Source organism: Streptomyces phaeofaciens (genome assembly GCF_014648915.1).
Taxonomy (GTDB): Bacteria; Actinomycetota; Actinomycetes; order Streptomycetales; family Streptomycetaceae; genus Streptomyces; species Streptomyces phaeofaciens.
Map to the genome: position 1 here is coordinate 113,349 of NZ_BMSA01000021.1, position 55,279 is coordinate 168,627.

The window sequence follows — 55,279 nt, forward strand, 5'->3', positions numbered from 1 at the left end:
CGAGGACGGACATCTGGCCCCGGACACGACCGTCTGGCTGGCCTGAGAAGGGGCCCTACTGCTGAGGTTGCCCGTTCACGGCGTCGCCGAGGTCCACCGGGGTGGCCGTGGCGGTCGGCGGCGGGGTCAGCACGACCTGCGGCTGACCGGCCGGAGGGGCCGGCGGGGTCAGGTCCGACTTGGGCAGCTTCGGCGGGGTGGTCTGCTGGAACAGCGTGCTGTCGAAGTCGACCAGACCGGTCTTCTCCATCACCGTGATGTGGTCGAGCACGGTGTCGTTGGCCTGGTCGGCCAGCGCGCGCACCAGCGAGTTCTTCGTCGTCGAGCGGACCTTCGCCACGGTGTTGAAGATCGAGCCGTGGGTCAGGCGCAGGATGTTGGCGAAGGTGACGTCGAACTGCTTGCCGCTCTCCGCCTTCAGCTGGGTGACGAAGCCCTCCTGCTGCGGACTGGCCACGTTCGGCAGGGTGATGTTCAGCATCGGCGCGATCTTGCGGCAGGTCGTGTCGAGTGCCGCGTGACCGTCGATCAGGTGCTCGCTGGCGGTCAGGACCGACTTGCTCTGCCCCTTCTGGAGACCGATCTGCCCGACCGGGTACTCCCACAGACCGGCCGCCCGCACCTTCACCACGAAGTCGCGGTCGCCTTCGGTCAGCGGCCCCCACTGGGTGTTGGCGATGACTCTGTCGGTCGAGGTCGAGACGGTGTCCAGTCCGAGCATCGACGGGTATGCGAGGGCAGCCAGTGTCAGTGACAGGGCTCCACCCACGAACAGGGTTCCCATCGTGTTCCGCGAAAGTGGCACCGTTCCTCCTGTGTCCGCTCGGGGAGTACGCCGGTGGAGGGTCCCCGGCTGGTCGGACTAGGGAGAAGTACGGACGCGGGGCTCGTGTGATTCACAGGGAATCGTAAAAATTTATGGGAACCGAGCGGGGTCGGACGAGGGGGGACCTGAAATGGCCAGATTGACGGACATCACGTACTACCCGGTGAAGGGGTGCGCGGGCGTCACGGTCACGGAGTCGGCGGTCACCCCCGCCGGACTCGTGGACGACCGCGGCTACGCGATCGTCGACGAGAAGGGCGACGTCCGCTGGCAGGGCGAGGACCCCCGGATGGCCCTCGTCGCCCCCGAACTGCTCGACGGCGAACTGACCCTGCGCGCACCGGGCCACGCACCGGTGCGGGCGGGGCACGACGACGTCGACGCCTGGCTCACCCACGTGCTGGGCCGGCCCAGCAGACTGGTCCGCCCGTCGGCCGGCCCTCCCGCCCGGCTGCACGTCGTGTCCACCGCGACCCTGGCCGCCCTCAACGCGAAGCTGGCCGAGCGCGGCGCCGGCCCCCTGCCCATGAACCGCTTCCGCCCCAACCTCGTGGTCGACGGCTGGGACACCCCGCACACGGAGGACGAGGCGCCCACGCTCACCGTCGCCGGCGCCGAACTCGCCTTCGCCGAGCGCACGGTCCGCTGCGCCGTCACCATGGTCGACCAGGAGACCGGCCGCAAGGCGGGCCCCGAGCCCCTGCGCACTCTCGCCGGCTACCGGCGGGCCGAGGGCGGGGTCGTTTTCGGCGCGTACTTCACGGTCCTGCGGCCGGGGAAGCTGTCGGTGGGGGACGAGGTGCGCGTGGGCCCCTGACGGGCCGCCCTCACCGCCCGCTCCTCGCGAACTCGCGCAGGAACAGCGCCTCCACCCGCGCCATGTGCTCGATCTCGCCCGGGTCGACGCTCTCGTCGGGCGCGTGGATCTGGCAGCGCGGCTCCTCCACCCCCATGAGGATGATCTCGGCGCGGGGAAAGGCGGAGGTCAGGACATTGCACAGGGGGATCGACCCGCCCTGGCCGAGGAACGCGAGCGGCTTGCCGTAGACCTCCCGCATCGCCGTGCCCAGCGCGGTGTACGCGGGCCCGTCGGTCGCGGCGCGGAACGGCGAGCCGGTGCCCTCCGGTTCCACGGTGACCCGGGCGCCCCAGGGCGCCGCCTCGGTGAGATGCCGGGTGAGGGCGGCGCGGGCGAGTTCCGCGTCGGTGCCCGGCGGCACCCGCAGACCGACCCGGGCCCGTGCGGTGGCCGGCACGGCGGCCGCCGAGCCCACCACCGGCGGACAGTCGATGCCGAGGACGGTCACCGCGGGCCGCGCCCACAGCCGGTCGGCGACCGTGCCGTCGCCGGTGAGGGCGACACCGTCCAGTACCCCGGCGTCGGCCCGGAACCGCTCCTCGTCGTAGCCGGCGCCCTCCCAGGTGCCCTCGCAGTCCAGGCCGTCGATCCGGGTCGCGCCGGTCACCGGGTCGCGCAGCGTGGACAGCATCTGGACCAGGGCGGCGAGCGCGTCGGGCGCGGGCCCGCCGAACATGCCCGAGTGGACCTCGCCCGCCAGGGTGTCGACGGTGACGACGACATTGGCGAGGCCGCGCAGGGTGACGGTGGCCGTACCGGTGCCCACCTCGGCGTTGCCGGTGTCGCACACCAGCAGCGCGTCGGCGAGGAACTGCTCCGGGTGCTGCTTGACGTAGGCCTCCAGGCCGCCGGTGCCCTGCTCCTCGGAACCCTCCGCGACGAACTTCAGACCGACCGGGACGTCGTCGCCGAGGGCGCGCAGCGCGGTGAGGTGCATGACGATGTTGCCCTTGCAGTCGGCGGCGCCGCGCCCGTACCAGCGGCCGTCCTCCCGCTCGGTGAGGGTGAACGGGGGGCTGTTCCAGGCGGATTCGTCGAGCGGGGGCTGCACGTCGTAGTGGCAGTAGAGCAGGACGGTCGGCGCGCCGGGCGGGGGCGGCCGGTGGCCGAGGACGGCGTGGCTGCCGTCCGGGGTCTCGGCGAGGTGGACGTCCCTCAGGCCCACGCGGGTGAAGGCGTCGGCGACCCACTGCGCGGCCCGCAGGCACTCCTCGGGCGGGTACTGGCGCGGGTCGGCCACCGAGGGGATGGCGACGAGTTCGGCGAGGTCGGACTGTGCCTGGGGCATCAGCGCGGCGATCGTCTCGGCGAGCGGTGCGTCCGGGGTGCTCATGGCCGTCACCGCCTCACGGTGTCGTCGGTGTCCAGGTCGTCGAGCCGGTCCTGGAAGTCGTCGAGCTTGTCCGGGCAGTAGATCTGGAGGATCTTCGCCTCCGCCCGCAGTGCCTGGGTGTCGCCGATGACCGGCCGCTGGCCGACGAACGCGGCCCCGTTGGAGACGTTGATCTTCCACAGGGCCGACTTCAGGGCGCTGCCGGGGTCCTCGCAGACGCTGCCGCCGTCGGTGCCCAGGGTGCGGACGATGGTGTCGGTGTCGGGGCGCGGGTAGCCGGCGGCCACCGCCGCGTCGGCGAGCTGGTTCGCCTTGTCGGTGGCCTCGTTGGTCTTCCTGACGCTCGTGTAGTTGATGACGCCGATCACGGCGAGCGCGACGAGGAGGACGATCGCGCTGATGTAGATCCACTTGTGTTCGGAGGCGAACCGGGTGGGGCTCATTCCGCGTCACCGCCCTCCATGCGCCAGCTGGGCTTCCTGAACTTCAGGAACGCCCAGGGGATCAGCACGCCCAGGACCAGCAGGCCGCCGCCCACGAACGCGACGTAGGCGCCGACGCTGTTGCCGCCGAACTGCGAGGGCGGCACGAAGCCGATGACGAGTGCTGCGGCCGAGGCCAGCCAGCCGGTGACACAGACCAGGGTGAGGGCGGGGACGCGGTAGCCGCGCGGGTGGTCGGGCTGGTTCCTGCGCAGCCGTATCGCGGCCACGAACATCAGCAGGTAGACGATCAGGTACACCTGCGTGGTGATGGTCGAGAAGATCCAGTACACGCTGGAGACGCCGGGGATCAGCGCGTACATCAGCGCGATGACCGTGGTCACCACGCCCTGGGTGACCAGGATGTTCTGCTGGATGCCGTGCTTGTTGAGCTTCTGGAGGTAGGGCGGCAGATAGCCCTCGTTGCGGGAGATCTCCAGCAGGCCCTTGGAGGGCCCGGCCAGCCAGGTGAGCATGCCGGCCAGCGAGGCGGAGATCAGCATGACGGCGGCGATCGGGGTCATCCAGCCGATGTGGAAGTACGAGAAGAACGCCTCGAAGGCCTGCATCACACCGGCGGTCAGGCTGGTCTGGTCGGCCGGCACCACCCAGCTGATCGCCAGGGCCGGGAGGATGAAGATCAGCAGTACCAGGCCCATCGCCAGGAACATCGACTTCGGGTACTCCTTCGCCGGGTTCTTCAGCGAGGACACGTGCACGGCGTTCATCTCCATGCCGGAGTACGACAGGAAGTTGTTGACGATGAGCACGAGGCTGGCGAGGCCGGTCCACTGCGGCAGCAGATGGCTCGCGGTCATCGGGGCGGCGGAGGGGTTGCCCTGGGCGAGGAAGACCATGCCGAGGACGACGAGGATCGTGCCCGGCACCAGGGTGCCGATCACCAGCCCCCAGCTGGACAGCCCGGCCAGGGCCTTGGTGCCGCGCGAGGACACCCACACACCGGTCCAGTACAGCACCATGATCACGATCGCGGTGTAGACGCCGTTGGAGGCGAGGGCCGGGTTGATGACGTACGCGATCGTGCTGGCGACGAAGGCCAGCAGGCTCGGGTAGTAGAAGATCGTCATCGCGAACTGGCACCACACGGCGAGGAAGCCGAGCGGCTTCGACAGGCCCTCGCTCACCCAGCGGTAGACGCCGCCGTTCCAGCCGGAGGCGAGTTCCGCCGAGACCAGGGCGGTCGGCAGGAGGAACACGACCGCCGGGACGAGGTAGAGGAACACGCAGGCCAGGCCGTAGACGGCCATGGTGGGGGCGGCACGGAGGCTGGCGACCGAGGCGGTCGTCATCAGGGCGAGGGTGAGCCAGGTCAGCCGGGGGGCCGCGACCGCTCTGACGGCGGGTCTCGCCACCTCGTGCGGCCCGTCGGCGGGTATGTCCATCGATGCCATGTGCCCTCCCCTGGGGAGCCGTCGTCTCTGTGGCCAGGGTGTGGGGGACGAGGGCGGGGCGCAGGGCGGGTGGGCCCTTCGGGTGACGGGTGGCGGGCTCAGGCCATCCAGAAGAAGACGGCCGTCATCCGCTTTTCCTCCAGTGTGGTGCCGCAGTAACCGGTCGCGCTGTGCACGAGGTTGGCGTGGTAGAGGAGCAGCCGGTTGTGCCGGTGGGGCACGCGGACGTCCTCCTCGAAGGCGTCGGGGGCGACGAACCGGGTGCCGAGGGCGTCGACGAGGTTGTTGTGCGGGGCCTGGACGACGTTGCCGCCGAGCCGGCCGCCGGGCAGGGTCTGCCGGTAGAAGCTGGTGCCGCAGTCCTTTGGGGCGGACGGGTTGAGGTACAGCACCGCCGCGTACCGGCACAGCGAGCGGGAGTCGCTGTGCGGGCGGGGCGTGCTCTCGCCCTCGCCGACGACCTGGACGCAGTTGTGGTTGAGGGTCCCGCCGCCGGGTGCGCGCTGCACCCAGAGCTTCGGCGCGCCGGTCGCCGCGCGCACCAGCCGCTCCACCCGGGCGAGTTCGTCGGGCTCCAGCCCCGGCATGGTCCGCAGCCCCGGCCAGCTCTCGGCGGTGTGCGGGTAGCCCTTCACCCAGTCGTCCTTGGCCAGACAGCGTTCGCGTACGGCGGTGATGCCGGCCTCGGTGAGGACGTCGTCCAGGACCCAGTAGTCACGGCCCCGGGTGGGCTTGCGGTACGGCAGGACGGGAAGGGATCGCTGTGGCATGGACATGCAGCGAATCTAGGTCGGGGGCCCGTCAGGACTCGCCCGCGAATTCCTCCGGAGTCGGCCGCGAAGTGGTCAACGTTTCGCCAACCGACGGGAGCGGCCGGGGCCCCGACCGGATCCGGGACCCCGGCGCGTGCTCAGCGCCCCGGACGCAGGAACATCACCGACCGCAGCAGCAGCCGGTCCGTGGCCGGCCGCCCGTGCGGGCGCAGGGTCCAGGAGTCGCCCGTGCAGTCGGGCTCGGTGAACACGATCGCGTACTCGTCGGTGTCGTTGTGCGGGGCGAAGGCGGGCGAGGAGGCGCTCGGGTCCGCGACCTCCGGGAGCGTGATGCACTCGTCGCTCGCCGGGTCGTGGAGGGTGACCGAGATCGGTTCGCCGTTCAGCCCGACGGCCTTGTAGCCGAAGTCGCCGGTGGCGGCCTGGGCGGGCGTGGCCAGGACGGCGGTCAGCGCGAGCGCACCGCAGACGGCGGCGAGGGGGTGCCGGAGACGCACGAGGGTTCTCGTTTCCTGAGGGGGCATGATCGCCTGCACCCTTGACGCCGACGGACCGGCGTATGCGCAGCTCAGAAGCGGGAAGGTTTCTCTGTCACCCGTTCGGGCCGATGAACAGGTCGTCGGCGCTGCCGGCGAGGACGGCGCGTTCGGACCAGGCGGTGAGCCGGTCGAGGTCGGTGCAGGACTCGACCCGCTCGCGGACGGCGGCCGCCACGGGGATGCCGCGCAGCTCCAGGATGCGGAGGGTCGTCTCGGCGAGCGCCTCGACCCGGCCTTCTTCCCGTCCTTCCTCCCGGCCTTGTTCCCGCACTTCCTGGGCGAGGGGGTGGCGCCAGAAGTACTGCATCGTCGTCATGAGGTCCCTCCACATCTGCCGGGCCGTACGAGGAGCCGACCATCTACGCGGCCCCCAGTTCGCACCACACGAGCTTGCCGCGGTGTCCTTGCCGGGACAGGGGCTGCCATCCCCAGGTGTCCGAGCAGGCCCGGACGAGTGCGAAGCCGCGGCCGTTCTCGGCGTCGGTGAGCTGCTCCAGCTTTCCGGGAGGCTCGGGGGGCTGGGGGTCGGCGTCCCAGGCGCCGATCTGGAGGACGCCGTCGCGGTGGCGGATCCGGAGGGCGGCGGGGCCCTTGGTGTGCAGGACGGCGTTGGAGACCAGCTCGGAGGCGAGCAGCTCGGCGGTGTCGGCGAGGTGGGCCAGCCCGTGCAGGGCGAGGATCAGGCGCAGGGCGCGGCGGCAGACGGTGACGGCTCGGGGGTCGGTGGGGATGTAGAGCGTGTACTCCCAGGAGTCACTTTCAGGCATGCGTCAGCTCCGAGTGAGGGGGGTGGGGTGTTTCGGGCGCGGTGGCAGTGCCGCGGCGTCATGGCAGGACGACGCGGTGCGCTTCCGCTCCGCTGGGTGAAGGTAGCGTCACTGAAGGTAGGTCTGAAAGTTATGACCGTGCAAGCCGTTCGCGTAATCTGACACCCGAACGAGGTGGCCTGGTCCGCATGTTGAGGAGCTGCACATGGCGACGCGGCGACATCCGACGGCACGACAGATGCGCCTGGGTACCGAGCTGCGCAGGCTCCGAGAAGCGGCGGGACTGAAAGCCACTGCCGCAGCGGCCTTGCTGGGTGTGAGTTCGGTCCAGGTGAGTCAGATCGAGTCCGGAGTCGCGGGTGTCAGTGAGGAGCGACTTCGTCGCCTTGCTGCCAACTACTGCTGTTTCGATGCCGAGCTGATCGACGCGCTGGTCGCGATGGCCACCGATCGGACGCGCGGGTGGTGGGAGGAGTACCGGGGGCTGCTACCGACGTCGTTCCTGGACCTGTCCGAGCTGGATCACCATGCCGCGTTCCATCGTGAGGTGGCGATCGTCTACGTGCCGGGTCTGTTGCAGACGGAGGATTATGCTCGGGCTGTCTTTTCGTCCAGAGTTCCTGAACTGACCTCTGAAGAGCTTGAGTTGCGCGTGCGCTACCGCATGGCCCGGCAGGCGAAGATCGCTTCTTACGAGGTGGTCATCCACGAGGCCGCGCTGCGTATCAGGATTAGTGACCGGAGCGTCTCCAGGGCTCAACTTGCCCGTTTGGTCGAGCTGTCCGAGAAGCCCCACATCACCCTGCGGATCGTCCCCTTCGATCTGGACGGCTTCTCCGGTGCCTCGGGTGCCATGACGTACGTGGGAGGTCCCCTGCCCAAACTGGACACGGTGGTGAGGGACGCGCCCCATGGCACGGTACTCGTCGATTCCGAGGCTCAGCTCGTCGCCTATCGAACGCGCTTCCGTAGAGTGCAGAGTGTGTCACTGGACCCTGAACGGTCGCGTGACTTCATCCATAAGCTGGCCGGCGAGCTGTGAGGCGTGCATGACCCTCCCCGACAACTGGCAGAAGTCCTCCTACTCGGGTGAAGGCGACGGCAACGCCTGTGTCGAACTCGCCTCGACCCCCACGACTCTCCACCTCCGCGAGTCCGACACCCCCGCCACGGTGCTCACCGTCACCCCCGCCTCGCTCGGCCATCTCCTCGACGCGCTGCGTTAGTTCACGATCCGTTCCACCGCCGCCCGCACCAGCGCGTCCCGCTCCGCCTCGTCGAAGACATCCGGCAGGGTGAGCTGTTCGACGATCAGCCAGTTCAGGGTGAGGATCAGCAGCTTGACGGCCGTCGCGTCGCCGGGGAGGCCCGATGCCTCGTGGTAGGCGACGTTCGCCTCGACGTCCGCGCGGACCCGCTCCGTGAGGACCTTGCGCAGTTCGGGGCGGCGGGTCGCCTCCAGGCGGAGTTCGAGCAGGGCGAGGTAACCCGTCCGGAAGGACGAGACGCGGCCCACCAGTTCCCGCATCAGCTCCACGTACGTCTCCCGGTCGCGGCCCGCCGTCCGCTGGCGTTCGATCGTGGCCGCGTCCGGCTGGAGCCGCTCGTAGACGCGGGCGCCGGCCTGGGTGAGGAGGTCGTCGCGGCTGGTGAAGTAGTTGGAGGCGGTGCCGTTGGGTACCGAGGCCTCGGTGTCCACCGCGCGGAAGGTCAGCCCGCGCGCCCCCTCCTGTGCCAGTACCTCGATCGCGGCGTCGACGAGGGCCGCGCGTCGTTGGTCGTTCCGTCTCACCATTGACACCACTCCAGATGTAGTACTAAGTTCTAACCACTTCAGTCAGAGTACTACGTTTGGAGTCAGGGATGCGAAAGCTCGTGTACTACGTCGGTGCCACGCTCGACGGCCGCATCGCGGGCCCGGGCGGCGAGTACGACTTCTTCCCCATGGGCGACGAGGCGCAGGCCGCCGCCTACTCCGCCTGGACCAACGCGCTCTACCCCGAGACCGTCCCGACCGCGTTCCGCGCGGGCGCCGGTGTCGCCGACCTGCCCAACCGGCGCTTCGACACGGTCGTCATGGGCCTCGGCACCCTCCGCCCCGCGCTGGACGCCGGGATCACCAGCCCGTACGCGCACCTGCGCCAGTACGTGGTGTCCAGCACCCTCAAGCCGGACACCGACCCGGCGGTCACCGTCGTGCCGGGCGACCCGTTCGCCCTGGTCCGGGAACTGAAACGCGAGGAGGACGCGGCCCTGGACATCTGGCTCTGCGGCGGCGGCAAGCTGGCCGGCGCGGTGCTGCCCGAGGTCGACGAACTGGTGATCAAGCACTACCCGGTGATCGCCGGCGCCGGCATCCCGGTGTTCGACGGCGCCTTCGACCCCACGGTCTTCGACGTCACCGAACGCACCGCCTTCCCCAACGGCATCACCCTCACCCGCCTCACCCGCCGGGCGGGCTGACGGACGGCCGGGGTCGACACCCCGGGGGCGACGCGCCCCGTCCACGCGGACCGCCGCTCAGCCGATCCGCCAGGGACGCAGCTTCTCCGGGTTTCGTACCGCCCAGATGGACCTGATCCGGTCGCCCGCGATCTCGAACGCGAAGACGGTCACGACGGCACCGTCCTGCCGCGCCACCAAGCCGGGCAGGCCGTTGACCGTGCACTCCCGGAATGCCGTACGGCCGTCCCACAGCCGGGCGATCTCGGCATAGGCGTGCGCGATCCGCTCGCCGCCCACGATCGGGTGCAGGTGGGTGGCGGCCAGCCCGCCGCCGTCGGCGGTCGCGACGGCGGCGGGGTCGAGGAGGCCGATCAGGGCGTCGATGTCCTTGGCCTCCCACGCCGTTCTGAACCGCCTGACGATGCCGGCCTGCCCGGCGTTCGGGCCCGCCGGGGTCCGCGCGGTGCGCAGGCGACGGCGGGCGGACGAGGCCAGCTGGCGGCACGCCGCCGGAGTGCGGCCGACGATCTCGGCGACCTCGCCGAAGCGGTAGCCGAAGACGTCGTGCAGGACGAACGCGACGCGCTCGGCCGGGGTCATCGCGTCGAGGACGACCAGGAAGGCCATCGTCACCGACTCGTCGAGGGTGACCCGGTCGGCCGGGTCGGACCTCTCGGCGGCGGAGCGCCCGGTGGTCCAGTCCGTGGGCTCGGGCAGCGGTTCCGGGATCCACTCGCCCACGTACGTCTCCCGCCTGGCCCGCGCCGAGCCGAGCAGGTTCAGACAGATGCGGCTGGCGACCGTCACCAGCCAGCCGCCGGGCGACGCGATGGCCCGCTGCTCCTGTGCGGACATGGCGTACCAGCGGGTGTAGGTCTCCTGCACGACGTCCTCGGCGTCCGCGAGGGACCCGAGGAGCCGATAGGCGAGGTTGATCAGCCGACGCCGCTCGCTCATGATCGCGTCGAGACCCGGCTCGCCCTGATCGTCGCCGCTCTCCGCCCTGGTGGTCATGGTCCGGCCTTCTCCCTCGCTCGCTGCTCCGCCTCTACCCGTTACGACAGGGCAGCCCCTCGGAATGTCAGGCCGACGCGCCGGCTCACATTCCGCAGGGCTGCGTTGTCGTACCGCTGAGACGACGACAGGACGGAAGGAAGAGGGGACTTCGATGAACGACTTCCAGGCCACCGCCGACCGCGTCGAGATCGAGGCACTGCGCGGCGAGTTCACCGACGCGGCGATGATGCGCGACCGGCCCCGCATGGCGTCGCTGTTCACCGCGGACGGAGTGCTGCGCATGCCCAACATTCCCGTCGAGCTGGTCGGCCGCGAGGAGATCCGTGTCGGGGGCGAGCGGCTTCAGGCCCAGTGGGACTTCTTCGTGCAGACCACGCACCCCGGCACGATCGTGCTCGACGGCGACACCGCGACCGGCCGCGCCTACCTCCAGGAACTCGCGCGCACCCTCGACGGACGCCAGGGTCTGAACTACGCCGTCTACCACGACCGCTACCGGCGCACGGAGGACGGCTGGAGGTTCACCGAGCGGGTGTACGAGGTCAGGTACCTCGACACCTCCCCGCTGGCGGGCACGGCGCCCCACGCGTCGCAGGGCCCCGAGGCCACCTCGGCCGCGGGCGCGTCGTTCGCCGACCCGGCGTCGGCCGAACGGCTGGAGCGGGCGGCGGCCGCGCTGCGCGCCAACGGCTTCGCCGCCGAGATCCTCGACGACGCCGCGGCCGCGCGCGCCCGCGTCAAGGACCTGATTCCCGAGGGCGCCGGCGTGTTCACCGGAGCCAGCGAGACCCTCCGCCTGTCCGGCATCGACGAGGACATCAACGCCAGTGGCCGGTACGACGCCGTCAGGCCCCGCGTCCTGGCCATCGACCGCGGCACCGGCGCCGACGAGATCCGCAAGCTGGTCGCCTGCCCCGATTTCGTCGTCAACAGCGTCGCCGCGGTCACCGAGACCGGCTCGCTCGTGCTCGCCTCGGGCAGCGGCAGCCAGCTCCCCGCCAACGCGGGCGGCGCCGCCCACGCGGTCTGGATCGTCGGCGCGCAGAAGGTGGTGCCCGACCTGGACACGGCGCTGCGCCGCGTCGAGGAGCACGCCCTCCCCCTGGAGAACGCCCGCGCCCAGGCGGTGTACGGGGCGCCCAGCGCCGTCAACCGCCTGCTCGTCCTCAACGCGGAACCCCGCCCGGGGCGCGGCACCGTGCTGCTGCTCCGGGAGGCCATCGGCTACTGACCCGGACCTCCCCCGCCCGCGTCACTCCGCGGCTGCCGCCCGCTTCGCCGCGCGGTGCCGGTGCCACCACCACACCCCGCCCGTCACCACCGAGCCCGCGGTCAGCACGATGCCCAGCACCGGCCACCGGCTGCTCGCGATCCGGACGTCGGCCACGATCACGCCGAGCGCCAGCACGGCCGGCACCAGCAGGGACAGCACCGCGCGCCCCGTCCCGGCCAGCGTCGACGGGTTCAGGCGGCGGCGCCCGGCGGCCGGCCCCTTCGCCGGAGGGGACTCTTTGGGGAAGTAGAACCGGCTCGCGCGCCGGGTGAGCTGCGCGGTGGCGCGGTCGTAGGAGCGCGCCATGTACGGCAGCCAGACCAGCGGGGCGACCGTTCCGACCAGGATCACCGCCACCAGCAGCAGCCAGCGGCCGACCACGACCGGCCGGCCGGGGCGGGTGCCCGGTTCGTCCGGGGTGAGCAGGCCCAGCAGCCGGGCCATCCGCAGCACGAGGGTCCACAGGGCGGTGGGGCGTATGCCGCGGGAGGGGGCCGGGGCATGGACGTCGAGGGCGGCGCGGGCGGTGCCGACCTCGTCGTACACCCCCTGGAGGACGAGCAGTTCGGCCGCGCGGTCCAGGGTGGTCGGGTCGCGGCCGGTGAGCGCGGCCAACTCCAGGCAGATCCGCGTCTGGCGCAGCAGCGCCGCGCAGAACGCCACCGGGATGAACAGCAGGAACGGCCCGCCGACGAAGGCGCCCTCGGTGACCGTGGCCCGGTGGCCGCGGCGGATCACCTGCGCCGGGGTGGGCGGCGGCTCGGCGTCGGCCGTACGGCGGGCGACCGGGCCCAGCCGGCGCACGGCGAGCAGGGCCAGGTGCTCGGGGAGGCGGTGCGGGTCCGCCAGGCCCTCCCTGAGCAGCGAGCCGGGAAGGGACGGGGCGCCGCCCATGGCGTCAGTACCGCACCGCCCGCGCCACCTCCGCTTTCACCTCGCCGGAGAGGTCGCGGTTGCTGCGCGCGGTTCCCGTGCCGGTCCCGTTGCCGGCCACGTCCGAGACGGTGACGACGACCGTGTCCAGCCGGTTGCCGCTCGCGTCCGTGAAGTCGACCTGGACGGCGAAGGACCGTGTCGAGTCGGTGGTGTTGGCGGCGGTGACCTCGACGGTCGCCCGGCCGCCGTCGGTGTTCGGCGTGCCCAGCTTCACGTCGGACTTCACGTCCACGCCGCCCTTGATCTCGTCCAGCTGCCGTCCCGCCTCCGCGGTCGCCGAGGCGAACGCGGACGAGGCCTCGGCGGCGAGGGAGGACGCGGCCTCCCGGCCCAGGGACTCGGCTGCGGAGGCGGCCTTGCTGGCGGCGGACGACACGGACGACGGCGTGTTCTCGTCCGAGCAGCCGGTCAGGACGGCGGCGCAGCAGACCGCCGCCGCCATGAGCAGCGTGTTCTTGGTGCGCGGCATGCGTGCCTCCTGATGCTTCCCGGCGGGCCCCCTCCCAGTGAAGGCCCGCCCGCCCCCACCCGCATGCCGACTCACCCGGACGGCCCAGTTCCCGTGGTGGTGGCCGTCACCCGGACGGATGGTCGAAGGGCAGACCCAGCCACGACAGAGACGGGGTACGCCATGAGCGGCCAGTCGCACTCCTCCCAGGAACCTCCGATCTGGGACCCCTCCCACCAGGGCACCGGTTCCGCTCCGGGCGGGCACCCCACCGGGCGCGGCAGCCTGGCCGCCGGCGGGGTCACCCTCGCGGGCGTCCTGATGCTGGTGAACGGGTTCATGCAGGTGTTCCAGGGCATTTCCGCGATCGCCCACGACGATGTGTACGCCCTGGTCCGCGGGTACGTGTACGAGATCAACCTCACCGCGTGGGGCTGGATCCTGCTGGGTGTGGGCGTCGCGGCGGCGGCGACCGGTCTGGGACTCCTCCAGGGGGCGTACTGGGCCCGGCTCAGCGGTGTCATGCTCGCTTCCCTGAGCGCGATCGTGCAGTTCCTGTTCCTGCCCTACTCCCCGGTCTGGTCGATCATCCTCATCGCCGTGGACATCTTCGTGATCTGGGCCCTGATCGCGTACCGGCCCGACCTGCCGTGAAGCGGTCCGTCCCCGGTCAGCGCCGCGCCTTCTTGTACCGGCGCATCAGCTCGACGATCCGGGCCTGCTCGGCCCCGGCGTTCAGCGCGGTCAGCAGGTCGTCCGGGCACAGCTCGTAGAAGTCGCCCCAGTAGCCCCGGCGGCGGTTGTCCCAGATCCGGTACCCGCCGGGCACGCCCCGGGCCACATAACGCCGTTTGCCCACTGGTCGGGCCCCCTCCCTTTCGGTGACGAAGGCAGTGTCCCGTGACGCGTTCATCCCTCGCACGGATTTTCGACGACCGTCCCCCTCCCCGGTGATACCTACGCACCCCCGACGCCCCGCGGCCTCGGTCACTCTCGGCATCCGTGTGATTGCTCTGTGATGATTGAGGAGGATCGGTGGACGGAACTGCGCGGGGGTGGCATGGGATTCGGCTTCGGCCAGCGGCGGGGCGGACAACTCCCGGTGGAGATCACCAGTTTCGTGGGGAGGGCCGAGGAACTCGCCCTGATCCGCACCGCGCTGGCGCGGTTCAGACTGGTGACGCTGGTGGGTCCGGGCGGCGTCGGCAAGAGCCGTACGGCGCTCAGGGCGGCGGGCGGGTCGGCGGGGCGGTTCGCGGACGGGGTGCGGCTGGTGGAACTGTCCGCGCTGCACGACCCGGAGCTGGTCCCGGCCACCCTCGCGGGCGTCCTCGACCTGCCCGAGCAGCCCGGGACGAGCCCGCTGGACGCGGTCGTGGAGCATCTGCGGGAGCGGCACATGCTGCTGGTCCTGGACACCTGTGAACACCTGGTCGACGCGTGCGCGATGCTCTGCGACATCCTGCTGCGCGAGGCGCGGGGGCTCGTCGTCCTGGCCACCAGCCGCCAGCCGCTCGACGTACCCGGCGAGCACTGCGTCCCGATCGCGCCCCTGGGCAGAAAAGACGCGGTCGACCTGTTCCGCCGGCGGGCCGCGGCGGTCACCGTCCTCGGCGACCGCGACGAGGCCCGCACCCTGGCCCTCGTCGACCGGCTCGACGGCATGCCCCTCGCCCTGGAACTCGCCGCCGTACGGCTGCGCGCGGTACCGCTCGCCGAACTGGTCGCCCGCCTCGACCAGCGCTTCGAGGTCCTCACCGGCGGCCGGCGCACCGCGCTCACCCGGCACCAGACCCTGCGCACGGCCATCGACTGGTCCTACGACCTGTGCACCCCGCAGGAGCGGCTGCTGTGGGCGCGACTCGCCGTGTTCGCCGGGCCCTTCGAGCTGTCGGCGGCCGAAGAGGTGTGCGGCGGCGGGGAGTTACCCCGCGAGGACGTCGTCTCGGCGCTGATCGGACTGGTCGACAAGTCCGTGGTGCAGCGCATCGGGGAGGACGGCGGCCGCTACCGGCTGCTCGACACCCTCCGCGAGTACGGCGCCGGGCGCCCGGCGGGCGCGCAGGGGGCCGCCGGCGCCGCACGGCCCCCGGCGCCCCGGCCGGCCCCCGAGCGCCGCGCGGCCGACGCCCTCACCCGGCGCGAGCGGGAGGTCGCCGCGCTGGTCGTGCGGGGCCTGTCCAACCGGGAGATCGCCGAGCGCCTCGTGATCTCCAAGCGGACCGTGGACGCCCATGTCGAGCACATCCTCGCCAAGTTGGGCATCGCCTCCCGCACCGAGATCCCGGCGACCATGCCTACCTAGGTACCTCGGAGCACTCGTTCACCTGCGGGTACGTGTACGGATCCCGCGCCGGGCGGAGTGCGCCGCCGCCCGCGGCACGGCAGCCTGGAGGGGCTGCCCGGGGGACGGGACGTGCCAGGGGGCCGACAGGCCGGACCCTCGGCCGGCTGTCATGGCAGGCGCCCGGCACGCGGGCCTCCCCCCGGCGGCGAGCGGGGCTGCCCCTGGTCGGCGGGGCAGCCCCGCAACAGGCGACCGGCGACACCTCGGGCGCACGGCCCCCGGGAGGCCGACGTCCCCGCGCGGGTCCGTCAGCCGACCGGCGCGGCCTGGGCGGCCAGTTCGGCGAGGGGGGTACCGGTGAGATGGCAGACCCGCCAGTCGTCGACGATCTGCGCGCCGATCGACTTGTAGAAGGCGATCGTCGGCTCGTTCCACTCCAGCACGCACCACTCGAACCGCTCCCAGCCGTTGCGGTCGCAGACCGCGGCGAGGGCCGCGAGCAGCGCCTTGCCGTGGCCCCCGCCGCGCGCCTGCGGGCGGACGTACAGGTCCTCCAGGTGCACACCGCGGGTGCCGGTCCAGGTGGAGAAGCTCGGGAACCACAGCGCGAACCCGACCGTCTCGGCCGTCCCGTCGTCCTGCGCGATCAGCGCGTACGCGGCGGGATGCGCGCCGAACAGCGCCTCGTGGAGCTGCTCCTCGGTGGCGCGGACCTCCTCCGCCGACCGGTGGTAGGCGGCGAGTTCACCGATCATGGCGCGGATCTCGGGGACGTCGTGGACGGTGGCTGCTCGGATCATGCCGGCGAGCATGGTTCACCGCGCGGAGGGTGTCCACGCGATTTCGTTCCCCGCGGCGCGCGGCTACGGGCCCACCCGCACGTCCTTGTTCCGCAGCCACGGCAGGGGTGCCACGGAGGATCCCAGGTACGGCGTGATCCGTACCTCGAAGTGGAGGTGCGGGCCGGTGACGTTGCCGGTGGCGCCGGAGAGCCCGAGGCGCTCGCCGGCGGCGACCCGCTCCCCGGCCCGGACGTCGATGTGCGAGAGATGGGCGTACTGGGTGAAGTAGCCGTCGGGATGCCGGACGACCACCTGGTTGCCGAACCCGTCACCGCAGGTCGTGGCCCGTACGGTGCCGGGGCCGACGGCGTACACGGGGGTACCGGTGTTCACCGCGAAGTCCTGGCCGGTGTGCCGGTGGGCCCAGCGGGTGCCCGAGGCCGCGAATCCGGCGGAGAGCCAGTAGTCGCGGGTGGGGGCGGACCAGGGGCGGGTCTTGGACGCGGGGGAGCCGGACTCGGCGGACCCGCTGGACTTCCCGGACTTCTCGGATGTCGAGGCGCCGGCGTTCTTGGGTGGGGTGCCCCGATCCCGCCCCTTCCCCTTGTCGCCGCGCCCCCGCAGGGGGCACTGTCCGGCCTGTCCGGACGGATCCACGGCGACCGGATCACCGAAGGCGCGTCCCGCCGCCCACAGCAGATCCCACAGACCGGCCCGGATCTCCTTGCGGCGCTGCTCGGCGGCCTCGATCTTCGTGGGACCCGCGTCGTTCGCGCGGAGCCGGTCGACGCGGGCGCGGGCCGCCTCGTGGGCGCGGACGGCACGGGCCGCCTCACCGCGGACCGGGTCGGCGCTCCTCGCGGGGGCGCCCGCCGTAGGGGCTCCCCCGGTGGAGGCGGCCTGCCCGCCGGCCCCCGCGCCGGCGGGCACGGCGGCGAGCGTCACGAGCAGAAGGGCCAGCGGGACGGCCGGCCGGACGGCCAGGGCGGAAGGTACTCGTCGCATCTTGGGATCATCAGACCGGTGGTCCGCGGAGAGCGAGGTACGCGGCGGGACACGCGCCGCGGTTTCAGTCGAACGGCCCCGTCATCAGCCTGCGGTACTCGGCCGAGGACCTCGGGTTCCCGGAGCACCACCACACTCCGTGCGGGCAGTAGTCGCTGATGGTCTGGTACAGCGGCCGGTGCCGGGCGAACCAGGTGAGCATGCCGCGGATGTAGGCCGGGTTGTCGCCGTTGCGGAACAGCCCCCACTCGGGGTACGCGATCGGCTTGCCGTGCCGGCGCGCGAACCGGACGTGCTCGGTGAGGCCGTACGGCTCGTCGCGCTGCTCGGCGAAGGACATGCCGTGCGGCTGGTCGTAGGCGTCCATGCCGATGACGTCGACGTACCGGTCACCCGGGTAGCACTTGGGCCACGGGATGGCGTCCCGCCCCCGGTTCGGCGCGAACTCGAACCGGAACCGCTGCCCGCCCACGGACCGCATGGCGGTCACGATCCGCACCCAGTACGCCTTCCAGGCATCCGGGTCCGGGCCGCACCGGTGCTGGTAGGTGATCCCGTTCATCTCCCAGCCGATGACGAGCACGGTGTCCGGCACCCCGAGCGAGACGAGCCGCCGGGCGAGCTTCCTGAAGTGCCCGTCGTACGCCCCGTCCGCACCTGTGCGCAGCTCACGCCGTACGAAGGAGTCGGGCAGATGCGCCTCCGAGCGCTCCAGCATCGGCACGTTGAGCACGAACAGCCGGTCGGCACGGGCCTTGCGCCACTTGGCCCAGTGCTCCAGGTCGTTGGTGCCCCCCTCGATGTTGAACCACCGGTCCCCCGGAAGGTAGGCGTGCCCGACCCGCGGGGTGGCCGGTCCCAGCCACCGGTCGAGCTCCGAGAGCCGCCGCACCCCCTCGGAGCCGTAACCGACATAGGCCCCGAAGGGCCCCGGCGGCGCACCGTCACGTGGCTTCCCGTCCCCGCCGCCCCCTCCGGCCCCGACGGGGACGCACCCCGGGCCGGCCAACAGCACCACGACGGCGAGCAGCAGGGTGGGCAGGGTGCGACGACGACCCCGGGCCCACCCGAGCACATGACCCGGTCTCAACTCCCACGGAAACACCGCCTCAGAATGACCATTCGCCCCACCCTTCACCCGGAAGTGCCCCGGGAACCACCCGGACCGGGGACGCCGCACCACCGGTCGGACTCGGATGCCCGTACGGCAGTTCGACAGTGGCCGCCCCCGCCGACCGGGCGCCGCCACCCGGGGTGCGCGGCCGGTGGGTGGTTTCCCCCGTCGTAAGGCCTTTCCGGCGGGAACGTCCCCGGCCGGCTCTCGGAGCACTAGAGTCTCCCCGTGCGCTGCGTGTGTCGCGCGTCACATCGGCGGGGGCCGTGATGAAGGGGCCAAGGGGCCGTGAAAAAGGGGGGCTAGTGCACGACATGGTCAAGGGCGCCAACGTGGGGTTGGCGGCGCTGAGCGAGAACGCCGACGCGGTGATCGTGAGCCTCGGGTGGGCCAGCCCGACCGGCGAGGGCGACGCCGACGTCTCGGTCCTGCTGCTGGACGCGAAGGGAAAGGTCCGCAGCGACACCGACTTCTACTTCTACAACCACCCGGTCGCCCCGGACGGAAGCGTCCAGCTGCTCGGGAAGGTGCCGGTGGGAGAGGGCAGCGAGGACCGGATCGGCTTCGACCTGACCGCGATCCCGGCCGGTGTGGAGCGGATCGTCGTCGCCGCCAGCCGGTACGAGGGCGCCCGCTTCGACGAACTCGACGACCTCCGGGTCACGCTGGCCGACGGGTCCGGCGAGGATCTGCTGCGGTTCGCGATCGACGACCCGGGGTCGGTGAGCGCGTTCATCTTCGGCGAGCTGTACCGGCGCGGGGACGACTGGAAGTTCCGGGCGGTCGGACAGGGCTACGACACCGGACTGGCCGGACTCGCGACGGACTTCGGCGTCGACATCGACGACGACGCCTCGGCCGGGCAGGACGCCGACACCGGCGCGGGTGCCGACGCGGAACAGGGCGAAACCGTCGCCGTCGAGCAGGTACCGGCGCCCCCGCAGCCCTCGGAGCCCGCACAGACCCCGCGGCGCCCGGCAGCCCTCCCGGCGATGCCCGCCCCCCGCCCCGCCGGGGACGACGCCCAGCCGCCGAAGGCCGCCGCCGCCCGCCCCCGCACCGCCAGGAGGAAGATCACCCTCCCGAAGGCGGCGAAGAAGTCGCTCGCGGAGAACGAGTCCTGGAAGGACGCCCGCCTCTTCCCCGTCTCCGCGCTCAAGAGCGACCGGGACCGCGAGACACGGGCGACCTCGGTACTGCTGTCCGTGATGGCACAGGTCCCCGAGTTCGGGCGGCGGCTCACGGCCGCCTTCGGCGCGCCGACGGGCCGGATGGAGACCTTCACCGAGGTGTCCCTGCCCCACGGTGACACCCCGCGCCGCCCCGACGGAGTGATCCGGGTCGAGCGCGCCGGCAAGCTGTGGACCGCGTTGGTCGAGACGAAGACCAACGGCAACCCCCTCAGGTCCGAGCAGGTGCAGGCCTATATGGACATCGCCGCACGGCGCGGCTACGAAACCGTGATCACACTCTCCAACGACGTCGCGCTGGAAGGCAGCCCGCTCGTCGACGTGAAGATCGACGGGCGGCGCAAGCACAAGGTCGCGCTGCGCCACCTGTCCTGGGCCGAGGTGGCCCACCAGGCCCAGCTGCTCATCCGGCACGAGGGCGTCGGGAACAGCGCCCACGCCTGGCTGCTCCAGGAACTCCTGCACTACCTCCAGCACGAGAACTCCGGCTGCCACGGCTTCCAGAACATGGGCGCCGCCTGGGTTCCCGTGCGCAAGGGCATCGACGACGAGACCCTGTGCCAGGGCGACCCCCGGGCCCTGGAGGTGGTGGAGAGCTGGGAGCGGCTCATCCGCCAGGTGTCCCTGGGCCTCGGCGGCGAACTCGGCCAGAAGGTCCTTCCCGTCCAGCGCGCCCGGCGCGGTAGCGACCCCGGGGCGCGCCGCGCCAGGATGGCCGACGAACTGTGCGCCGAGGGCAGGCTCCGGGCGGAGCTGCGGATCGAGGGAGCGCCGGGTGTCCTGGCGGTCGGCGCCGATCTGCGGACCGGCCGGCTGCGGACGTCCGTCGAGATCCCGGCACCCGAGCAGGGCTACCCCCTGACCTGGGCCAAACGGCTCGTGCGGCGGCTGGCGGAGGCACCGGCGAACCTCCACGTGGAGACCCTGATCGAGGACGGCGCGGGCCCCCGCGGCACGCTGGAACGGCTCCGGCCGGAACCGGCCGACCTCCTGCCCAGGAACGGGGCGCGGGTCACCGGCTTCCGCCTCACCCTCTTCAAGGGCATGGGCAGCACCCGCGGCAACGCGGAGTCCGGCTTCATCCGCAGCGTCGACGACGCCGTACAGCGCTTCCACGGCACGGTGCTCACGCATCTGGAACCCCCGAGCGTCCGGCGCCCCGACGGCACGGAGCAGCCGGCGGCGGGCTGACCGGCGCGGTCCGCTCCCGGGAGTGGACCGGTCGTCGGGTGGACGTGTGGGCGGTGCTTCGCCCGGAGGGGTGAATTCTGCGCCGTGGGGGCCGGTTTCTGGTCGGTTTCCTGTTCAACAGGCAACCCCTACAAGGCTCTTGCCCCTCTCACAGGGTGCTCATGGATCCGGCCGGGGCGCATGGGGTGCGTCCGTGTGGTGGCCGGGTGGGCTGTCCAGTCCGATGCCACTGACCATGGCACTCGCAGACGAGGAACCGATGACCAGACTGCAACACCGCAAGGGAATCAAGCGCGGGGCGTTCGCCGCGGGGGCCGCGCTCACCGTCGTCGCCGTCGCCGGGGCCGCCCCCGGCGCCGGTGCCGCACCGGCGACCACGCCGGGGAAGCCGGTGCTCAAGCTCGTCGCCGCGTCGAAGTCCGTGACGCTCGACCGATGGGAGGGCAACTCCGGGGTCTACCTCGACCTCGGCACGTACGTCACCGTCGACAACGCGCCCTTGGAGTTCAAGGTGACGCGCAAGTCGTACAAGGACCCCGTCGTCGCGCAGCAGATCCTGCGGAACGGGACGAGAACCACGACCAGGACGCTGCCCGCCGGGACCGTCAAGGACTTCTCCGGGCTGCCCGGCTTCCTGGAGGTGTCCGTCAAGAACGCCTCCGGGGTGGAGGTGCAGAAGACCAAGGGCACCTTCTGTCCGAACAACGCCTCCGGGCGGCTGCGGCCGGACGCCCCGGCCACCTCGCACTATCCGGAGAGCTGCCCCACCAACCCCTTCACGCTGGGCTCCGTCTGGGGCGTGGAGAAGGGCTGGGCGGCCAACACCACCGCCGTCGACTACGACAACCCGGTCGACCTGCCGGCGGGCGAGTACACGGCCAAGGTGTCGGTCGCGAAGAAGTACCGCGACCTGTTCGGCATCCCGAACAACCAGGCCACCATCAAGGTGACGGTGCGGCAGATCAGCGACGGGGAGGGCGGCGGCGGGGCGGGCCTCACCGGCGGGCAGCACTCCTCGATGGCCCACGGAGGAGCCCACGGGGGTGCTCACGGAGGTGCCCACGCCGGTGGTCACCACTACGGGCCGCGCGGCGCAGACGCTCCCACCCCCTCCGCCCTCTCCCACGCCCTGGAGGACCGCGGTCTCGCCCACCACCTGGGCGACGGCTCCGGCCACACCGACGGTTCCCGCATCGCGCCCGGACTGAAGGCCAACTCCAAGCGGCCCACCGGCCGTGCGGCGGTCCCGGCCAACGCGCCGAAGCCGGACCTGCGGTCGCTCCCGGCCTGGGACATCGCGGTCACCGACGGCGAGGACGGCGACGCCCCCGGCAAGGACTACCTCGCCTTCAGCGCCAACGTGTGGAACGCCGGCCCCGCCCCGCTCGTCGTGGACGGCTTCCGCAAGCCGGGCGCCGACCTGATGGACGCGTACCAGTACTTCTACGACGCGAACGGCAAGCAGATCGGCTACAGCCCCACCGGCACCATGGAGTGGGACCCGCGCATCGGCCACGAGCACTGGCACTTCACGGACTTCGCCAGCTACCACCTGCTCGCCGCGGACAAGAAGGAGATCGTCAAGAGCGGCAAGGAGGCGTTCTGCCTGGCCAACACCGACGCGGTCGACTACACGGTGAAGAACGCCAACTGGCACCCCTACAACACCGATCTGTCGACCGCCTGCGGTCAGCAGAACTCCATCTCGGTGCGGGAGGTCCTCGACGTCGGCTCCGGTGACACGTACACCCAGTACCGTCCCGGCCAGTCCTTCGACATCACCGGCCTGCCGAACGGCACGTACTACATCGAGGTCGTCGCCAACCCGGCCAAGCGTCTGAAGGAGACCAACCTCAAGAACAACGTCTCCCTGCGCAAGGTCGTCCTCGGCGGCACCACGGGCGCCCGCACGGTGACGGTCCCGCCGTACGACCTGATCAACGCTCCGTGAGAAGCGCTCAGTAAGAAGCGCTCAGTAGGCGGAACCCGCCGCCCCGGTCCGCCCGTCGCGGACCGGGGCGGTCCCGTCCCTCCCGCCGGACAGTCCCTCGACCTCGCCGAACTCGGCTCAGGGGCAACCCTTCTGAGGTTCCGTGAGTCTCCTGAGACGTCTGTGCTCCCGGAACGTATTTCACCTTGCGTGTAGGGTTCCGGCGTTCGGCGGTGACCAACGCCGAACGATCCGAGCACGGTGTACGGGGTGCGACGGCCGATGCGGAGGAGCGAGCGCCGGTGAGCGGAACGAGAAGGCGGGGGCGGACTCCGGCGGCCACGACGGGCCGGCCGGGGGAGCGGACGGCGGGCCGGGGCGGTACCCGGCTGACCCGGCGGGGGCGGATCCTCGCGTGGGGCGCGGGGGTGACCGCCGTGGTCGTCCTCGGCGTCGGCGGCGTCGGAGCCTGGATCTATCAGGACCTCAACGACAACATCAACCGCGCCGACGTGGACGACAAGCTCGGCGGGAACCGGCCCGAGAACCTCAGCCCGGGGTCGAAGAACATCATGCTGGTGGGCTCCGACAGCCGTGACGGCGCCAACGCCAAGTACGGCAAGGACCTGACCACCATGCAGTCGGACACGCTGATGGTGCTGCACATTCCGGCGGACCGGAAGTGGGCCGCGGTCGTGTCGTTCCCGCGTGACTCCTATGTGGAGATACCGGCGTGCGAGATGAGTGAGGGCAAGAAGTCCTCCCCCCACAAGGCGAAGATCAACGAGGCCTTCGCGCTGGGCGGCACCAGCGGCGAGGTCGCCAACGCCGCCGCGTGCAGCATCAAGACCGTCGAGGCCCACACCGGCCTGCGCATCGACAACTTCATGTCGATCGACTTCTCCGGCTTCAAGGGCATGGTCGACGCCCTGGACGGCATCGAGGTCTGCCCCGAGCAGGCCATCACGTCGGACAAGGCCAAGCTGAACATGAAGGCCGGCTGCCAGACCGTCGACGGCGAGACGGCCCTCGGCTACGTCCGGGTCCGCTACGGCGTGGGCGACGGCTCCGACATCGGCCGCATCGGCCGCCAGCAGGAGTTCATGAACGCCCTGGCCGAGAAGGCCCAGAAGAAGCTCACCAGCCCCGACGCGCTGTACGGCTTCATGCAGTCCGCGACCAAGTCCCTCACCGCGGACCCCGGACTGGCCGGCATCAAGCCGCTGTACGGCCTGGCCAACGAACTGAAGGGCATCCCGAGCGACCGTCTGGCCTTCCTCACGGTGCCCAACTACCCGCGCGAGGCCGACGTACCGACGGACAAGGCCAATGTCGTCTGGCAGTACCCGCAGGCCGCCGATCTGTTCAGCGCGCTGGCCAAGGACAAGGAGACGACCAAGGACCAGCTCGAGGCGGACGTCGAGAAGCTGGTGTACGCCTCCCAGACGAGGGTCCAGGTGCTCAACGGCACCGGTATCGGCGGCCGCGCCGCCGAGGTCGCGGAGAAGCTGCGGCAGGCCGGGTACACCGTCACCGGTACGGGCAACGCGCCCGCCACGGTGTCGAAGACGACCGTCACCGCCCCGCCGGGCCTGGAACAGCAGGCGGCGGCGATCGCCTCCCGGCTGCCCGGCGTCAAGGCCGCGTCGGACGCCTCGGCCGCCGCGGGCGTCGTCACGCTGGTCGTCGGGCCGGAGCTGAAGGTCGGCGACGTCGCCTGACGGGCCCGGGGCGCCGGCGCGGCACGCGCGTGGTGGAACAGCCTCCGGTCATACGCTATGATTGATCTTGAGCCGGTCACCGCACCACGAAGGTGAACAGGTTCTGCGTTGGTCGTCCAAGGAAAGACGCCCCGCTTCCTGCGGGGAGATGCAGGTGCAAGGCCTGCCCGGCGCTCTGGTGAACGAGTCCCATCCCGTCAGACGGGGTGGGACTCGTTTCGTTGTGCCTCAGGCCGCGCGCGGGCGGCCGCGGCCGGAGGGCTACCCCCGGCCGCGGCCCTGCCCCGCCCCGTCAGGACGCGTTCGCGCTGGACTTGCCGAAGAACTCGATCTCCGCGATCGCCACCTGCTTGCTCCCGGAGGCGCCGTACGACGACTCGACCGTGAAGCGGACCTTGGTGACCTCGCCGACGCGGAAGGCGCGGCGCTGGCCGCCCGCGCTCTGGTCGAGGACCAGCTCGCGGGTCGTGGTCTTGCCGTCCTTCGTCGTGATCGTCGCCTTGAGGCGGTGCGGGAGCGCCGACTGGTTCAGCTGGTCGGCCTTGGACGACGTACCCGACGTGATGATCACGTCCAGCAGACGGGTCGGCTCGTCGAAGCGGGCCTCGATCCACTCGCCCTCGCCCGACTCCGAGACACCCGGCCCCCACCAGGTGTTGGCGTACTTGTCGAACGCCAGCTCCGGCTTGTGGCCGGGGTAGGAGCGGGAGGCCGCGTACGCGTCCGGGGCCACCGGCGCACGCTTGGCGAAGTGGTCGCGGGTGGCCTGCACCCATCCCGAGGCGTTCATCCCGACCCAGATCAGCAGGGTGAGGACGAGCGCCGCCACCACCCACGTGACGATGCGGTCGAAGGTGCGGCGCAGCCGGGGGCGGTCGCCGGCCCAGTGGGCCTGACCGTCCCGGTTCAGCACCCGGCGCCACCACGGGAGGCGCTGCGGGGAGCGGTCCTCCAGGGTCATGGGCATCGCGCAGCGCGTGCAGAAGTGCCGGTCGGGCCGGTTGGGGGTGGAGCACCAGGGGCACGCGACGCCGTTCTCCTCGCCCCGCTCGGGGACGGGCACCCGGACCTGGGGCCGGTCCGCCACCGGGCGGCCCGGGAGGACCGGGGCGACGGTGGGCGGAGCGGCGGGCGCGGGCGCCTCCGGTTCGTCGACGGGCACCAGCAGGGAGCGCGCCCGGGCGGCCATCGTGTCGCCGAGGGCGGGGGCGGGCGTCGTCGCGGCCCGGGAGTCGTCGGCCGTGTCCGGGGGGAGCGCCGGGAGGGGGGTTTCCGTGGTGTCCTCGTCGTCCGGGTCGTGCTCGTCGTCGACGGCGGAGGCGGAGACGGCGGAGGAAGCGGGGGCCGGTGCCGTGACGGCGGGCTCGGGCGGGTCGGTGTCCCGCGACGGGCGCGGCGCCGGGGACGGTGCGCCGGAGCCCGGCCGGGAGGTGTCGGCCGCCCCGGCCTCCGGACGCTGTACGTCGTCCCCGGAACCGGAACCGGACCCGGTGGCGGACCCTTCGCCGGCGCCGGGCGTCCCCGGTGTCGCCGTCGCCCCGGACGTCGACGCCGCCGCCCCGGCCCGCACCGTCGCCCGGTCCGTCCAGCTCAGTACGGCACCGCAGGCGTCGCAGAAGGACTGGCCGGGTTCCGCCCGGGTGCCGCAGTCGGCGCAGTTCTGGGTGGTCATCTCTCCGGGGTCCTTTCGGCTGCGGTCACCTTGACCGAGTACGGCATGTGGGCGGGGCGGGCGGCGGCCACGAGGGCGTCCAGGCGGTGTTCGTCCGCCGGACCGGGGTCGGGCAGGCGGAGCGTGACGTGCAGATGGGGGCGGTGGTCGCCGGGGAACGGGCCGAGCGGGCGGGCGTTCCACGCCGAACCGCCGCTCTCGGAGATCTCCGGCTCCACGCCGAAGGCCAGCCGGATCGCCTCGGCCAGGCCCCGCCGGGTGCCGCGGACCCGGTGCAGATAGGCGGCCGCGGCGACGGCGGCCCGCAGCCTCGGCTCCGGTTCCGTACCGTCCGTCTCCGCGCCGACCCAGCCCGCCAGCCACCGGGCGAAGTCGACCGGCGCGAGGGCCGGGTCGAAGTACGCGGGCAGGCAGTCGAGGACGTTGTGGATCGGCGCGACGACCTCGTCCAGGCCGGCGACGAACCGCTGCGCCAGGTCGTCGTCGGCGAAGACGGCCGGGAGCATCGCGCTGATCGGGGCGGACGAGCCGAGCCCGTCGACAGAGCCTCTCACCGGCCGCTTCCTTCCCGGCGCACGACAGCGCCCCGAAGGGGCGCGGGGAACTGCGCGACGAGCCACGACGCGGCCGCACCCGACCGACGACAGCGACACGGAGCGGCCCTCCCGGCGGAGCGCCCCCTCACGCGCCGTCCCCGATCACACGGACCCGGTGGTCGTACGAGAAGACCAGGGCCGGGGCGGACAGGTCGATGCGGTCGGTCGCCTCGCCGCGCTTGCCCGTGAGCGGGTCGGCGGGGTGCAGGATGACTTGGTCGACGAGTTCCACGCCCGGTACGCGCTGGAGGACCGCGAAGACCTCGCCGGACTGCACCGGACGGCCGAACGGCCAGCCCTTGCCGTCCGTGCCGCCGGTCAGCGGGTCGAGGTGCCGGTAGAGGGCGTCATGGGCCTGCCGGCGGACCCGGTCGGTGTCGACGCCGCGGAAGGCGTGCACCGTGGCGACGACCGTGATGCCCTGGTAGTACGGCGGCCCGACCGCCAGCCGGGTGCCGATCAGGCGGCGTTGGTCGAGGTGGCGGGTGATGCGGTCCAACAGGGCGTCCCCGGGGACGAGTTGCTCGAAGCGCAGCCGGCCGCCGGGGTCCGGGACGGCCTGCGGGACCACCAGCACCCGCACCGCGTACGCCCCGTGCTCGCCCTCCTCGCCCTCCAGACAGGTGATGCGGGCGGTCTCCGGAGCGGCGCGGCGGGCCAGTTCCTCGTAGTCGCGCAGGGTCACGGCCCGCTCCTGGGCGCGCAGGGTGATCGGCGCCCGCAGCTTCGCCTCCTCGACCGTCTCGCCGTCCACCCCGCCGCGCGCGGCCTCACGGTTGACGACCTCGGAGACGTACGGCACCGAGGTGCGCAGGACCTGGACGGCACCGCGCGCCACGTTCCCGGCGCGGCCGCCGCCCGTGCGGTAGCGGCGGGCGCGGATCACCGCGCCCTTGGCGGCCACCGTGCCGTACTGGCGCAGCCGGCCGTCGGGTTCGCGGACGGACGGGCCGAAGGCGATCTCGCCGGTGGCCGCGTCGAGGGTGATGTGGCGGTCGTCCGGTCCGGAGGCGGCGAAGTGCGGGACGACCTGCCAGTCGACCCAGCCCTCGTGCTCGGCGGTCTGGAGCAGCAGGGGCGGGTCGTCGCCGACGACCGGGGCGTGGGCGAGGCGCAGGCGCTGGCCCGGGAGGCCGGTCGACTCGCCGAGCGCCTCGTCGTGCACCGTCTCCGCGTGCACGGCGGGGGCCGTGCCGCCGACCGTGAAGGCCTCGGCGGAGCGGACCGTGGGCGAGGTGGTGTAGAAGGGCTGGCCGGGCAGTGGTTCGGTGACGCGGCAGCGCAGCCAGCCGGCCTCCTGGCCGCCGGAGCGGGACAGGACATGACCGCCGGGGATGTGCAGGACGACCTCGCCGGGGCGGTTGAGACCGCCGGTGCCGTCCCGGTCGACCTCGCAGGACTGCCAGCCGTCCTCCGTCCACGCCTCCCAGACCAGGGGCGGCTGGCGGGGGTCGACGCCGACGCCGTCCACGCGGCTGTCCAGTTCCAGGGCGACGGCGCAGTGCGGCACGGCGGAGGACAGGCCGAGCAGCATGCAGTCGCCGGGCCGCGGGGACTCGGCGAAGCAGAGCAGGTCCTTGCCCTCGGCGAGGTCGGTGGTGCGGTCGGCGACCGGTTCGCCCTGGTGCTGCACGACCAGGTGCGACAGCCGGCTGGGGACGACGGTGAGTTCGCGTTCGGTCGCGAAGACCACCGCCTCCTCGCTCTCCGTCCGGACGGTCGCCACCTCGGTGCCGGTGGGCAGCAGCACCGGTTCCTCCTGTGGGGCCGACAGCCAGAACGTGACGTCGGTGCGGGCCGCGGACGGCGGGAAGAGCCGGATGCCGACCAGGTCGAGGAAGGCCAGGTGGTTCTTCTCCGGGACGCGGTTGAGGCGGTAGACGATCTGGTCCGCCATGTGCGCGACCGTCTCGACGAGCGTCACGCCCGGATCGGAGACGTTGTGGTCGGTCCACTCCGGGGCGCGCTGCTGGATGTAGCGCTTGGCGTCGTCGACGAACTGCTGGAAGCGGCGGTCGTCCAGATTGGGGGAGGGCAGGGCCATCAGCGGTCGCTTTCGGAAGCCGTACCCGTGGCGCCCGGTGAGTCCGGCTCGTCGTGGGACGGGATGACGTAGAAGGGGAAGACGAGACTGCGCGGGTTGTTCGTGCCGCGGATGGAGTAACGGACGTCGATGAACAGCACGCCCTGTTCGGCGCCGGCCGTGACCTCGACGTCGGTGACCTCGATGCGCGGCTCCCAGCGGTCGAGGCTGACGTACACCTCGTGCTGGATACGGCCGGCCGTCGCCTCGTTGACCGGGGCGAAGACCAGGTCGTGGATGGCGCAGCCGTACTCCGGGCGCATGGGGCGCTCGCCCGGTGAGGTGGCGAGGATCAGCCGGATCGCCTCCTCGATCTCGCGTTCGCCGCTGACCAGGGCGATGCCTCCGGTGGGGCCGATGCGCAGCGGGAACGCCCAGCCGGAACCGACGAATTGCTCGGCCATCAGAGGGCCACCTGCCTTCTTCTGCTGTCCCTCTCGGACCGTTCCTCGGCGCGGGTCACGGCAGCGGGTACGGCTTGGCGTTGACGAGGACGGCGCCCTGGAGCATGAGGGTGGCGGCCCGGATGCCCACGTTGGCGGCGGCGTTGATCTGCGCGGTGCCGCCCGCGGTGAGCGTCGCGGCGCCGCCCGCCTTGAGGCTGAGCGCCCCCAGCGCGTCCACGGACACCACGCTGGTCAGCGATTTGAGGTTGACCATGCCGGTGCCGCGGATGTCGAGCAGCCCGCCGCTCTTGATGGTGAGTTTGCGGCCCGCGCTGAGCGTGAGGTCGGTGCCGGCCTCGACGGACACCGAGCGGCTGCCCGTGATGCTGACCGTGCCCTTGCTGTCGATGGTGATCTCGGTCCTGGTGCGGTCCAGGTTGATGACGAGCCGGTCGTCGCCGGACGTCACCCGCACGCCCTGCTTGCGGCCGCCGGTCTTCTGGCTGAGCAGGTCGACCCGGTTGCCGTCGCGGTCGGAGAGGGTGTGCCGGGCGGCGCGGCGGCGGGCGCCGTCGTGCAGGGGCACGTCCTTGACCGGGGTCGGCTGGTCCTTGCCGTTGTAGAGGCCGCCGATGACGTACGGGTGGTCGAGGGCGCCCCGGTCGAAGGCGACCAGCACCTCGTCGCCCACGTCCAGCGGGAAGATCGACCCGCCGTCCTTGCCGCCCCACTGCACGACCCGCGTCCAGTCGGAGATGTAGGTGTCGTCCAGCCACGGGAACTGGAGCTTCACCCGGCCCTGCTTGAGGGGGTCCTGGACATCGGTGACCAGGGCGTTGGTGGTGCCGGGGAGATGGAGGCCGTTCGTCACGCCCCCGCCGCCGGAGGCGAGCCCGTACAGCGACCGCCACTGCCGGCCGCTGACCGTCACCCACGCCTCGTAGTGCTTGCCGTCGCCGAAGACGTGCCGTACGGAGGTGGCGGTGTACTTGCCCTCGAAGGGCGCGCCGACGTCGGCGAGGGTGACCGGCAGACCGGGGCGGAGCTTCGGGGTGCCGCGCGCGATGACCTCCAGCTCCGCGAAGGAGCCGGTGACGTCGTCGGCGAGGGCCTCCGCGGCGAACTTCACCTCCGACTGCCGGTCGTACGGCGTCTGGGCGTCGACCAGCTTGGCGGGCTTGAACTTGCCCGCGGCCTCGCCCGGGGTCGTACCGATGCTGATACCGGGGTTGGTGGTGGCGGGCGCGGTGGCGACGAGCTTCTTCTTGGTGGTCACGTCCCAGCCGCGCGCCTCGACCGTGGCGACCTGCTCGGCGGAGGTGACGGCGGACCGCAGCCGCAGGATGTCGGTACCGGCCTCGAGCACGTACGGGCTCTTCTCGCCGGGGGTGGAGGTCGGCGGCGCCCCGGACGCCGGGTCCGGCCTGACGAACTGGAACTTCCCCTTCGCGTCGACCGACATCACCATCTCGTTCTCGTCGGCGAGCCGGGCGAGGAAGTCCCAGTCGGTGACATTGGCCTGGGAGATGAACTCGTAGACGGTCTTGGTCGACTGGATCCGGCCGACCGGCACACCGGCCTGCGCGGACAGTTTGCGGGCGATGTCGGAGGCGCTCTGGTTGCGGTACGCGGCGACCCGCCGCTGCCGCATCAGCCGGTGGCCGTGGTCGTAGCCGCGGATCACGGTGAACGAGCCGGTGCCGTCGTAGTCGGCCTCCAGGCCGCAGACCTCACCGGTGAGCAGGGGGTCGGAGGCGCCCTGTCCGTCGGCGACCGGGGTGAGGACCACCGGCGTCCCGAACTTCACCCCCAGTTTGCCGAGGACCAGCCGGTACGGGTCGCGGAACGTCAGCCGGAACGCGGCCGGAACCCCGAGCCCCTGGTCGACCCAGCCCTCCACCAGCAGCGGGGCGAAGTCGGCGGGCAGCGGCCGTCCGCCGAGGCTGACCTTGATGATGCTGGAGAACGCGGACTGCACCATCAGTGACCCACCTCCCCGGCGGCCGGCAGGACCAGCTCGACGCCGGTGGGCAGCCGGGCGGGGTCGTCGATGTCGTTCGCCTCGGCGATGGCCCGCCAGGCCGAGGTGTCGCCGTACTCGCGCCAGGCCAGCGACTGGAGCGAGTCCCCGGCCACCACCCGGTGCACCCGCTGCGCGGTCAGGGCGCCGGAGGTCGGGTTCTGGCCCTGCGTCTTGCTGGGGATCTCGTGCAGCCGGATCTGGCAGGTCGCGCGGATCGGGACACCGGTCGTGCCGAACAGGGAGTACGACACGTCCACACTGCTCACGTACGACGTGAAACGGGCCGTGGAGAACGAGCCCCACTGGAACACCACCCAGGGCGGCGACGGCTGTTCGGCGGCGATGCTCTTCGTGGTGACCTCGCAGCACTCGAGGAGCGATTCCACCTTTTTCAGCACGGAGTTGCTGCCCGGCTCGTCGGAGGTGTCGAGGAAGATCTCGACGCTCATCTCACGGGGCTCCGGGCCCATGAACTCCGGCTTCGAGCCGTCGCGGACGGCGGCGGTCGGGGTCACCTTCCACTGGGCGCGCCGGCCCAGCTGCAACTGCGCCGGGTTGAAGTCGAATCCGAACGACCGGATCAGACCGCCCGGGGTGGTGCTGGTGCCGACCGGCGGTTCGTGGATCGCCAGCGTGGCGCGGACCAGGCTCTTCCCGGCGCCGCCCCTGCTTCCCTTGGCCATGTGCGTGGGCCCCTTCCGGCCTAGTCCGTGAACCCGTGGTGGGTGATCTCCAGGACCTCCGTGGCGACGCCCGGGTTCGCGGGGTCCAGGGAGGGGCCCTGCCAGCTCACCGGCAGGACGTCGATCAGCCCCCAGCGGGCGACCTCCGAGCCGTCCGCGCGCAGCGCGGCGATCTGGGCGGTGGGCCGGGTCACGCCGGTGGTGACCGAGGAGATCCACTTCGCCACCTTGGAGGTGTCCGGGGTGAGGGGGCGGGTCAGCCGGATGTTGGAGAACGTGACGCGGGAGGGGAGCGCCCACACGAAGCCGTTGTTCCCGCCCTCCTGGCGGTGCTCGATCTCCACCTGGGAGGACAGTCCCTCGCACCCGTTGAAGTACCCGAGGCTCTCGCCGTCGATGGTCAGGGTGAAGAAGATGGTGGAGCCCGGGTCGAGATCGCGGGACATCGAGGGGCCTGGCCTTTCTGGGGCGCGCGGGGTGTTCGGGGCGGGTGGTCGTGCCGGTCAGTTGCGAGGGTCGCGGAGTCTGCCGATGCGTTCGCGGTCGAGGCGGAGTTCGGTCCGCAGGAGACGGGTGATACGGCCGGTCAGACGGTGGGTGAGCTCGTCGAGCTGGAAGTCGGTGAGCGAACGGGGGTCGAAGCCGGGGGCGTGGGAGACGGCCGCTGCGGAGGGCGGGTGGCCGGTGGTGGGGCGCTGCGGGGGCGGCGGGGGCGGCGGGGGCGGCGGCTTGGGGAGTGCGGGAGGGGCGGGCGGCGTGGGGAGGCGGGCCGGCGCTCGCTGGACGGTGGGGGCGGGGGCCGGGGCATGGGGGAGTGCGGACGGCGTGGGGAGATGGGCCGGCGCTCGCTGGACGGGCAGGGCGGGGGCCGGGGCCCCGGGGGGAGTCGGGGTGGGTGTCGCGGCCGGGCGGGGGTGGACGACCGGGACGGGGAGTGCGCCGGGGGTGGTGCGGCGCAGGGGGACGGCGACGGAGGGGGCGGTGGCGGCGCGGCGCTGCACGGGGGCCGTCGGGGGCTGCTGGACCGGGAGGGGGGTGACGGTGGTCGGGGTGGGCTCCAGGGGTACGGCGACGGGTGCCGGAGCGGGTGCGTCGGTGCGCTGGACCGGGAACGGGATGACGGTCGTCGGGGTGGGCTCCTGGGGTACGGCGACGGGTGCCGGGAGCGCCCGGGTGCGCTGGACCGGGAGCGGGGTGACGGTGGTCGGGGCGGGCGCGGGGGTGTGCTGGACCTGGGGCGGCGCGAGCGGGGTCGTAGGGGTGGGGTGGGCGGTGAGGGGGGCGCCGAGCCGGGGGCGGGGCGCGGCGGCCGGAGTCCCGGGTGACGTCGCTCGCGGCGTGGTGAGCGGAAGCGTGACGGGAGCGCCCAGTCCCGAGCGGCGTACGGCTCGCTGGACGGACGCCGGGCCCGGCGACGGGGCGGTGAACCCGGCCGCGCGGGGCGCGGTGACGGGGGCGGCGGAGTACGGCGCGGCCGGCGCGGCCGGCGTCGGGGTGGCCTCGCGTGCCGCGCGCTGGAGCGGTACGGGGTCGTACGAGGGTGCCGTGGTGCCGCCGTTCGGCTCGGAACGGGGCACGGGAGTTCCACCGGTCGCCGCCGACGCTGCCTCGACGGGGGCCGGACCACCGCCGGGCGGCGTACGCCGTTGCAGGGGTGCCGGGGACGGCGGAACGGGACGGGCCGCCGTGGGCTCCGCCGGACGGGGGGACGGGCTGGGGGAGGTCTGCCCGGGTATGGCTGTTCGGGCGGGCGAGGAGGCCGCCACCGTCCGGGGCGGTGCGGGCGGGCTCGCGGGGCGGGTCTGTACGGGGACCGCGGGCCGGGACGAGGAAGCGGAGGACGACCGCGCCGGGCGGGTCTGCACCGGGAGGGGTGCCTGGGTCGACGGGGTGGATGCCGGCTCGCTCGGGGACGGGGCTGCCGGGCGGACCTGCGCGGGAGGCGTCGACCGGGCCGGAGACGCGGCGTCCGTCGAGGCGGGGCCCGTCGGGCGGGTCTGCACGGGGATCGGGGCCTGTGCCGAGGGCGCGGGTGCCGGCGGGGTCGGCGAGGCGGGGGACGGTACTGCCGTCGGCGGCAGCGGAGGCGTCCCCGCAGGGGTCTGGGGAGGTGCCGTGGGCAGGGTTGCGGAGGGGCCCGTCGGGCGGGTCTGTACGGGGATCGCGGCCTGTGTCGAGGGTGCGGGTGTCGCCGGGGCCGGCGAGGCGGGGGGCGGCGCGGGCGTCCCCGCAGGGGTCTGGGGAGGTGCCGTGGGCAGGGTTGCGGAGGGGCCCGTCGGGCGGGTCTGTACGGGGATCGCCGCCTGTGCCGAGGGTGCGGGTGCCGGCGGGGTCGGCGAAGTGGGCACCGTGGAGGCAGGGGAGGGTACTGCCGTGGGGGGCAGCGGTGGCGTCCCCGCCGGGGTCGGGGAAGGGGCCGTGGGCAGGGTCGCGGAGCGCGTCTGCACAGGCACCGCCGCCCGGGGCGAGGCAGCCGCCGACGACCGGCTCGGCGCGGAGGATGCCGTCCGGGCCGACGAAGGCGGGACCGCCTGGGTCGGTGACGGCGTCCCCGTCCGGGGAGGCGCAGGTGTCGCCGCTTGGGCAGGCGAAGGTGCCCTCGTCGGCTCCGGCGCAGGAGTCACCGTCTGCGCCGGCGCAGGAGTCACCGTCGGTTCCGGCGAGGGAGTCACCGTCCGCTCCGGTGCACGGGCCACGGTCCGAGCCGGCGCAGGTGCCGCGGCCCGGGCGGGTGAAGGCGCCCCTGTCGGCTCGGGCGAGGGAGTCACCGTCCGCGCGGGTGCAGGGGCCACGGTCCGGCCCGGCGCGGGTGCCACCGCTTGGGCAGGCGAAGGTGCCCTCGTCGGCTCCGGCGCAGGAGTCACCGTCGGTTCCGGCGAGGAAGTCACCGCCCGCGCCGGTGCGGAAGCCACCGTCCGCGCCGGTGCGGAAGCCACCGTCCGAGGCGACGCAGGTGCCACGGCCCGGGTCAACGAAGGAGCCCTCGTGGGAGCCGCCCCGGGTGCCACCGCCCGCGCCACGAAAGGCGCATCGGCCCGAGTCGGCGCATCGGCCCGAACCGGCGCGGACGCCCCGGTCTGCGCGGACGTCCCGGTCTGCGCGGACGTCCCGGTCTGCGCGGACGTCCCGGTCGGCGCGGACGTCCCGGTCGGCGCAGGTGAGGAAGCCACCGCCCGAGCCACGAAAGGCACCCCCGCCCGAACCGGCGCAGACACCCCACTCCGAGGAGACGCAGAAACCCCAGTCCGAGGAGACGCAGAAACCCCACTCCGAGGAGACGCGGACACCCCACTCCGAGGCGACGTAGACGCCTCAGCCATAGCTGACCCGGTCAGCCCCGTCCGAGCCTGTGCGGGAGGCACCGCCCCCGCACTCGCCCCTGCCTGCCCGGGCATGACCGCCCGGCCCGGTGCGGGAGCCACTGTCCTGGTGGGGGCCCCTGCCGAAGGCGGAGCCACCGCCCCCGCGGCCGGCACGGCGAACGACGGCGTCACCCGCGGCCGCGCCAACCGCTGCACCGGAACGGGCACACCCGCCCCCGCCCCCGACGTCGGAAGCGCGCCCGGATGCGGAGCCGGACCCGCGGCGGCCGGTGCCGCCGAAGGCTCCGCTCGGGTCGGGCCGGCCGGCAGGGAGCCCATGCGGGCGGACGGTCCGGCGCCGAGGACGGTGTGTGCGTGGGTGCGGGTGAGGGCCGGGTTCTGCCAGGTGGCCAGCCGGCCGCCGAACCCGGCGTCGGCGACGCCCGCCGCGGCTTCGCCCACCGCCCGCCGCAGGGGCGGCAGCCCGGTCCACGCGGCCGGTGCGAGCGGCCGCGCCACCGGGCTCGCCGCCGCGCTCGCCTCGGCGCTCACCTCCGCGCCCGTACCGCCGGACCCCGCGTCCGCCGGTGCCCCGCCCGCTCGTCCACGCCGCAGCCGATCCAGGAACCCCATGTCTCAGCCCTCCGCCCCGCCCCGCGTCACCAGTGAGGCGATGTGCCCGGTGTAGCGGCGGCGGTCGTCGTGTTCGAGGTCGAGGATGTCGTCCAGGGGCCAGTGGAAGTGGTAGGCGACGTACGCGATCTCCTCGTGCAGTCGGTCGGTCGCGTACGTCACGATTCCCCCAGGCGGCTCCCGCCCAGTTCCACCTCGAAGGGCTCCGCGCAGTGCGGGCACTCCACCGAGGCGCGGGTGTGGCCCTCGGCGTTGATCTGGCGGTAGAAGTCCTGAAGGAACGCCAGGTCGGAGGCGAACATGTTCTCCACCACCCCGTCGTGCACCAGGGGCAGTGTGCCCAGGCGGGTGATGACCCGGCCGAGCAGGACCACCGACAGGTACGCGGGGTTCTCCTGGACGCGGATGTCCCGGAGCGGGACGAGTTCGTCCCGTGCCGTGGCCAGCCGCATCACGCCGTCGCGGTGGACCGTGCCCGCCTCGTCGACGTAGCCGCGCGGCAGCTCGAAGGGGAACTCCGTCCGCAGCTGCTGCCGCACCGGGGCCGGCGCGGGCGCCGCCGCGGACGGGAGCGGGTCGGCCTCCTGGGCCTGCGCCTGCTCCCCGACCGCCTGCGGCCCCCGCACAGCCGTACGCCGCATTACTCGATGACCAGTTCTTCGAACGTGATCGTCACGGTCTCGGTCAGCGCCGCCGCCTCGCCCGCCTTCACGGTGCTGGTGTCGATCTTGCTGCACCAGGCGTTGCGCATGTTGTACCGCTTGACCGGATTGTTCTGGTAGTCCATCACCATGATCGTGGCGTTCTTGCGGGCCGTGCCCATCACGCCGTTGATCGACTCGGTGATCCACTGGTTGAACGCGGCGGACTGGGTCATACCGCGGACGACCGTGCAGGTGCCGGCCTTCTTCACGCCCGGCAGCTTCTTGGTGACCGGCTTGCCCTGCGCGGAGACCTGCTGGTACTCGATGACGTCCTGTTCGAGGCTGAGACCGCTGACCTCGGCGAGGTACTCGACCATCACGCCGTCGATCTGGAGCCCGAAATTGTGCGATGTGAGGGCGTCACCCGGCTGGAGACTCATCTGGCTTTCCTTCTAAGTGAAGTGGGGGAGGCAGGGGATACGCGTACGGGCCGGAGCCGGCCTACTCCTCCAGCTCCCCGCTCCCGCTGGAGAACTGCGCCAGCCGGAAGATCACGAACTCGGCCGGCTTGACCGGCGCGATACCGATCTCGCACACCACCCGGCCGACGTCGACCGACTCCGCCGGGTTGGTCTCCTCGTCGCACTTGACGTAGAACGCCTCCTCGGGCCGGGCGCCGAAGAGGGCGCCCGCGCGCCACTCGTTGACGAGGAACGCGGAGACGTTGCGCCGGATCCGGGCCCACAGCGCGTGGTCGTTCGGCTCGAACACCACCCACTGGGTGCCGATCAGGATCGACTCCTCCAGGTAGTTGAAGTACCGGCGGACGTTCAGGTAGCGCCAGGCCGGGTCCGAGGCCAGTGTGCGGGCGCCCCAGACGCGGATGCCCCGGCCGGGGAACGCGCGGATGCAGTTCACGCCGATCGGGTTCAGCAGGTCCTGCTCGCCGCGGGTGATCTGGATCTCCAGGTCCACGGCGCCGCGGATGACCTCGTTCGCCGGCGCCTTGTGCACACCGCGCTCGAAGTCGTTGCGGGCCCAGACGCCGGCCACGTGGCCGCTCGGCGGGATCAGCCGGGCCTGGCCGGCGGCCGGGTCGAAGGACTTGATCCAGGGGTAGTAGAGGGCGGCGTACTTGGAGTCGTAGCCGGCCGTCTCCTGGCGCCAGACGCGGATCTGGCGGGCGTTCAGGCCGGGCGGCGGGTCGATGATCGCGACGCGGTCGCCCATCAGCTCGCAGTGCGCGATCAGGCCGAGCTGGACGGCCTTGACGGACTCCAGGTCGATCGCGCCGCGCTGGTAGGCGGCCATCAGGTCGGGCACCGCGACCATGGACACCTCGTCGACGGCCTCCAGGCCGCCGAAGCCGGTGCGGTCGGCGCTGTCGCCCAGGTACTGGGCCGGGCCCACCGGGGCGCTCTCGGCCGCGGCCGGCACGGCGGGGGCGGCGGCGGACGTGGCGGGAAGGGCGACCGTCTGGTTCTCCGGGCGTGCCAGCTGCGCGGCGGGCGCGGCCTCGGCCACGGTGATCAGCCGCGAGCGCTCCTTGACCTGGGTGACGACGTAGGCGCGGTTGCCCTTCTTCGCGGACACGTCGAAGGTCTCGACGGGCTGGTCGCCGTCCTTGACGATCAGCTTGAACCGCTCGGCGGGGCCCTCGCCCTCCGCGTCGGCGACCTCCACACTCAGGTTGCCGGGCGCCACGGCCGTCACGGTGAACGTGCCGAGCTGCTTCGGCTCACCGGCCGGCAGCGCGGCGGGCGCGGCGGACGTGCCCACCGCCGCCGGGGACTTGGCGTCCCCGGCCGCGCCGGCCGGGGAACCGCCCACCCGGACGACGTAGGCGGCGGAACCGCCGTTGTTGAAGAAGCCGTAGACGGAGTGCGCGAGGAAGTACCCGTCGGTGAAGTCACCGAAGGCCGCCACGTACTGGGTCCAGTTGGTCACCAGGGTGGGCTCGTTCAGCGGGCCGGTCGGGGCGAGCCCGACGAAGGCCGCCACCGAGGTGCCCACTCCCTCGATCGGGCGGGAGCCGCTGGCCACCTCCTCGACGTATACGCCGGGCGACAGGTAGGACGGCATGCTGTGCTCTCCTCGGGGTACGCGTCAGGACATCTCTCACCGTCACGCGCGAAGCGCGTCCCCCGAAACGGCCTGGGGTGCACGTCCGGGGGCATGACCGCTGCCCGCAGGGGCAAGGTGGTCTCCGCCGCGCACGGGTGAGGTGGACGCGTTGCCCCGGAGACTGCCCGTGCGGTCCTTCCGCCGCGCCCGCCCGCTCCGGTACGGCTGGATCACCAGCCGTCGACTGCCGAGCCACCTGGACCTTGACTGATGTGGACCTCCCTCGAACCCGCCTCCGCCACCGTCGATCCGGGCAGCCGGACCACGGTGCGTCTGCGGGTGCGCAACACCGGTGACGTCGTCGACGAGTACCGCTTCGAGCCGGTCGGCCCCGTGGCCGCCTGGACGACGGTGGAGCCGCCGACGCTGCGGCTCTTCCCGGGGACGACGGGCACGGTCGAGCTGACGTTCGCCCCGCCGCGCACGCCGGACGCGGCGGCGGGTCCGAACCCGTACGCGGTGCGGATCACGCCGACCGAGCATCCGGACACGGTCACGGTCCCCGAGGGCAACCTGACGGTCACCCCGTTCACGGAGGTGCGCGCGGAGCTGGTCCCGCCGACCGTGAAGGGGCGCTTCCGGGGCCGCCCCCGGCTGGCGATCGACAACGTCGGCAACACCCGGGTCACCGCCTCCCTCAGCGGCAGCGACAACGGCGACCGGCTTTCGTACGAACTCCAGCCGGGCAGTGTGCAGATCGAGCCGGGGCGGGCGGTGTTCGTGGACACCACGCTGCGGCCCCGGCAGATCATCTGGTTCGGGTCGAAGGAGGAGCAGCCGTACAGCCTGACGGTGCGCCGGTCGGGGGCGCAGCCGCTGGCGGTGGACGGGACGTTCGTGCAGCGCGGGTTCCTGCCGAGGTGGCTGGCGACCGCGCTGAGCGTCTCGGTGGCGCTGGCGATCGCGTTCGTCATGATCTGGCTGGCGTACAAGCCGCAGGTGCGCACCCTGGCGACGGAGAAGGCCGCGCAGGCGGAGGTCACCGCGCTGCCCACGCCGTCGGCGCCGGCACCGAGCGCGCCCTCGGCGCCCGCCGTGAGCGAGCCGGCCGCCCCGTCGGTCCCCGAGGACAAGAGCGGGGACAGCGCCGGCGGCGGCGACTCCGGGTCGGGCGGCGAGGGCGAGGAGGAGGAGCAGGCGCCGGAGCCGGAGACGGCCGCCGACGCCGTGCAGAAGCTCGCCGCGCGCAGCGACGGGCGGCACGTCTGCTACCGCGCCTATGTGGCGGACCAGGGCTGGCAGGACCCGGTGTGCGACGGCGCGATCGCGGGCACGACCGGCCAGAACCTGCCCATCAAGGCGCTGAACATCGCCACGGTGGCGACCGGCGGGGTCACGGGCAACGGCGCCCATGTGAACGAGGGCTGGTACACCGGCGACAAGTGGTCCAACGCCGCCGACGGGGTCGACATGTACATCGGCAGCACCAAGGAGGCGCTCTCGCCGCTCCAGGGCTTCACGATCAAGACCCCGGACGGCTCCGTCTGCTTCAACCCGCACATCAGGGACCGGGGCTGGCTGGGCGTGGGGTGCACCGAACCGGGCGGCTGGAAGTACGGCGGCAGCCCCATGGGCGACAAGCTCCAGCTGGAAGCGGTCCGGTTCACCGTATGAAACCGCCGCTCTCTCCGAAATCGTCGAAAGGGCCCGTCGGGTGACTCTGTGGACTTCTCTGGAACCGGCGGCCGCGACCGTGGACCCCGGTGGCAGCACGACCGTGCGTCTGCGGGTGCGCAACACCGGTGACGTCGTCGACGAGTACCGCTTCGAGCCGGTGGGGAGCGTGGCGCCCTGGACGACGGTGGAGCCGCCGACGCTGCGGCTCTTCCCGGGGACGACGGGCACGGTCGAGCTGACGTTCGCCCCGCCGCGCACCCCGGACGCGGCGGCGGGTCCGAACCCGTACGCGGTGCGGATCACGCCGACCGAGCATCCGGACGCGGTCACGGTCCCCGAGGGCAACCTGACGGTCACCCCGTTCACGGAGGTGCGCGCGGAGCTGGTCCCGCCGACCGTGAAGGGGCGCTTCCGGGGCCGGCCGCGGCTGGCGATCGACAACCTCGGCAACACCCGGCTCACCGCGTCCGTCACGGGCTCCGACACGGGCGACAACCTGGGCTACGAGTTCCGGCCCGGCAATGTGCAGATCGAGCCCGGACGGGCCGTCTTCGTGGACACCACGCTGCGGCCCCGGCAGATCATCTGGTTCGGGTCGAAGGAGCTGCGGCCCTACGCGCTGAACGTGCAGCGCTCGGGCGCGGTGCCGTTGTCGGTGGACGGGACGTTCGTGCAGCGTGGGTTCCTGCCGAGGTGGCTGGCGACCGCGCTGAGCGTCTCGGTGGCGCTGGCGATCGCGTTCGTCATGATCTGGCTGGCGTACAAGCCGGCGGTCAACAGCGGTGCCTCCGAGAAGCTCGCGGAGGCCGGCAGCACCGCGCTGCCCAGTCCGATCGCGTCGGCGCCCTCCGCGCCGAAGGTGGACGCCTCCGCCGAGGCCCTGCCCGATGTCGAGGCGCCCTCCGCGCCGGCCCAGGACGACGCCGGCGGGTCGGGATCGGGGTCCGGATCCGGTTCGGGTTCCGGCGGTTCCTCCGGGTCGGGAGGGAGCGGCGGTGGCGGCGGTTCCGGCGACGGTTCCGGCGACGAGGAGGAGCCCGAGGCGGCCGGCGATCTGATCATCGGCCAGGCGTCGAACCGGTGTGTCGACGTCCCCGACGCCCAGAACGGCAAGGGCAAGGACGGCACCCCGCTCCAGATCTGGGACTGCGCCGGGTCCGCCAACCAGAAGTGGGAGTTCCGGGGCGACGGCACCGTACGGTCCGTCGGGATGTGCATGGACGTCGCCTGGGGTTCGCGCGAGGACGGCGCGGTCATCCAGCTGGCCCGGTGCAGCGGCAACCCCGCCCAGCAGTTCGTGCTCAGCCAGGCCGGTGACCTGGTGAACCCGCAGGCCGACAAGTGTGTGGACGTCAAGGACAACGGCACCGGCAACGGCGCCGACCTCCAGCTGTGGACGTGCTCGGGCACCCCGAACCAGAAGTGGCGCAAGGGGTAGCGGAGGCCGTTCCGGCCCACCGGTCGGCTGCCGTGGCCTACCAGCTGGCCTCTCCGGGCACCAGGCGGCCCGCCTTGCGGTACTCGCGGCGGGCCCCCTCCAGCAGATCGCCGTCACCCACCCGACCGTCGCGTCCGGCGGCCAGGTAGGCGGCGGTGACCACCGCGCTGCGGATCGAACCGCCCGCCAGCTCGAACTCCCGGGCCAGCGGGGCGGGATCCACCCCGTCGGTGCACGGCACATGGGACAGTCCGTGCCGCCACAGCGCCAGCCGCTGCCCCGGGTCCGGGAACGGGAAGTCGACCACCAGGTCGAGCCGGCGGGTGAACGCCTCGTCGATGTTGGCGCGCAGGTTGGTGGTGAGCAGCGCGATGCCGTCGAAGGACTCCAGGCGTTGCAGCAGGTAGGCGCTCTCCATGTTGGCGTACCGGTCGTGCGAGTCCTTCACCTCCGACCGCTTGCCGAACACGGCGTCGGCCTCGTCGAAGAGGAGCACGCTGTCGGTGCGGTCGGCCTCGGTGAAGATGCGTTCGAGGTTCTTCTCGGTCTCGCCGACGTACTTGTCGACGACGGAGGAGAGCTGGACGACGTAGAGGTCGAGGCCGAGTTCGGCGGCCACCACCTCGGCGGACAGCGTCTTCCCGGTGCCGGACTCGCCGGCGAACAGGCCCAGCACGCCCCGGCCCCGGCCGCCGCCCGCGCTGAGCCGCCAGTCGCCGAGGACACGGTCGCGGTGGCGGGCGCGCAGGGCCAGCTCGTGGAGCTGGGTGAGGGGCCGCTCGGGCAGCACCAGGTCCTCCCAGCCGACGGCGGGCCGGATCCGGCGGGCGTGCCGCTCCAGACCGGAGGCCGACTGCTGACGGGCGGCCAGCCGCACATGGTCCGCGCTGAGCGGGGTGCCCTCGAAGTCGGCGAGCGCCCGGGCGGCGTGCGCGGCGCGCAGGGCCCGGTCGCCGCCGAGTCGGTAGGGGGCGACCGCGGAGGCGAGGTCGAAGCCTGTGGTCCCCGTGATTCCCGTGGTCTCTGTGGTCCCGGTGGCTCCGAGGCCCGTCGTCCACGCGCCCGTGCCGCCCGCCCGGCGGCGTGGGGCGTCCAGGACCAGGGGGTCGTGCGGGGACCAGTGCGGGTCGTAGGGGCGGGGGTCGGTGAGCAGGACCGTCACGTCCGTCGCGGCGGTCAGCTCGGCGACCAGGGCGCCCGGCCGGTCCGGGAGGCCGGACAGGACGACGGCCCGGCCGCCGAGGCGGGCCTCGCGCAGGAGATCGGGGACGCGCTCGGCGGGGCCGGTGAAGCGCAGCGCCGGACGGCCGGCGAGGTCCAGGGCGGTGGCCAGGGCGGCCGGCCCGTCGCCCTCGCGGTGCTCGCGGAGGTAGGCGGTGAGGGGTCCGTCCAGCAGCCGCTTGGCCAGCCGCTGGACGAAGGCGGCGGTCTCACCGTTGTCATCGGCCGGGAACGGCGGGGGCAGGGGGCCGAGGTGGCCGTGCAGGGCGGCGTCCGGGGTGTCGTCGCCCAGAAGGTGGGCGAGCAGCCGGTCCGGTACACGCAACGAGCGGGACAGGAAGGGCCGTTCGGGCTCCTCGATCTCCAGCAGGCCGAGCGCGCACAGCGGTGCCGAGGGGTGGAAGCGGGCGCGGGCCGGCGCGAGGTGCGCGGGCGCCCCGCACAGATCGAGGGCGAGCCCGACGGTCGCCCGGCGCCGGCTCACGTCGTCGTTGAGGTAGCCGTAGAGCGACTCGAAGGTGCGGTCCAGGTCCGGGGCGAGGGCGATGAGCAGGACGGTGACGTCGAGGTCGCTCAGCGGGAGGCGGTGGGCGAGGGCGGTCAGCGGGTCGCCGGCCCCGGGGCTCGCCGCCCCGGCCTGCGCCGGATGCCCGGCCGCCGTCGGCGTCCGGTCCAGCAGATGCCGTACCGCCTCCTCGGACAGATACAGGCCCCGCAGCGGGTCGTCGGCCGTCGGGTCGCCCGCGGCACGGTGCTCGACCAGGGCCGCGACCCGGTCGCGCAGGGCGGCGAGCCGGGTGAGCAGCGCGTCCGTCACCGGCGGTCCTCGCGCGCGGCGCGGGCCGCGGCCACCTGGTGCGGCCGGTGCGCGCGCTCCCCGTCCCCCGGCGGGTCGCCGTCCATGCCGCGGACGCGGACCGCCGCGCCCTCGGTGACCGGCGGCCCGGCGTCGTACTCGGGGTACGCCGGGAAGGGCGCCGTGATCACCAGGTCCAGGGAGGGCTTCAGTTCGCCGCCCAGGGCGGACCAGATCTCGGCGAGGGACCGGGACTCGGTCTGTACGCCGGCCACGTTCACCGGCACCGACAGCCCCAACGCGCCGAGCGAGCCGGGCAGTTCCTCGGCGGAGAGCAGTTCGCGGGGTAGCAGGTTGGCCAGCACGGCCGACAGCAGCCGGTGTTCGTCCTGCGGGGTCTTCGTCCACGCGGTCACCAGGTACGACAGCCTGAACCAGCGCGGCGGCTGGCGGCGTTTCGTCACCACGTTCCGCTCGTCGCGCACCGCGACCTGGCCGCGCTGGCGGCGGGAGACGTCCTCCCGGATGTCGTACAAGTAGGCGTTGACGACAGGGGCGTTGCGGCGGGCAGCCCAGTCGCGGGTGGGGGCCTCGAAGGACACGTCGATGTCGGAGCCGGTCAGCGCGCCACCGCCGAGCAGTCCCTTGAGGACCTCGTCGACCTCGTGGATCACCGTCGCGCTCCTCAATCACCGTACGTCGGACGCCTGTTGCCGATCGTCTCCCGGGCGCTCACGGTTCCGTAGGCGCGCCGGGGTCGGTGGCCGGGCACGACACGCTGCCCGCGTGTCCTCCTTCGAGTGTCCGTTCGGTCAGATGTAGCCTTCCCTGAGGGCATATGCCACGGCATGCGCCCGGTTCCGCAGATGCAGGCGTGTCGTGAGTCCGTGCATCACGTTCTTGACGGTCCGTTCCGAGTAGGACAGCTTGCTGGCGATCTCTCCGGTGTCGAGGCCTTCGGCGACCAGGCGCAGGACGTCCACCTCCCGTGGCGCGAGCCCCAGCGAGGGCGCGCCCGGCCGCCCTGCCGCGCCCCGGTGCAGGGTGCCGACCTGGCTGATCAGCCGGCCGAGCAGATCGGCCGGCAGGTCGCCGTCGCCGCGCGAGGCCGCCAGCACCGCCTGCACCAGCCGGTGCGCGGTGGCCTCGCGGCGCCACACGATCGCCCCCACCCCGCACTCGATGACGTCGAGCAGTTCCGTCTCGCGGATCGTGCCGACGACGAGCACCGCACAGGTGCCCTCACCGCGCGAGATCCGCCGCAGCCGGGCCAGCGCCGCCTCGTCGAGGGTGTCCTCGATGAGCAGCGCGACCGTGCCGGGGGCCGCCGAGGGATCGTCGCGGAACTCGATCTCCGGCCGGCCGCGCAACTGGCTGACGGCGCCCTCGCGGGAGATCGGGTCCGGGGCCTGGACGGACACGGGGATGCGCCGGCGGGCCGTCGTGGTGCCGGTGTCCGGTGTCCGGGGTGAGCTGAGCAACCGAGTCCCCCAGGGTCATGGGCCCGCCGTCCGGCGGGGACCGGTGGCGGGTGCGTCGCTTTCAGACTTCTGCGAACCGTGGGGCGGCCGCAATCGTGGAGCACCACGAGGCGGACCACGAGAGCAGCGGCCGCAGCACCACGGTGTCCCCGCATCACCGCAGGTCAGAAGGGTTCGTGGAGAGCGTGTACGGGGCATCGTGAGCCTCGCCACAGGGACGGTGTGGTCCGGTCCGCCGTCGTACACACCAGGGACGTCCGACAGCAGGAGGCAGAGATGACCGGACCGCTGCGGGAACGCGACAACGCGCGGGCACTGCTCGCGGCCGAGACCGAACGGGCGCTGGCGGGCAGCGGCCGGCTCGTCCTGCTGCGCGGGGCCACGGGCACCGGCCGGTCGGCCCTGCTGGAGACCGCGGTGGCGCGGGCGGCCGAGCGCGGGCTGCGGGTGCTGCGCGCCCGCTGCTCCTCCGAGGACACCGCCGTCCCCTTCTCCGCCGTCCTCCATCTCCTGGGCCCGGTACCGGAGTTCGCGGACGTGGCGCCCGGCCTGGACGACCGGGGCAGCGCGGCGCGGCTGTGGCGGCTGCTGCGGTCGTACGCCGCCGAGGGCCCGCTGGTCGTCGCCGTGGACGACGTCGACCTCGCCGACGACGCGTCGCGTCGCTGGTTCGTGGAGGCCGCCCGGCGCGTCGACCGATTACCGGTACTCCTGGTGGCCACCGAGCGCAGCCAGTACGACATCGACCCGGCGCCCGTCGGCCTCACCCACACCCTCTCCCCGTCCCTGGTCCGCACCCACACCCTGGCCCCGCTCACCGACACCGCCGCCACCGGCCTGGTCCGGGCCGCCTTCCCCGCGGCCTCCGCCCGGTGGACGGCGGATCTCGTGCGCGCCGGGGCGGGCAGCCCCCTGCTGCTGCACGCCCTCGTCGACGACCTCGGCGGCGCCCCGCCGGCCGCCGTGCCGGAGACGTGCGCCGCGCTGTACCCCGGCGCCTACCCGGCCGCCGTGTCCTGGTGGCTGGACACCGCGGGCCCGGCGACGGCGGAGGTGGCCCGCACCCTGGCGGCGCTGGAACAGACGGACGGACGCGCGGACGGACGCGCGGCTCACCGGACCGACGGCCGGTCGGACGGCCCGACCGCCCGGCGGACCGAGGGCCGGGCGGACGGCCGTACCGACTGTCTGACCGACGGCCGTACGGACTGCCCGACCGACGGGCGGGCCGACTGCCTGGCCGACGGGTCGCCGTCCGCCCGGGTGCGGGAGACCGTCGACCCGCGCGCCGCCGCGCACGACGCCGCTCTCATCGCCGACGCCTGCGGGGCCGACCCCGCGCGGGTCGCCGGGTGGGTCACCGCGATGGCCCGCCTCGGACTGCTGCGCCCCGACCGCTCCGGCCGCCCCCGCTACGCGCACCCGCTCCTGCGGGACGCCGTCCTCGCCGGCTGGCCCGCCGCCCGCAGGCAGGACGCGCACCGGGCGGTCGCCGAGGCGATGCTGCGCCGCGGCGACCGGGCCGAGGCCGTGGCCCGGCAGCTGCTGGACAGCGCCCCCGTCGGCCTGCCCTGGGTGTCGCGCGTGCTGCGGGACGCCGTGACGGCGGCGGTGCGCGACACCCGCCCCGACGACGCCGTCCGGTATCTGCGCCGAGCCATCCAGGAGCCCGTCCCCGACGACACACGCCAACGGCTGCTGACCGAGCTGGGCTCCCTGGAGTACGCCTCCGCGGACGCCCCGGCCGGTATCCCCCGGCTCGCCGAGGCGCTCGACCTGCCCGCCGAACCCCGCGACCGGGTCCGTACCGCCATCGCGCTCGGCACCGCCCTCGCGGGCCGCGGCGAGGTCCGTACGGCGGTGGAGATGCTGCACCGGCTGGAGGGCAGGCTGGCCGACCACCCCGAGCTGGCCCGCACCGTGCACACCGCGTCCACGCTCTTGTCCGACCAGGACCAGACCGTCCGTCAGGAGGCCTACCGCTGGCTCGTCGACACCGCCGAACACGCCCCGGAACTCGTCGGCGCGTCCGGCCAGGCGCTGCTCGTGCGGTACGCGGCGACGGCCGGGGAGGGTTCCGCGCAGGACGCGATGCGCCAGCTGCGCGCCCTGCTGACGGAGCCCTCCGACCCGCTCGCGGAGCCGTTCCTGCTGGGCACGGCCGCCGCCGTCGCGCAGTGGGCCGACCAGCTCGACGACGCGGAACGGCTCGTGGAGCGGGGCCTCGCCGGGCAGCGCCCCTCGCTGCTGCACCCGATGGAACAGGCCCTGGCGGACGTCCGCCTCGACATCGCCGCCGCCCGCGGCGCCTACGACACCGTGCTCGCCGCCCACCCCACCGCCCCCACCCGTCACACCGGCCCGTCCAACGCCGACGCGCACGCCCTGCTCGCGTTCGTCGAGACCGGCCGCACCGCGGAGGCCCGGCGGCTCGCCGACGGCTTCGACCTCAACGGGGCCGGCGACTCCTGGGAACTCAACCGCTTCCTCTACGCGCGGGGCGTGCTGCGGTTCACCGAGGGGGACGTCACCGGAGCCCTGCACGACTTCCTGGAGTGCGGCCGCCGCCAGTCCGCCCGCGCGGTGTTCAGCCCGGTCGTCACCCCGTGGCGGACGGCGGCCGCGGAATGCCGGCTGGCCCTCGGCAGCCCCCAGGAGGCGTTGGTCCTCGCGGAGGAGGAACTGCGGCTGGCCCGCGTCTGGAACACCCCGCGCACGGTCGGGCGGGCACTGCGTGTCCTGGGCCGGGCCACCCGGGGGCGGCGCGGGCTGGAGCTGGGCGAGGAGGCGGTGGCCGTCCTGCGGGAGTCACCGGCCGAGGCCGAGCTGGTCGCCTCGCTCCTCGCGCACGGATTCCAGCTGATCGCCTCCGGCGAGCGGGCCCGTGGCCGCGACCAGCTCCGCGAGGGCGCCGAACGCGCCGAACGGCTGGGCAGCGTCCGGCTGCTGACCTACGCCGAGCACGCCCTGCGCACCGCGGGGGCCCGCCGCTCCACCTCGGCCCACACCGGCTCCGCCGCCCTGACCGGCAGCGAGCGCCGGATCGCCGAGCTGGCCGCGGACGGCCGGACGAACACGGAGATAGCGCAGGCCCTGCACGTGGCCCGCCGCACCGTCGAGACCCATCTCACCAGCGCCTACCGGAAGCTGGGGATCAGGAAGAGAGGTGAACTGAAGGCGGCGCTGGCGGAGTGAGGGCCGGCGGGGCCCGTTGTCAGTGGCGGCGCGTACGGTTTTTCCATGGTCGACGAGACATGGACGGGCGTACGGCGGCGTGTCGCGGAGCTGGGCTCCCGCGAGGCGAGCCGTGAGGTGTTCGGGGCGTTCGGGCACGGCTGGGCGTTGGACGAGCCTCTCACCGAGGCGGAGGTCGCCGACCTGGAGGCGCAGGTCGGAGTGCGGCTGCCGGAGGGGTACCGGTCCTTCCTGCGGCACGTCGGCGCGGGCGGCGCGGGCCCCGCGTACGGCGTCTTCCCCCTCCGGCGGGTGGACGGCCGTTGGCGCTGGGAGGGCGACGGCGCGGACCTGGCCGACCTGACCCTGCTCGCCCGGCCGTTCCCCGAGCACGGCCCGGACCCCGAGCTCGTCGACGCCCTCCTCGCCGAACAGCCCGACGAGGAGACCTTCGACGACATGGACGCCTTCGACGAGGCGTACGAGGCGTGGCAGGAGCGCTGGTACGACGGCCCGCTGTTCGCCCCCGAGCGGACCGCCGGCGCGATACCGATCTGCCACCTGGGCTGCGCCCAGCGCGAGTGGCTCGTCGTCACCGGCGTCCACCGCGGCACGGTCTGGTCCGACCCTCGCTGCGACGACGCGGACCTCGAACCCCTCCGCGAGCCCGACGGCACCCCGACGACGTTCACCCGCTGGTACCTGGACTGGCTGGAGAAGGCGGAGACCGGGCCTTCGGCCGTGCGGTGATCAGGGGGTGTAGCGGGGGAGGTTCTCGGTGGAGATGCTCCAGTCCCCGATGGTGACGTCCTCCCCGTAGACGAAGTCCTTACGGGTGGCGTAGCGGGGGCCGTCGGGGGTGGGGTGGATATCGGTGAGGACGGCGCCCGTCCCGGTACGGGGATCGAAGATCGCGTAGACGGGGACACCGATCAGGGGATAGTCGCGCAACTTGGTGACCCAGTCGTTGTCCGGGTTGGAGCGGGAGACGATCTCGACGGCGGCGATGAGCGTACGGGGGTCGAAGGACCCCTCTCCCTCCATGTCGGCCTCGGCGATCACCATGATGTCGGGGCGGCGCATGATGCCCTCTGGTTCCACCTCGACATCAGGCTCGCCCGTGTGGGCCACGATCTCCTCGGGCATGACCTTCTCCAGGCGTTTCCGGAGACGGAGTGCGGTGAGTTCATGCGGCCGCACCGGCGACATCATGTCGAGGACGATCCCTTCCTTGGTGATTTCGAACTTTCCGGGGAGGGTGCCGTCCGTGGACTCCACGAAGTCGCGCATGGCCCGGTAGAGGAGGGAGGCGCCTTGCTGCGCGTCGTCCGGGGCGATGGTCATGGCGCTCGCTCCTCGTCTGTGCCCAGGGGCAAGGATCGTCACGTTCATGCTAGGCGGCCTCCGGGAGGAAAGGGTCGGCAGGCACGGCACCGTCCGGGTTCGGGTGCGCGGAAGGCTCGGTCGCATCCGTCGCAGTTCCGCAGCGGGTGGCGGTCGGCCGGGGGTGGTGCGGGTGGGCGGAAGGGGGGTGGGGGTGGGAGCTGGGCCGTGAGGCGGTGGGCCAGGAGGGCGGCGGGGCGGCGCAAGGGATCCTGCGGGAGATCCCTGGTCAGGGCCTCGCGTACGGCGGTGGGGGTCAGGTCGCGTTCCAGCCAGGCGGCTACGCCGGGGGCGAGGTGTTCGGCGTCGGTCGCTGAGAGCAGCAGACGGGGGTCGTGGCCGCGGAGGCCGGCGAGGAGGTCGACGGCCTGGTGGAGGAGGGCCGGGGCGGGGTACGACGGCCGGGGTACGGCGGGGAGAGCGGCCTTACGGGGCTCCGGTGGGCGCTTGCGCGGGGCGGGGGTGGGCTCGTCCCGGTGGCCGGGGCGGTTGCAGGAGATCGTGCGGGTGATGATCCGGCCGCCGGGGATCCGCTCCCGCTCGCGGCGCAGGTAGCCGTGGGTCTCCAGCTCGCGCAGCGCCCCGGCGATACGGGTCGTGCCCTCGGGGAAGCGGGCGGCGAGCGACTTGATGTCGACGCGGGCGCCCTTGGGCAGCGACTGGATGTGGACACCGAGCCCGATCGCCAGGAGGGACAGCTCCTCGTGCTGGGCGAGGTGGTTGCCGATCACCGTGAAGCGGGTGGTGTGGCGGGCGTTGTCGTGGGACACACCCGCGTGCGGGTGGTTTTTGCCCGGATTACGGGACGTGCGGTGGTGGCGCGCGCTAGGGTTTTCCGTGTCCATCGGGAAGTTGGCCTTCCTCGGTGGTCAGGCCCTCGCATTGGGATTCGCAGTCCCGGCGGGGGCCGTCGCATTTTCGGCCGCATGTCTGCGGTGGTGCTCGGTCGCGCTGAGCGTAAGGCAGGCAACCCCTCCCAAATCCAGTTGAGTTGGGCATATTCACTCGCCCGAGTGAGTTTGATCAGCGGGCGGGAGGGGTGGGGCTTGGTGGGGTCCTTTCACCTCGGTTCTTGCGGGAAAGAGACCGCCCGTGGCACCGGAGCACGGGTTCCCGGGTTCCGGTGCCAGACGCACTTCCGCCCACACCGTCTTGCGTGGCCGCAGCCCCTCGAACACCCCCCAGCGGTCGGCCAACGCGTCCACGAGGAGCAGGCCCCGGCCCGACGCGGCGTCCTCCGTGGGCTGCCGGAGGCTCGGCATCCGGTCACCGCGCGTGTCCGTGACCTCGATGCGGAGGGTGTCGCCGATGACGTAGAGGAGGAGGCCGAAGTCCCGTCCGGGGACGCGTCCGTGGGTGACCGCGTTGGCCGCCAGCTCGGCCACGATGTACTCCGCCGGGTCCAAAGGGAGTCCCCAGAAGCGGAGTTGTTCGGCCGCCATCAGCCGGGCGAGACGGGCTCCGCGAGGGGTGGGGGACAGACGCACGTCGAAGTTGCGGAGGGGGGAGTCGAGTTGGGGGGATTTCCGAATCACGTCACTTAGCGTGGCCGTCCGTGCTTACCGTGAACAGTGACACGGCGGTTGCGTACGGTGACTGTCCGTGCGTTGTCCGGTGGTGTCCGGGCTTGTCGGGGACGGTGGAGCGGAGGGCGCGGGATGGCACAGGTGGACGAGCCGGGTTGGGAGGTGGACCCGGACGACGAGTGGGGCGTCGCGGTCGTCGCCACGGTGGGACGGCAGGTGAAACTGCGTCGCGAGGCCGTGGGGATGCGGGCCGCCGACTTCGGCCAGAAGGTCGGTTACGGCGAGGACATGGTCTACAAGATCGAGGGCGGGAAGCGGATCCCCCGGCCCGAGTTCCTGGACAGGGCGGACGAGGTGCTGGGGGCGGGCGGGTTGCTCTCGGCGATGAAGGAGGACGTCAAGAGGGTCCAGTATCCGAAGAAGGTGCGGGAACTGGCTGAACTGGAGGCCAGGGCGGCTGAGATGGGTGTGTACGTGGGGCTGAGCATCCACGGCCTGTTGCAGACGCCGGAACACGCACGCGCCCTCTTCGAAGTGTCCCAGTCCGCCTATTCGGAAGCCGAGTTGGAGCGGCTGGTGGCCGCACGTACGGGACGTCGGTCGATCTTCGAACGGGATCCGGCGCCGATGCTCAGCTTCGTTCAGGAAGAGATGAGCCTGCGCCGAAGGGTTGGAGGCACAATGGTGTGGCGCCGACAGCTCGAACACCTGTTGGAGGTGGCGGGGTTGCGCAACGTCACCCTTCAGGTGATGCCGACGGACTCCGGGGCCCACCCCGGACTGAGCGGCAAGATCGAGGTGCTGAAGTTCGAGGACGGTACGGCGGTGGGGCGCTCCGACGGCGCGTTCAACGGGCGCCCGACCTCTGAGCCGAAGCAGCTCCGCATCCTGGAGCTTCGGTACAGCACCATCAGGGCCCAGGCTCTCTCGCCACGGGAGTCGACAGCCTTCATCGAGCAACTGCTGGGAGAGACATGAGCCAGGACTTGGTGTGGTTCAAGAGCAGCTACAGCGACGGCCCCGAGGGCGACTCCTGCGTAGTAGTAGCCGTCGCCCCCACCAGCATCCACATCCGTGACTCCAAGAACGACCCCGAAACGGGCCCCCGCTTCCAGGTCGCCTCCGCCGCGTGGGCGGAGTTCCTCGCGCACGCCGCCCGGTGAAGTACGCCGTCCACACGCTGGCGCACCTGCTGATCGGGCTCCCGGCCGCCGTCGCCCTGCTCTGCGCGCGCTGGTACGTCGCGCACGGGCACTGCGGCACGGAGGACCTCCGGCTCCCCGGGCTGGACAACTGCACGTACGACCAGATCGAGGACAGCGGGTTCGTGCTGATCGGGCTGATCCTGTTCGGCGTCGTCAGCGGGCTCCTGCTGCTCCTCTACGACTACCTCCGGCCCCGCCTCGCCGAACGCCCGCTCATGCCCCGCCTGCTGACCCTGCCCGCGGTCCTGCTGCCGTACGCCGTGTACGTGGCGAACGCCGGTTGATCACGGCGCCGCCGTGTACCGCGCCAGCACCCCCAGCTCCCCCTCGTCCAGTCGCCGCAGGCACCGTTCCGCCAGGTCGTAGGCGACGAGGGTGCTGACGCAGGTGCAGTACGTGCGGGAGCCGCGCGTGATGTGGCTGATCAGGTGGAAGGAGGCACGGCGGACCGAGGTGACCGTGGTGCGGATGGTGACCGGTTCCGGTTCGGGGACCAGGGGCTCGGTGTAGTCGAGTTCGTGGCGGGCGTAGACGATGCTGGGGCGGATCTCCTGGCCGGGGCGGCCCTGCTGGAGGTAGAGGAGGTCCATGTGGGCGTCCTGGACCATCTCCAGGAGGCGGACGTTGTTCACATGGTTGAAGGAGTCCAGGTCGCTCATGCGGACCGGGCGGCTGTAGAGGTGCGGCCGGGTCGCGGACGCCAGGGTCTGGGTCAAGGGGTCGCCTCAAGGGCTTCCTCGATCAGTTCGACCGCCGTTCTCGCTCCTCCCGCGTAGGACAGCTCCGAGCGCAGGGCGGAGACCCCGGCGCGGATCTCCGGCGCCGACGTCACCCGCCGGACCGCCGCGCGCAGCTCCTCGGGGCCGGCCTGTTCGCGGGGGAGGTGGATGCCGAGGCGCAGCTCCTCGATCTGGCGGGCGTTCACGCGCTGCTCGGCCATCTGCGGGACCGCCACCATCGGGACGCCGTGGTGGACGGCCTCCATGGTGCCGCCCATCCCCGCGTGGGTGACGAACGCCCGCGCGTGCGCGAGCACGGCGAGCTGCGGGACGTGCTCGTGCACCTCGACATGGGAGGGGAGCGGGCCGAGCTGGTCCGGGGGGACGCCGGGGCCCACGGACATCACCACATGGTGGTCGCCGTCCGCGAACGCCTCCACGCACGCGCGGTAGAAGTCCGGCCGGCGCGTGAACTGGGAGCCCAGCGAGATCAGCAGGACGCGGGAATCCGGGTACGGCGGGCGCCAGGTGCCCTGGTAGGAGCGGTCGTCCAGGGCCGGGCCGACGTAGGCGACGCGGCGGGCCGCCACCGTCTCCGGGCGGCGCTGGAAGGTGCGGGGCAGGGTGGCGACGGCGTACGGGGCGGCCTCGATCTCGTGGATGCGGGAGCTGTCCAGGCCGCGCTGTGCGAAGGCGGCGGCGAGGTCGGCGTAGCCGGGGAGCGCGGAGAGGCCGGGGGCGCCGTCGAAGAGTTCCGGGACGATGTCGTCGTAGAACAGATGGGTGGGGGAGAAGAGGACCGTGGGGATCCGCCACTGTGCGCCGAGGACGAGGCCCGCGAAGCCGTAGACGTCGTAGAGGATCAGGTCCGGGCGGTCGGCGGCGTAGGCGCGGGTGAGCGCCGGGAGGGAGCCCAGGGAGGCGTGGACGGCCAGGGCGAAGCCCTCGGCCAGGCGCTCCGGCGGTTCCGTACCGTCTCCCCGGTCCACCGGGTAGACCACCGGTTCCGCGCCCGCGGCCTTCACCTGGTGCACGAAGTCCTCGGTGATGGCGTACGTGACCCGGTGGCCCCGCCGCACCAGTTCCTCGACCACCCCCAGGGTCGGGTTGACGTGCCCGTGCATCGGCAGGTTGACGACGGCGATGTGAGCGGGTCTCGTGCCAGACACGTTGCGTATGTCCTGTCCTGTGTGGGGCGTTGGAGTGCGCGGTTCTGCACAACGACCCGCCGGACCGGTCCGTGACCCTCCCACGCCGAAAGGTCATCCCATCGGGGAGGGCTCGAACGCGGTCCGTTGACAGCGTGACCGGCGGTGGCACCGGGCCGTTGGGGTACCGGATCCCACGACAGGAGCAGCCCATGCCCGGATCGCAACTGCCCTTCATGGAGGAGGGCATGGCCCGCTGGCCGTTCGGCCCGCCCAACGCCGGGATCGCCCTGGACTTCACGGGTACTCCGCCCACCCCGGGCGAACTGCGGAATCTGGTGACCGAGCGCTGGGCGGACGTGCCCCGGCTCGCGCAGCGGCTGGTCCGCGACGGGCGGGGCGCGCGCCGGCACCGCTGGCTGCCGGTGGACGGCCACGACCCGGCGGAGCGGATCCGCCGCGAGGACGTCACCCTGCGCGAGGCGGTGCGCGCGTGGTTCCACACGCCCTTCCCGGACGGCCCGCCGCCCTGGCACCTCCATCTGCTGCGCGGTGCGGCGGAGGGCGACTTCACCCTGCTGTTCCGTATGCACCACAGCCTCCTCGACGGCCGCTCCCTGACCACGCTGCTGCGCGCCCTCCTCGACGGTGCGCCGCCCGTGGACGTCCCCGCGTCCCTGGATCCCGGCGCGCTGCGGCGGACGGCCGTCGGCGGACCGGGCATGCTCGCCGTCGGGCTGCCGGTGCCGCTGCCCGGCAAGGGCGAGCGCAGGCCGGCGTACACCGTCGTACGGCTGCCCCATGAGGAGGTGCGGGCGGCGCGCCGGGCCGGGGGCGGGCGGGCGGTGACCACCAACGAGGTGTTCCTGGCCGCCGTCTCGGGTGTCCTGCGGTCCTGTCTGCTGACCGCGGCGGACGCCGGGACGGACCCCTCCGGCCGGGTCTGGCTCTCCGTCCCCGTCGACGGACGTCCGCCCGGCCACGACGACTTCCTCGGCAACGCCTTCATGAACGTCCGTGTCCCCGCCCCCGTGACGCTGGCGGACCCGGCGGCCCGGCTCGCCGCCTGCACCGGACTGCTGACCACCGTGACCC

54 protein-coding genes and 1 pseudogene (2 of these 55 only partly in view) are annotated in these 55,279 nt (G+C 72.8%); 19 read left to right on the top strand and 36 right to left on the bottom strand.

The genetic code is table 11. The features are described from left to right. On the top strand, window positions 1-46 hold the 3' end of the coding sequence (locus tag IE275_RS30495; RefSeq protein ID WP_189715034.1) for a glycoside hydrolase family 13 protein. It extends 1,601 nt beyond the left edge of the window; only the last 46 of its 1,647 coding nucleotides appear in the window; its start codon lies beyond the left edge, outside the window; its stop codon occupies window positions 44-46. A 9-nt stretch (window positions 47-55) separates the two neighbouring features. Here the strand turns inward: IE275_RS30495 and IE275_RS30500 are convergent, their stop codons facing one another. Beyond that, on the bottom strand, window positions 56-784 hold the full coding sequence (locus IE275_RS30500) for a DUF4142 domain-containing protein (protein WP_373299316.1): 729 nt from the start codon (window positions 782-784) through the stop codon (window positions 56-58). Between the two features lie 172 nt (window positions 785-956). Here IE275_RS30500 and IE275_RS30505 point away from each other — a divergent pair, with 172 nt between their 5' ends. Continuing rightward, the gene (locus IE275_RS30505; protein ID WP_189715036.1) at window positions 957-1,643 is read left to right on the top strand and encodes an MOSC domain-containing protein; all 687 of its coding nucleotides are present in this window, start codon (window positions 957-959) and stop codon (window positions 1,641-1,643) included. Between the two features lie 10 nt (window positions 1,644-1,653). Here IE275_RS30505 and IE275_RS30510 read toward each other — a convergent pair whose 3' ends face one another. The 7 genes from IE275_RS30510 to IE275_RS30540 form a co-directional block, all read right to left on the bottom strand. After that, complete coding sequence (locus tag IE275_RS30510) at window positions 1,654-3,018, bottom strand: dipeptidase (RefSeq protein ID WP_189715038.1); 1,365 nt, start codon at window positions 3,016-3,018, stop codon at window positions 1,654-1,656. A gap of 5 nt (window positions 3,019-3,023) precedes the next feature. Next, window positions 3,024-3,461 (bottom strand): hypothetical protein, encoded by a 438-nt coding sequence (locus IE275_RS30515; protein ID WP_189715040.1) that lies wholly within the window; start codon window positions 3,459-3,461, stop codon window positions 3,024-3,026. Then, window positions 3,458-4,912 carry a glutamate/gamma-aminobutyrate antiporter GadC gene (gene gadC / locus IE275_RS30520; RefSeq protein ID WP_189715042.1) on the bottom strand — a complete coding sequence of 485 codons (1,455 nt, stop codon included), beginning with the start codon at window positions 4,910-4,912 and terminating at the stop codon, window positions 3,458-3,460. The genes IE275_RS30515 and gadC overlap by 4 nt, the downstream gene beginning before the upstream one ends. A gap of 98 nt (window positions 4,913-5,010) precedes the next feature. Further along, window positions 5,011-5,688: a DUF6445 family protein gene (locus IE275_RS30525; protein ID WP_189715044.1), complete on the bottom strand. Its 678-nt coding sequence runs from the start codon at window positions 5,686-5,688 to the stop codon at window positions 5,011-5,013. A gap of 134 nt (window positions 5,689-5,822) precedes the next feature. Continuing rightward, the gene (locus IE275_RS30530) at window positions 5,823-6,209 is read right to left on the bottom strand and encodes a hypothetical protein (RefSeq protein WP_373299315.1); all 387 of its coding nucleotides are present in this window, start codon (window positions 6,207-6,209) and stop codon (window positions 5,823-5,825) included. A gap of 67 nt (window positions 6,210-6,276) precedes the next feature. Next, the gene (locus tag IE275_RS30535; protein ID WP_189715046.1) at window positions 6,277-6,540 is read right to left on the bottom strand and encodes a hypothetical protein; all 264 of its coding nucleotides are present in this window, start codon (window positions 6,538-6,540) and stop codon (window positions 6,277-6,279) included. A gap of 43 nt (window positions 6,541-6,583) precedes the next feature. Beyond that, the gene (locus tag IE275_RS30540) at window positions 6,584-6,991 is read right to left on the bottom strand and encodes an ATP-binding protein (RefSeq protein ID WP_189715048.1); all 408 of its coding nucleotides are present in this window, start codon (window positions 6,989-6,991) and stop codon (window positions 6,584-6,586) included. A gap of 205 nt (window positions 6,992-7,196) precedes the next feature. On the opposite strand from IE275_RS30540, the gene IE275_RS30545 reads away from it, so the two are divergent. Then, window positions 7,197-8,033 carry a DUF5753 domain-containing protein gene (locus IE275_RS30545; RefSeq protein WP_189715050.1) on the top strand — a complete coding sequence of 279 codons (837 nt, stop codon included), beginning with the start codon at window positions 7,197-7,199 and terminating at the stop codon, window positions 8,031-8,033. Window positions 8,034-8,040: 7 nt separating this feature from the next. Next, entirely contained in the window at window positions 8,041-8,217 is a 177-nt protein-coding gene (locus IE275_RS30550) for a DUF397 domain-containing protein (RefSeq protein ID WP_189715052.1), read from the top strand. Here the strand turns inward: IE275_RS30550 and IE275_RS30555 are convergent. After that, window positions 8,214-8,786 carry a TetR/AcrR family transcriptional regulator gene (locus IE275_RS30555; RefSeq protein WP_189715053.1) on the bottom strand — a complete coding sequence of 191 codons (573 nt, stop codon included), beginning with the start codon at window positions 8,784-8,786 and terminating at the stop codon, window positions 8,214-8,216. The genes IE275_RS30550 and IE275_RS30555 overlap by 4 nt on opposite strands. A 68-nt stretch (window positions 8,787-8,854) precedes the next feature. On the opposite strand from IE275_RS30555, the gene IE275_RS30560 reads away from it, so the two are divergent. Beyond that, window positions 8,855-9,454, top strand: a complete 600-nt coding sequence (locus IE275_RS30560) for a dihydrofolate reductase family protein (protein WP_189715054.1) — start codon at window positions 8,855-8,857, stop codon at window positions 9,452-9,454. Between the two features lie 57 nt (window positions 9,455-9,511). Here IE275_RS30560 and sigJ read toward each other — a convergent pair whose 3' ends face one another. Next, entirely contained in the window at window positions 9,512-10,450 is a 939-nt protein-coding gene (gene sigJ, locus IE275_RS30565; RefSeq protein ID WP_189715056.1) for an RNA polymerase sigma factor SigJ, read from the bottom strand. 154 nt (window positions 10,451-10,604) lie between these two features. Between sigJ and IE275_RS30570 the strand changes: the two genes are divergently transcribed. After that, window positions 10,605-11,684 (top strand): nuclear transport factor 2 family protein, encoded by a 1,080-nt coding sequence (locus IE275_RS30570; protein ID WP_189715058.1) that lies wholly within the window; start codon window positions 10,605-10,607, stop codon window positions 11,682-11,684. Window positions 11,685-11,705: 21 nt separating this feature from the next. Here the strand turns inward: IE275_RS30570 and IE275_RS30575 are convergent, their stop codons facing one another. Both IE275_RS30575 and IE275_RS30580 read right to left on the bottom strand, forming a co-directional pair. Next, window positions 11,706-12,620: a hypothetical protein gene (locus IE275_RS30575; RefSeq protein WP_189715059.1), complete on the bottom strand. Its 915-nt coding sequence runs from the start codon at window positions 12,618-12,620 to the stop codon at window positions 11,706-11,708. Between the two features lie 4 nt (window positions 12,621-12,624). Continuing rightward, window positions 12,625-13,131 carry an FxLYD domain-containing protein gene (locus tag IE275_RS30580; protein ID WP_189715061.1) on the bottom strand — a complete coding sequence of 169 codons (507 nt, stop codon included), beginning with the start codon at window positions 13,129-13,131 and terminating at the stop codon, window positions 12,625-12,627. 162 nt (window positions 13,132-13,293) lie between these two features. Between IE275_RS30580 and IE275_RS30585 the strand changes: the two genes are divergently transcribed. Continuing rightward, on the top strand, window positions 13,294-13,764 hold the full coding sequence (locus tag IE275_RS30585) for a DUF7144 family membrane protein (RefSeq protein WP_189715063.1): 471 nt from the start codon (window positions 13,294-13,296) through the stop codon (window positions 13,762-13,764). 16 nt (window positions 13,765-13,780) lie between these two features. On the opposite strand, the gene IE275_RS30590 is transcribed toward IE275_RS30585, so the two are convergent. Next, on the bottom strand, window positions 13,781-13,969 hold the full coding sequence (locus IE275_RS30590) for a hypothetical protein (RefSeq protein ID WP_189715065.1): 189 nt from the start codon (window positions 13,967-13,969) through the stop codon (window positions 13,781-13,783). Between the two features lie 201 nt (window positions 13,970-14,170). Here IE275_RS30590 and IE275_RS30595 point away from each other — a divergent pair. Further along, window positions 14,171-15,388 (top strand): annotated as a pseudogene (locus IE275_RS30595) (LuxR C-terminal-related transcriptional regulator); the annotation flags it as partial. Window positions 15,389-15,705: 317 nt separating this feature from the next. Here the strand turns inward: IE275_RS30595 and IE275_RS30600 are convergent. The 3 genes from IE275_RS30600 to IE275_RS30610 all read right to left on the bottom strand — a co-directional run bounded on the left by IE275_RS30600 (window position 15,706) and on the right by IE275_RS30610 (window position 18,259). Next, complete coding sequence (locus IE275_RS30600) at window positions 15,706-16,197, bottom strand: GNAT family N-acetyltransferase (protein WP_189715067.1); 492 nt, start codon at window positions 16,195-16,197, stop codon at window positions 15,706-15,708. A gap of 63 nt (window positions 16,198-16,260) precedes the next feature. Then, window positions 16,261-17,184 (bottom strand): M23 family metallopeptidase, encoded by a 924-nt coding sequence (locus IE275_RS30605; RefSeq protein ID WP_189715070.1) that lies wholly within the window; start codon window positions 17,182-17,184, stop codon window positions 16,261-16,263. A gap of 64 nt (window positions 17,185-17,248) precedes the next feature. Continuing rightward, window positions 17,249-18,259: a glycoside hydrolase family 26 protein gene (locus IE275_RS30610; protein ID WP_229870719.1), complete on the bottom strand. Its 1,011-nt coding sequence runs from the start codon at window positions 18,257-18,259 to the stop codon at window positions 17,249-17,251. A 344-nt stretch (window positions 18,260-18,603) separates the two neighbouring features. Between IE275_RS30610 and IE275_RS30615 the strand changes: the two genes are divergently transcribed. The 3 genes from IE275_RS30615 (at window position 18,604) to IE275_RS30625 (ending at window position 24,330) form a co-directional block, all read left to right on the top strand. Then, window positions 18,604-20,679, top strand: a complete 2,076-nt coding sequence (locus tag IE275_RS30615) for a TerD family protein (RefSeq protein WP_189715072.1) — start codon at window positions 18,604-18,606, stop codon at window positions 20,677-20,679. Window positions 20,680-20,938: 259 nt separating this feature from the next. Then, window positions 20,939-22,630: a lysyl oxidase family protein gene (locus tag IE275_RS30620; RefSeq protein WP_189715074.1), complete on the top strand. Its 1,692-nt coding sequence runs from the start codon at window positions 20,939-20,941 to the stop codon at window positions 22,628-22,630. Between the two features lie 281 nt (window positions 22,631-22,911). Then, window positions 22,912-24,330: an LCP family protein gene (locus IE275_RS30625; RefSeq protein WP_444545888.1), complete on the top strand. Its 1,419-nt coding sequence runs from the start codon at window positions 22,912-22,914 to the stop codon at window positions 24,328-24,330. 292 nt (window positions 24,331-24,622) lie between these two features. Here IE275_RS30625 and IE275_RS30630 read toward each other — a convergent pair whose 3' ends face one another. From IE275_RS30630 to IE275_RS30685, 12 genes are all read right to left on the bottom strand, one after another. Then, window positions 24,623-26,002, bottom strand: coding sequence for an NADase-type glycan-binding domain-containing protein (locus IE275_RS30630; protein ID WP_189715076.1), 1,380 nt, complete (start codon window positions 26,000-26,002; stop codon window positions 24,623-24,625). Then, window positions 25,999-26,556, bottom strand: coding sequence for a phage tail protein (locus tag IE275_RS30635; protein ID WP_229870721.1), 558 nt, complete (start codon window positions 26,554-26,556; stop codon window positions 25,999-26,001). Before IE275_RS30635 ends, IE275_RS30630 begins: the two co-directional genes overlap by 4 nt. Window positions 26,557-26,683: 127 nt before the next feature. Continuing rightward, window positions 26,684-28,642, bottom strand: a complete 1,959-nt coding sequence (locus IE275_RS30640) for a putative baseplate assembly protein (protein ID WP_189715078.1) — start codon at window positions 28,640-28,642, stop codon at window positions 26,684-26,686. Further along, window positions 28,642-29,085, bottom strand: a complete 444-nt coding sequence (locus IE275_RS30645; protein ID WP_189715080.1) for a GPW/gp25 family protein — start codon at window positions 29,083-29,085, stop codon at window positions 28,642-28,644. The genes IE275_RS30640 and IE275_RS30645 overlap by 1 nt, the downstream gene beginning before the upstream one ends. 55 nt (window positions 29,086-29,140) lie before the next feature. After that, window positions 29,141-31,048, bottom strand: a complete 1,908-nt coding sequence (locus tag IE275_RS30650; protein WP_189715082.1) for a VgrG-related protein — start codon at window positions 31,046-31,048, stop codon at window positions 29,141-29,143. Then, complete coding sequence (locus tag IE275_RS30655; RefSeq protein WP_189715084.1) at window positions 31,048-31,773, bottom strand: CIS tube protein; 726 nt, start codon at window positions 31,771-31,773, stop codon at window positions 31,048-31,050. The genes IE275_RS30650 and IE275_RS30655 overlap by 1 nt, the downstream gene beginning before the upstream one ends. A gap of 20 nt (window positions 31,774-31,793) precedes the next feature. Then, the gene (locus IE275_RS30660; RefSeq protein WP_189715086.1) at window positions 31,794-32,219 is read right to left on the bottom strand and encodes a phage tail protein; all 426 of its coding nucleotides are present in this window, start codon (window positions 32,217-32,219) and stop codon (window positions 31,794-31,796) included. 57 nt (window positions 32,220-32,276) lie between these two features. Further along, window positions 32,277-33,350: a hypothetical protein gene (locus tag IE275_RS30665; RefSeq protein WP_189715088.1), complete on the bottom strand. Its 1,074-nt coding sequence runs from the start codon at window positions 33,348-33,350 to the stop codon at window positions 32,277-32,279. Between the two features lie 2,361 nt (window positions 33,351-35,711). After that, a complete protein-coding gene (locus tag IE275_RS30670) occupies window positions 35,712-35,870 on the bottom strand; it encodes a DUF6760 family protein (protein WP_189715090.1) in 159 nt (52 codons plus the stop codon). Continuing rightward, window positions 35,867-36,349, bottom strand: a complete 483-nt coding sequence (locus tag IE275_RS30675; protein ID WP_189715092.1) for a hypothetical protein — start codon at window positions 36,347-36,349, stop codon at window positions 35,867-35,869. The genes IE275_RS30670 and IE275_RS30675 overlap by 4 nt, the downstream gene beginning before the upstream one ends. Beyond that, the gene (locus IE275_RS30680) at window positions 36,349-36,792 is read right to left on the bottom strand and encodes a phage tail protein (RefSeq protein WP_189715094.1); all 444 of its coding nucleotides are present in this window, start codon (window positions 36,790-36,792) and stop codon (window positions 36,349-36,351) included. The genes IE275_RS30675 and IE275_RS30680 overlap by 1 nt, the downstream gene beginning before the upstream one ends. 61 nt (window positions 36,793-36,853) lie before the next feature. Next, on the bottom strand, window positions 36,854-38,434 hold the full coding sequence (locus tag IE275_RS30685; protein WP_189715096.1) for a phage tail sheath subtilisin-like domain-containing protein: 1,581 nt from the start codon (window positions 38,432-38,434) through the stop codon (window positions 36,854-36,856). Between the two features lie 252 nt (window positions 38,435-38,686). On the opposite strand from IE275_RS30685, the gene IE275_RS30690 reads away from it, so the two are divergent. Then, window positions 38,687-40,090, top strand: a complete 1,404-nt coding sequence (locus tag IE275_RS30690; protein WP_189715098.1) for a hydrolase — start codon at window positions 38,687-38,689, stop codon at window positions 40,088-40,090. Between the two features lie 40 nt (window positions 40,091-40,130). Next, window positions 40,131-41,531, top strand: a complete 1,401-nt coding sequence (locus IE275_RS30695; protein WP_189715100.1) for a ricin-type beta-trefoil lectin domain protein — start codon at window positions 40,131-40,133, stop codon at window positions 41,529-41,531. Window positions 41,532-41,568: 37 nt separating this feature from the next. On the opposite strand, the gene IE275_RS30700 is transcribed toward IE275_RS30695, so the two are convergent. The 3 genes from IE275_RS30700 to IE275_RS30710 form a co-directional block, all read right to left on the bottom strand. Then, window positions 41,569-43,569: an ATP-binding protein gene (locus tag IE275_RS30700; RefSeq protein ID WP_189715102.1), complete on the bottom strand. Its 2,001-nt coding sequence runs from the start codon at window positions 43,567-43,569 to the stop codon at window positions 41,569-41,571. Further along, window positions 43,566-44,222, bottom strand: a complete 657-nt coding sequence (locus tag IE275_RS30705; protein ID WP_189715104.1) for a Pvc16 family protein — start codon at window positions 44,220-44,222, stop codon at window positions 43,566-43,568. The genes IE275_RS30700 and IE275_RS30705 overlap by 4 nt, the downstream gene beginning before the upstream one ends. A 138-nt stretch (window positions 44,223-44,360) precedes the next feature. Continuing rightward, window positions 44,361-45,029 (bottom strand): helix-turn-helix transcriptional regulator, encoded by a 669-nt coding sequence (locus tag IE275_RS30710; protein ID WP_189715106.1) that lies wholly within the window; start codon window positions 45,027-45,029, stop codon window positions 44,361-44,363. 276 nt (window positions 45,030-45,305) lie between these two features. Here IE275_RS30710 and IE275_RS30715 point away from each other — a divergent pair, with 276 nt between their 5' ends. Continuing rightward, on the top strand, window positions 45,306-48,224 hold the full coding sequence (locus IE275_RS30715; RefSeq protein ID WP_189715109.1) for a helix-turn-helix transcriptional regulator: 2,919 nt from the start codon (window positions 45,306-45,308) through the stop codon (window positions 48,222-48,224). A 45-nt stretch (window positions 48,225-48,269) separates the two neighbouring features. Beyond that, on the top strand, window positions 48,270-48,953 hold the full coding sequence (locus IE275_RS30720) for an SMI1/KNR4 family protein (protein ID WP_189715111.1): 684 nt from the start codon (window positions 48,270-48,272) through the stop codon (window positions 48,951-48,953). Here the strand turns inward: IE275_RS30720 and IE275_RS30725 are convergent, their stop codons facing one another. The 3 genes from IE275_RS30725 to IE275_RS30735 form a co-directional block, all read right to left on the bottom strand. Next, a complete protein-coding gene (locus tag IE275_RS30725) occupies window positions 48,954-49,547 on the bottom strand; it encodes a Uma2 family endonuclease (protein ID WP_189715113.1) in 594 nt (197 codons plus the stop codon). Between the two features lie 44 nt (window positions 49,548-49,591). Next, a complete protein-coding gene (locus IE275_RS30730; protein ID WP_189715115.1) occupies window positions 49,592-50,431 on the bottom strand; it encodes a helix-turn-helix domain-containing protein in 840 nt (279 codons plus the stop codon). A 156-nt stretch (window positions 50,432-50,587) separates the two neighbouring features. After that, window positions 50,588-51,121 carry an ATP-binding protein gene (locus tag IE275_RS30735; protein WP_189715117.1) on the bottom strand — a complete coding sequence of 178 codons (534 nt, stop codon included), beginning with the start codon at window positions 51,119-51,121 and terminating at the stop codon, window positions 50,588-50,590. A 123-nt stretch (window positions 51,122-51,244) separates the two neighbouring features. Between IE275_RS30735 and IE275_RS30740 the strand changes: the two genes are divergently transcribed. From IE275_RS30740 to IE275_RS30750, 3 genes are read left to right on the top strand one after another with little or no spacing between them, the layout of a single operon-like run. Continuing rightward, the gene (locus tag IE275_RS30740) at window positions 51,245-52,090 is read left to right on the top strand and encodes a helix-turn-helix domain-containing protein (protein WP_189715119.1); all 846 of its coding nucleotides are present in this window, start codon (window positions 51,245-51,247) and stop codon (window positions 52,088-52,090) included. Continuing rightward, window positions 52,087-52,275, top strand: a complete 189-nt coding sequence (locus IE275_RS30745) for a DUF397 domain-containing protein (protein ID WP_189715121.1) — start codon at window positions 52,087-52,089, stop codon at window positions 52,273-52,275. The genes IE275_RS30740 and IE275_RS30745 overlap by 4 nt, the downstream gene beginning before the upstream one ends. Then, window positions 52,242-52,601, top strand: a complete 360-nt coding sequence (locus IE275_RS30750) for a hypothetical protein (protein WP_229870722.1) — start codon at window positions 52,242-52,244, stop codon at window positions 52,599-52,601. The genes IE275_RS30745 and IE275_RS30750 overlap by 34 nt, the downstream gene beginning before the upstream one ends. On the opposite strand, the gene IE275_RS30755 is transcribed toward IE275_RS30750, so the two are convergent. Both IE275_RS30755 and IE275_RS30760 read right to left on the bottom strand, forming a co-directional pair. After that, window positions 52,602-53,033, bottom strand: coding sequence for an acyl-CoA thioesterase (locus IE275_RS30755; RefSeq protein ID WP_189715123.1), 432 nt, complete (start codon window positions 53,031-53,033; stop codon window positions 52,602-52,604). Next, window positions 53,030-54,205: a macrolide family glycosyltransferase gene (locus IE275_RS30760; protein ID WP_189715125.1), complete on the bottom strand. Its 1,176-nt coding sequence runs from the start codon at window positions 54,203-54,205 to the stop codon at window positions 53,030-53,032. Before IE275_RS30760 ends, IE275_RS30755 begins: the two co-directional genes overlap by 4 nt. 191 nt (window positions 54,206-54,396) lie before the next feature. Here IE275_RS30760 and IE275_RS30765 point away from each other — a divergent pair, with 191 nt between their 5' ends. Beyond that, window positions 54,397-55,279 carry the 5' portion of a wax ester/triacylglycerol synthase domain-containing protein gene (locus IE275_RS30765; protein ID WP_189715127.1) on the top strand. The gene runs 365 nt beyond the window's last position, so only the first 883 of its 1,248 coding nucleotides appear in the window; its start codon is at window positions 54,397-54,399; its stop codon lies beyond the right edge, outside the window.

What these genes read in the sequence shown, in the direction of transcription:
- IE275_RS30530 (WP_373299315.1), bottom strand. Translation starts at nt 6,209, where the DNA reads ATGCCCCCTCAGGAAACGAGAACCCTCGTGCGTCTCCGGCACCCCCTC.
- IE275_RS30620 (WP_189715074.1), top strand. Translation starts at nt 20,939, where the DNA reads ATGACCAGACTGCAACACCGCAAGGGAATCAAGCGCGGGGCGTTCGCC.
- IE275_RS30570 (WP_189715058.1), top strand. Translation starts at nt 10,605, where the DNA reads ATGAACGACTTCCAGGCCACCGCCGACCGCGTCGAGATCGAGGCACTG.
- IE275_RS30560 (WP_189715054.1), top strand. Translation starts at nt 8,855, where the DNA reads ATGCGAAAGCTCGTGTACTACGTCGGTGCCACGCTCGACGGCCGCATC.
- IE275_RS30575 (WP_189715059.1), bottom strand. Translation starts at nt 12,620, where the DNA reads ATGGGCGGCGCCCCGTCCCTTCCCGGCTCGCTGCTCAGGGAGGGCCTG.
- IE275_RS30550 (WP_189715052.1), top strand. Translation starts at nt 8,041, where the DNA reads ATGACCCTCCCCGACAACTGGCAGAAGTCCTCCTACTCGGGTGAAGGC.
- IE275_RS30510 (WP_189715038.1), bottom strand. Translation starts at nt 3,018, where the DNA reads ATGAGCACCCCGGACGCACCGCTCGCCGAGACGATCGCCGCGCTGATG.
- IE275_RS30525 (WP_189715044.1), bottom strand. Translation starts at nt 5,688, where the DNA reads ATGTCCATGCCACAGCGATCCCTTCCCGTCCTGCCGTACCGCAAGCCC.
- IE275_RS30675 (WP_189715092.1), bottom strand. Translation starts at nt 36,349, where the DNA reads ATGCGGCGTACGGCTGTGCGGGGGCCGCAGGCGGTCGGGGAGCAGGCG.
- IE275_RS30600 (WP_189715067.1), bottom strand. Translation starts at nt 16,197, where the DNA reads ATGATCCGAGCAGCCACCGTCCACGACGTCCCCGAGATCCGCGCCATG.
- IE275_RS30645 (WP_189715080.1), bottom strand. Translation starts at nt 29,085, where the DNA reads ATGGCCGAGCAATTCGTCGGTTCCGGCTGGGCGTTCCCGCTGCGCATC.
- IE275_RS30630 (WP_189715076.1), bottom strand. Translation starts at nt 26,002, where the DNA reads ATGACCACCCAGAACTGCGCCGACTGCGGCACCCGGGCGGAACCCGGC.
- IE275_RS30605 (WP_189715070.1), bottom strand. Translation starts at nt 17,184, where the DNA reads ATGCGACGAGTACCTTCCGCCCTGGCCGTCCGGCCGGCCGTCCCGCTG.
- IE275_RS30580 (WP_189715061.1), bottom strand. Translation starts at nt 13,131, where the DNA reads ATGCCGCGCACCAAGAACACGCTGCTCATGGCGGCGGCGGTCTGCTGC.
- IE275_RS30545 (WP_189715050.1), top strand. Translation starts at nt 7,197, where the DNA reads ATGGCGACGCGGCGACATCCGACGGCACGACAGATGCGCCTGGGTACC.
- IE275_RS30655 (WP_189715084.1), bottom strand. Translation starts at nt 31,773, where the DNA reads ATGGCCAAGGGAAGCAGGGGCGGCGCCGGGAAGAGCCTGGTCCGCGCC.
- IE275_RS30540 (WP_189715048.1), bottom strand. Translation starts at nt 6,991, where the DNA reads ATGCCTGAAAGTGACTCCTGGGAGTACACGCTCTACATCCCCACCGAC.
- IE275_RS30585 (WP_189715063.1), top strand. Translation starts at nt 13,294, where the DNA reads ATGAGCGGCCAGTCGCACTCCTCCCAGGAACCTCCGATCTGGGACCCC.
- IE275_RS30515 (WP_189715040.1), bottom strand. Translation starts at nt 3,461, where the DNA reads ATGAGCCCCACCCGGTTCGCCTCCGAACACAAGTGGATCTACATCAGC.
- IE275_RS30505 (WP_189715036.1), top strand. Translation starts at nt 957, where the DNA reads ATGGCCAGATTGACGGACATCACGTACTACCCGGTGAAGGGGTGCGCG.
- gadC (WP_189715042.1), bottom strand. Translation starts at nt 4,912, where the DNA reads ATGGCATCGATGGACATACCCGCCGACGGGCCGCACGAGGTGGCGAGA.
- IE275_RS30660 (WP_189715086.1), bottom strand. Translation starts at nt 32,219, where the DNA reads ATGTCCCGCGATCTCGACCCGGGCTCCACCATCTTCTTCACCCTGACC.
- IE275_RS30535 (WP_189715046.1), bottom strand. Translation starts at nt 6,540, where the DNA reads ATGACGACGATGCAGTACTTCTGGCGCCACCCCCTCGCCCAGGAAGTG.
- IE275_RS30690 (WP_189715098.1), top strand. Translation starts at nt 38,687, where the DNA reads ATGTGGACCTCCCTCGAACCCGCCTCCGCCACCGTCGATCCGGGCAGC.
- sigJ (WP_189715056.1), bottom strand. Translation starts at nt 10,450, where the DNA reads ATGACCACCAGGGCGGAGAGCGGCGACGATCAGGGCGAGCCGGGTCTC.
- IE275_RS30730 (WP_189715115.1), bottom strand. Translation starts at nt 50,431, where the DNA reads ATGGACACGGAAAACCCTAGCGCGCGCCACCACCGCACGTCCCGTAAT.
- IE275_RS30555 (WP_189715053.1), bottom strand. Translation starts at nt 8,786, where the DNA reads ATGGTGAGACGGAACGACCAACGACGCGCGGCCCTCGTCGACGCCGCG.
- IE275_RS30680 (WP_189715094.1), bottom strand. Translation starts at nt 36,792, where the DNA reads ATGAGTCTCCAGCCGGGTGACGCCCTCACATCGCACAATTTCGGGCTC.
- IE275_RS30685 (WP_189715096.1), bottom strand. Translation starts at nt 38,434, where the DNA reads ATGCCGTCCTACCTGTCGCCCGGCGTATACGTCGAGGAGGTGGCCAGC.
- IE275_RS30725 (WP_189715113.1), bottom strand. Translation starts at nt 49,547, where the DNA reads ATGACCATCGCCCCGGACGACGCGCAGCAAGGCGCCTCCCTCCTCTAC.
- IE275_RS30640 (WP_189715078.1), bottom strand. Translation starts at nt 28,642, where the DNA reads ATGGCCCTGCCCTCCCCCAATCTGGACGACCGCCGCTTCCAGCAGTTC.
- IE275_RS30500 (WP_373299316.1), bottom strand. Translation starts at nt 784, where the DNA reads ATGGGAACCCTGTTCGTGGGTGGAGCCCTGTCACTGACACTGGCTGCC.
- IE275_RS30745 (WP_189715121.1), top strand. Translation starts at nt 52,087, where the DNA reads ATGAGCCAGGACTTGGTGTGGTTCAAGAGCAGCTACAGCGACGGCCCC.
- IE275_RS30715 (WP_189715109.1), top strand. Translation starts at nt 45,306, where the DNA reads ATGACCGGACCGCTGCGGGAACGCGACAACGCGCGGGCACTGCTCGCG.
- IE275_RS30650 (WP_189715082.1), bottom strand. Translation starts at nt 31,048, where the DNA reads ATGGTGCAGTCCGCGTTCTCCAGCATCATCAAGGTCAGCCTCGGCGGA.
- IE275_RS30740 (WP_189715119.1), top strand. Translation starts at nt 51,245, where the DNA reads ATGGCACAGGTGGACGAGCCGGGTTGGGAGGTGGACCCGGACGACGAG.
- IE275_RS30720 (WP_189715111.1), top strand. Translation starts at nt 48,270, where the DNA reads ATGGTCGACGAGACATGGACGGGCGTACGGCGGCGTGTCGCGGAGCTG.